This is a genomic window from Microbacterium sp. ZW T2_14 (assembly GCF_044987405.1).
Classification (GTDB): domain Bacteria; phylum Actinomycetota; class Actinomycetes; order Actinomycetales; family Microbacteriaceae; genus Microbacterium.
Genome location: NZ_JBJDRK010000006.1, coordinates 1 through 55,353, shown reverse-complemented (window position 1 = coordinate 55,353; position 55,353 = coordinate 1). Strand labels below are relative to the sequence as shown.

The 55,353-nt window shown below is 70.1% G+C and carries 56 protein-coding genes and 1 pseudogene; 34 read left to right on the top strand and 23 right to left on the bottom strand.

Annotated features, from left to right (window positions below):
- Positions 1 to 52 precede the first annotated feature (52 nt).
- Positions 53 to 544, bottom strand: coding sequence for a bifunctional nuclease family protein (locus ACI3KY_RS03510; protein WP_404928817.1), 492 nt, complete (start codon positions 542 to 544; stop codon positions 53 to 55).
- Positions 545 to 665: 121 nt separating this feature from the next.
- The gene (locus tag ACI3KY_RS03505; RefSeq protein ID WP_404928816.1) at positions 666 to 971 is read right to left on the bottom strand and encodes a monooxygenase; all 306 of its coding nucleotides are present in this window, start codon (positions 969 to 971) and stop codon (positions 666 to 668) included.
- A gap of 151 nt (positions 972 to 1,122) precedes the next feature.
- On the opposite strand from ACI3KY_RS03505, the gene ACI3KY_RS03500 reads away from it, so the two are divergent.
- The 3 genes from ACI3KY_RS03500 to ACI3KY_RS03490 all read left to right on the top strand — a co-directional run bounded on the left by ACI3KY_RS03500 (position 1,123) and on the right by ACI3KY_RS03490 (position 3,348).
- Entirely contained in the window at positions 1,123 to 2,151 is a 1,029-nt protein-coding gene (locus tag ACI3KY_RS03500) for an LLM class flavin-dependent oxidoreductase (RefSeq protein ID WP_404928815.1), read from the top strand.
- A 144-nt stretch (positions 2,152 to 2,295) separates the two neighbouring features.
- Positions 2,296 to 2,652, top strand: coding sequence for an SPW repeat protein (locus ACI3KY_RS03495; protein ID WP_404928814.1), 357 nt, complete (start codon positions 2,296 to 2,298; stop codon positions 2,650 to 2,652).
- Between the two features lie 84 nt (positions 2,653 to 2,736).
- On the top strand, positions 2,737 to 3,348 hold the full coding sequence (locus tag ACI3KY_RS03490) for a TetR/AcrR family transcriptional regulator (protein ID WP_404928813.1): 612 nt from the start codon (positions 2,737 to 2,739) through the stop codon (positions 3,346 to 3,348).
- A gap of 52 nt (positions 3,349 to 3,400) precedes the next feature.
- Here ACI3KY_RS03490 and ACI3KY_RS03485 read toward each other — a convergent pair whose 3' ends face one another.
- Positions 3,401 to 5,185 (bottom strand): Na+/H+ antiporter, encoded by a 1,785-nt coding sequence (locus ACI3KY_RS03485; RefSeq protein ID WP_404928812.1) that lies wholly within the window; start codon positions 5,183 to 5,185, stop codon positions 3,401 to 3,403.
- A 188-nt stretch (positions 5,186 to 5,373) separates the two neighbouring features.
- On the opposite strand from ACI3KY_RS03485, the gene ACI3KY_RS03480 reads away from it, so the two are divergent.
- From ACI3KY_RS03480 to ACI3KY_RS03470, 3 genes are all read left to right on the top strand, one after another.
- Positions 5,374 to 6,315 carry a helix-turn-helix domain-containing protein gene (locus ACI3KY_RS03480; RefSeq protein ID WP_404928811.1) on the top strand — a complete coding sequence of 314 codons (942 nt, stop codon included), beginning with the start codon at positions 5,374 to 5,376 and terminating at the stop codon, positions 6,313 to 6,315.
- A gap of 115 nt (positions 6,316 to 6,430) precedes the next feature.
- Positions 6,431 to 6,754 carry an ATP-dependent DNA ligase gene (locus ACI3KY_RS03475; RefSeq protein WP_404928810.1) on the top strand — a complete coding sequence of 108 codons (324 nt, stop codon included), beginning with the start codon at positions 6,431 to 6,433 and terminating at the stop codon, positions 6,752 to 6,754.
- A gap of 78 nt (positions 6,755 to 6,832) precedes the next feature.
- Positions 6,833 to 7,168, top strand: coding sequence for a cupin domain-containing protein (locus ACI3KY_RS03470; RefSeq protein ID WP_404928809.1), 336 nt, complete (start codon positions 6,833 to 6,835; stop codon positions 7,166 to 7,168).
- Positions 7,169 to 7,216: 48 nt separating this feature from the next.
- Here the strand turns inward: ACI3KY_RS03470 and ACI3KY_RS03465 are convergent, their stop codons facing one another.
- The 3 genes from ACI3KY_RS03465 to ACI3KY_RS03455 all read right to left on the bottom strand — a co-directional run bounded on the left by ACI3KY_RS03465 (position 7,217) and on the right by ACI3KY_RS03455 (position 9,973).
- Entirely contained in the window at positions 7,217 to 7,723 is a 507-nt protein-coding gene (locus ACI3KY_RS03465) for a GNAT family N-acetyltransferase (protein WP_404928808.1), read from the bottom strand.
- Positions 7,724 to 7,817: 94 nt separating this feature from the next.
- Positions 7,818 to 8,906: a DNA glycosylase AlkZ-like family protein gene (locus ACI3KY_RS03460; RefSeq protein WP_404928807.1), complete on the bottom strand. Its 1,089-nt coding sequence runs from the start codon at positions 8,904 to 8,906 to the stop codon at positions 7,818 to 7,820.
- Positions 8,907 to 8,992: 86 nt separating this feature from the next.
- Positions 8,993 to 9,973: an alpha/beta hydrolase gene (locus ACI3KY_RS03455; RefSeq protein WP_404928806.1), complete on the bottom strand. Its 981-nt coding sequence runs from the start codon at positions 9,971 to 9,973 to the stop codon at positions 8,993 to 8,995.
- 346 nt (positions 9,974 to 10,319) lie between these two features.
- Here ACI3KY_RS03455 and ACI3KY_RS03450 point away from each other — a divergent pair.
- Positions 10,320 to 11,311: pseudogene (locus tag ACI3KY_RS03450) on the top strand (LLM class F420-dependent oxidoreductase).
- Positions 11,312 to 11,330: 19 nt separating this feature from the next.
- Here ACI3KY_RS03450 and ACI3KY_RS03445 read toward each other — a convergent pair.
- A complete protein-coding gene (locus ACI3KY_RS03445) occupies positions 11,331 to 11,732 on the bottom strand; it encodes a PPOX class F420-dependent oxidoreductase (protein WP_404928805.1) in 402 nt (133 codons plus the stop codon).
- A gap of 74 nt (positions 11,733 to 11,806) precedes the next feature.
- Between ACI3KY_RS03445 and ACI3KY_RS03440 the strand changes: the two genes are divergently transcribed.
- Positions 11,807 to 12,382 carry a DUF2510 domain-containing protein gene (locus ACI3KY_RS03440; protein ID WP_404928804.1) on the top strand — a complete coding sequence of 192 codons (576 nt, stop codon included), beginning with the start codon at positions 11,807 to 11,809 and terminating at the stop codon, positions 12,380 to 12,382.
- A gap of 9 nt (positions 12,383 to 12,391) precedes the next feature.
- Here the strand turns inward: ACI3KY_RS03440 and ACI3KY_RS03435 are convergent, their stop codons facing one another.
- Together ACI3KY_RS03435 and ACI3KY_RS03430 are read right to left on the bottom strand one after the other, a co-directional pair.
- Positions 12,392 to 13,096: an NUDIX hydrolase gene (locus ACI3KY_RS03435; protein ID WP_404928803.1), complete on the bottom strand. Its 705-nt coding sequence runs from the start codon at positions 13,094 to 13,096 to the stop codon at positions 12,392 to 12,394.
- A gap of 45 nt (positions 13,097 to 13,141) precedes the next feature.
- Positions 13,142 to 13,915: an IclR family transcriptional regulator gene (locus ACI3KY_RS03430; protein WP_404928802.1), complete on the bottom strand. Its 774-nt coding sequence runs from the start codon at positions 13,913 to 13,915 to the stop codon at positions 13,142 to 13,144.
- Between the two features lie 171 nt (positions 13,916 to 14,086).
- Here ACI3KY_RS03430 and ACI3KY_RS03425 point away from each other — a divergent pair, with 171 nt between their 5' ends.
- From ACI3KY_RS03425 to ACI3KY_RS03400, 6 genes are all read left to right on the top strand, one after another.
- Positions 14,087 to 15,022 (top strand): carbohydrate ABC transporter permease, encoded by a 936-nt coding sequence (locus ACI3KY_RS03425; protein WP_404928801.1) that lies wholly within the window; start codon positions 14,087 to 14,089, stop codon positions 15,020 to 15,022.
- Positions 15,019 to 15,912, top strand: coding sequence for a carbohydrate ABC transporter permease (locus tag ACI3KY_RS03420; RefSeq protein ID WP_404928800.1), 894 nt, complete (start codon positions 15,019 to 15,021; stop codon positions 15,910 to 15,912). Before ACI3KY_RS03425 ends, ACI3KY_RS03420 begins: the two co-directional genes overlap by 4 nt.
- 58 nt (positions 15,913 to 15,970) lie before the next feature.
- On the top strand, positions 15,971 to 17,257 hold the full coding sequence (locus tag ACI3KY_RS03415; RefSeq protein WP_404928799.1) for an extracellular solute-binding protein: 1,287 nt from the start codon (positions 15,971 to 15,973) through the stop codon (positions 17,255 to 17,257).
- A 78-nt stretch (positions 17,258 to 17,335) separates the two neighbouring features.
- Positions 17,336 to 19,603, top strand: a complete 2,268-nt coding sequence (locus tag ACI3KY_RS03410) for an FAD-dependent oxidoreductase (RefSeq protein ID WP_404928798.1) — start codon at positions 17,336 to 17,338, stop codon at positions 19,601 to 19,603.
- Positions 19,604 to 19,668: 65 nt separating this feature from the next.
- Positions 19,669 to 21,549 (top strand): alginate lyase family protein, encoded by a 1,881-nt coding sequence (locus ACI3KY_RS03405; RefSeq protein WP_404928797.1) that lies wholly within the window; start codon positions 19,669 to 19,671, stop codon positions 21,547 to 21,549.
- Between the two features lie 169 nt (positions 21,550 to 21,718).
- Positions 21,719 to 23,392 carry an FAD-dependent oxidoreductase gene (locus ACI3KY_RS03400; protein WP_404928796.1) on the top strand — a complete coding sequence of 558 codons (1,674 nt, stop codon included), beginning with the start codon at positions 21,719 to 21,721 and terminating at the stop codon, positions 23,390 to 23,392.
- An 18-nt stretch (positions 23,393 to 23,410) separates the two neighbouring features.
- Here the strand turns inward: ACI3KY_RS03400 and ACI3KY_RS03395 are convergent, their stop codons facing one another.
- From ACI3KY_RS03395 to ACI3KY_RS03385, 3 genes are all read right to left on the bottom strand, one after another.
- Entirely contained in the window at positions 23,411 to 24,001 is a 591-nt protein-coding gene (locus tag ACI3KY_RS03395) for a hypothetical protein (RefSeq protein WP_404928795.1), read from the bottom strand.
- A 20-nt stretch (positions 24,002 to 24,021) separates the two neighbouring features.
- Positions 24,022 to 25,167, bottom strand: a complete 1,146-nt coding sequence (locus tag ACI3KY_RS03390; protein WP_404928794.1) for a zinc-dependent alcohol dehydrogenase — start codon at positions 25,165 to 25,167, stop codon at positions 24,022 to 24,024.
- Positions 25,168 to 25,282: 115 nt separating this feature from the next.
- Positions 25,283 to 26,584, bottom strand: a complete 1,302-nt coding sequence (locus ACI3KY_RS03385) for a M18 family aminopeptidase (RefSeq protein WP_404928793.1) — start codon at positions 26,582 to 26,584, stop codon at positions 25,283 to 25,285.
- Between the two features lie 248 nt (positions 26,585 to 26,832).
- Here ACI3KY_RS03385 and ACI3KY_RS03380 point away from each other — a divergent pair, with 248 nt between their 5' ends.
- Positions 26,833 to 27,831 (top strand): lytic transglycosylase domain-containing protein, encoded by a 999-nt coding sequence (locus ACI3KY_RS03380; RefSeq protein ID WP_404928792.1) that lies wholly within the window; start codon positions 26,833 to 26,835, stop codon positions 27,829 to 27,831.
- A gap of 67 nt (positions 27,832 to 27,898) precedes the next feature.
- Here ACI3KY_RS03380 and ACI3KY_RS03375 read toward each other — a convergent pair whose 3' ends face one another.
- Positions 27,899 to 28,450, bottom strand: a complete 552-nt coding sequence (locus ACI3KY_RS03375) for an NYN domain-containing protein (protein WP_404928791.1) — start codon at positions 28,448 to 28,450, stop codon at positions 27,899 to 27,901.
- A 120-nt stretch (positions 28,451 to 28,570) separates the two neighbouring features.
- On the opposite strand from ACI3KY_RS03375, the gene ACI3KY_RS03370 reads away from it, so the two are divergent.
- The 6 genes from ACI3KY_RS03370 to ACI3KY_RS03345 all read left to right on the top strand — a co-directional run bounded on the left by ACI3KY_RS03370 (position 28,571) and on the right by ACI3KY_RS03345 (position 33,760).
- Positions 28,571 to 29,254 (top strand): response regulator transcription factor, encoded by a 684-nt coding sequence (locus ACI3KY_RS03370; RefSeq protein ID WP_404928790.1) that lies wholly within the window; start codon positions 28,571 to 28,573, stop codon positions 29,252 to 29,254.
- Positions 29,251 to 30,303 carry a sensor histidine kinase gene (locus ACI3KY_RS03365; protein WP_404928789.1) on the top strand — a complete coding sequence of 351 codons (1,053 nt, stop codon included), beginning with the start codon at positions 29,251 to 29,253 and terminating at the stop codon, positions 30,301 to 30,303. Before ACI3KY_RS03370 ends, ACI3KY_RS03365 begins: the two co-directional genes overlap by 4 nt.
- 84 nt (positions 30,304 to 30,387) lie before the next feature.
- On the top strand, positions 30,388 to 30,909 hold the full coding sequence (locus tag ACI3KY_RS03360) for a hypothetical protein (RefSeq protein ID WP_404928788.1): 522 nt from the start codon (positions 30,388 to 30,390) through the stop codon (positions 30,907 to 30,909).
- A 38-nt stretch (positions 30,910 to 30,947) separates the two neighbouring features.
- Entirely contained in the window at positions 30,948 to 32,369 is a 1,422-nt protein-coding gene (locus ACI3KY_RS03355; protein WP_404928787.1) for a ferric reductase-like transmembrane domain-containing protein, read from the top strand.
- 39 nt (positions 32,370 to 32,408) lie between these two features.
- Entirely contained in the window at positions 32,409 to 32,951 is a 543-nt protein-coding gene (locus tag ACI3KY_RS03350) for an FMN-binding protein (RefSeq protein WP_404928786.1), read from the top strand.
- A complete protein-coding gene (locus ACI3KY_RS03345; protein WP_404928785.1) occupies positions 32,948 to 33,760 on the top strand; it encodes an FAD:protein FMN transferase in 813 nt (270 codons plus the stop codon). The genes ACI3KY_RS03350 and ACI3KY_RS03345 overlap by 4 nt, the downstream gene beginning before the upstream one ends.
- A gap of 3 nt (positions 33,761 to 33,763) precedes the next feature.
- Here ACI3KY_RS03345 and ACI3KY_RS03340 read toward each other — a convergent pair whose 3' ends face one another.
- On the bottom strand, positions 33,764 to 34,108 hold the full coding sequence (locus ACI3KY_RS03340; RefSeq protein ID WP_404928784.1) for a DUF2200 domain-containing protein: 345 nt from the start codon (positions 34,106 to 34,108) through the stop codon (positions 33,764 to 33,766).
- Positions 34,109 to 34,451: 343 nt separating this feature from the next.
- On the opposite strand from ACI3KY_RS03340, the gene ACI3KY_RS03335 reads away from it, so the two are divergent.
- The gene (locus ACI3KY_RS03335; protein ID WP_404928783.1) at positions 34,452 to 35,219 is read left to right on the top strand and encodes a glycosyltransferase family A protein; all 768 of its coding nucleotides are present in this window, start codon (positions 34,452 to 34,454) and stop codon (positions 35,217 to 35,219) included.
- 37 nt (positions 35,220 to 35,256) lie between these two features.
- On the opposite strand, the gene ACI3KY_RS03330 is transcribed toward ACI3KY_RS03335, so the two are convergent.
- The gene (locus ACI3KY_RS03330) at positions 35,257 to 36,918 is read right to left on the bottom strand and encodes an alpha-amylase family protein (RefSeq protein WP_404928782.1); all 1,662 of its coding nucleotides are present in this window, start codon (positions 36,916 to 36,918) and stop codon (positions 35,257 to 35,259) included.
- Between the two features lie 200 nt (positions 36,919 to 37,118).
- Here ACI3KY_RS03330 and ACI3KY_RS03325 point away from each other — a divergent pair, with 200 nt between their 5' ends.
- From ACI3KY_RS03325 to ACI3KY_RS03315, 3 genes are all read left to right on the top strand, one after another.
- Entirely contained in the window at positions 37,119 to 38,621 is a 1,503-nt protein-coding gene (locus ACI3KY_RS03325) for a SulP family inorganic anion transporter (RefSeq protein WP_404928781.1), read from the top strand.
- Positions 38,622 to 38,695: 74 nt separating this feature from the next.
- The gene (locus ACI3KY_RS03320) at positions 38,696 to 39,562 is read left to right on the top strand and encodes an endonuclease/exonuclease/phosphatase family protein (RefSeq protein ID WP_404928780.1); all 867 of its coding nucleotides are present in this window, start codon (positions 38,696 to 38,698) and stop codon (positions 39,560 to 39,562) included.
- A complete protein-coding gene (locus ACI3KY_RS03315; protein WP_404928779.1) occupies positions 39,559 to 40,134 on the top strand; it encodes a hypothetical protein in 576 nt (191 codons plus the stop codon). Before ACI3KY_RS03320 ends, ACI3KY_RS03315 begins: the two co-directional genes overlap by 4 nt.
- On the opposite strand, the gene ACI3KY_RS03310 is transcribed toward ACI3KY_RS03315, so the two are convergent.
- Positions 40,112 to 40,624 carry a metallophosphoesterase family protein gene (locus ACI3KY_RS03310; RefSeq protein WP_404928778.1) on the bottom strand — a complete coding sequence of 171 codons (513 nt, stop codon included), beginning with the start codon at positions 40,622 to 40,624 and terminating at the stop codon, positions 40,112 to 40,114. The two genes, ACI3KY_RS03315 and ACI3KY_RS03310, sit on opposite strands and share 23 nt — an antisense overlap.
- Positions 40,625 to 40,751: 127 nt before the next feature.
- Here ACI3KY_RS03310 and msrB point away from each other — a divergent pair, with 127 nt between their 5' ends.
- The 4 genes from msrB to ACI3KY_RS03290 all read left to right on the top strand — a co-directional run bounded on the left by msrB (position 40,752) and on the right by ACI3KY_RS03290 (position 43,698).
- Positions 40,752 to 41,219, top strand: coding sequence for a peptide-methionine (R)-S-oxide reductase MsrB (gene msrB / locus ACI3KY_RS03305; protein ID WP_404928776.1), 468 nt, complete (start codon positions 40,752 to 40,754; stop codon positions 41,217 to 41,219).
- The gene (msrA, locus tag ACI3KY_RS03300) at positions 41,216 to 41,770 is read left to right on the top strand and encodes a peptide-methionine (S)-S-oxide reductase MsrA (RefSeq protein WP_331911051.1); all 555 of its coding nucleotides are present in this window, start codon (positions 41,216 to 41,218) and stop codon (positions 41,768 to 41,770) included. The genes msrB and msrA overlap by 4 nt, the downstream gene beginning before the upstream one ends.
- Before the next feature lie 207 nt (positions 41,771 to 41,977).
- A complete protein-coding gene (locus tag ACI3KY_RS03295) occupies positions 41,978 to 42,946 on the top strand; it encodes a hypothetical protein (RefSeq protein ID WP_404928775.1) in 969 nt (322 codons plus the stop codon).
- Between the two features lie 548 nt (positions 42,947 to 43,494).
- Positions 43,495 to 43,698 (top strand): cold-shock protein, encoded by a 204-nt coding sequence (locus tag ACI3KY_RS03290; RefSeq protein ID WP_026059428.1) that lies wholly within the window; start codon positions 43,495 to 43,497, stop codon positions 43,696 to 43,698.
- A gap of 61 nt (positions 43,699 to 43,759) precedes the next feature.
- Here the strand turns inward: ACI3KY_RS03290 and ACI3KY_RS03285 are convergent, their stop codons facing one another.
- The 6 genes from ACI3KY_RS03285 to ACI3KY_RS03260 all read right to left on the bottom strand — a co-directional run bounded on the left by ACI3KY_RS03285 (position 43,760) and on the right by ACI3KY_RS03260 (position 49,657).
- Entirely contained in the window at positions 43,760 to 44,398 is a 639-nt protein-coding gene (locus ACI3KY_RS03285; RefSeq protein ID WP_404928774.1) for a GyrI-like domain-containing protein, read from the bottom strand.
- Entirely contained in the window at positions 44,395 to 45,486 is a 1,092-nt protein-coding gene (gnd, locus tag ACI3KY_RS03280; protein WP_404928773.1) for a phosphogluconate dehydrogenase (NAD(+)-dependent, decarboxylating), read from the bottom strand. The genes ACI3KY_RS03285 and gnd overlap by 4 nt, the downstream gene beginning before the upstream one ends.
- 173 nt (positions 45,487 to 45,659) lie before the next feature.
- Positions 45,660 to 46,565: an SDR family oxidoreductase gene (locus ACI3KY_RS03275; protein ID WP_404928772.1), complete on the bottom strand. Its 906-nt coding sequence runs from the start codon at positions 46,563 to 46,565 to the stop codon at positions 45,660 to 45,662.
- A gap of 108 nt (positions 46,566 to 46,673) precedes the next feature.
- A complete protein-coding gene (locus ACI3KY_RS03270; RefSeq protein ID WP_404928771.1) occupies positions 46,674 to 48,374 on the bottom strand; it encodes an ABC1 kinase family protein in 1,701 nt (566 codons plus the stop codon).
- A 92-nt stretch (positions 48,375 to 48,466) separates the two neighbouring features.
- Positions 48,467 to 49,027 carry a PadR family transcriptional regulator gene (locus tag ACI3KY_RS03265; protein WP_404928770.1) on the bottom strand — a complete coding sequence of 187 codons (561 nt, stop codon included), beginning with the start codon at positions 49,025 to 49,027 and terminating at the stop codon, positions 48,467 to 48,469.
- A 135-nt stretch (positions 49,028 to 49,162) separates the two neighbouring features.
- Positions 49,163 to 49,657: a DUF427 domain-containing protein gene (locus ACI3KY_RS03260; RefSeq protein WP_404928769.1), complete on the bottom strand. Its 495-nt coding sequence runs from the start codon at positions 49,655 to 49,657 to the stop codon at positions 49,163 to 49,165.
- Between the two features lie 139 nt (positions 49,658 to 49,796).
- Between ACI3KY_RS03260 and ACI3KY_RS03255 the strand changes: the two genes are divergently transcribed.
- Positions 49,797 to 50,405: a flavodoxin family protein gene (locus ACI3KY_RS03255; protein ID WP_404928768.1), complete on the top strand. Its 609-nt coding sequence runs from the start codon at positions 49,797 to 49,799 to the stop codon at positions 50,403 to 50,405.
- Positions 50,406 to 50,453: 48 nt separating this feature from the next.
- Here the strand turns inward: ACI3KY_RS03255 and ACI3KY_RS03250 are convergent, their stop codons facing one another.
- Entirely contained in the window at positions 50,454 to 51,878 is a 1,425-nt protein-coding gene (locus tag ACI3KY_RS03250) for a dihydrolipoyl dehydrogenase family protein (RefSeq protein ID WP_404928767.1), read from the bottom strand.
- 150 nt (positions 51,879 to 52,028) lie between these two features.
- On the opposite strand from ACI3KY_RS03250, the gene ACI3KY_RS03245 reads away from it, so the two are divergent.
- Genes ACI3KY_RS03245 through ACI3KY_RS03230 form a run of 4 tightly spaced genes read left to right on the top strand, consistent with a single transcriptional unit; the run spans position 52,029 to position 55,189 of the window.
- Entirely contained in the window at positions 52,029 to 52,853 is an 825-nt protein-coding gene (locus ACI3KY_RS03245; protein ID WP_404928766.1) for an ABC transporter ATP-binding protein, read from the top strand.
- Positions 52,850 to 53,521, top strand: coding sequence for an ABC transporter permease (locus ACI3KY_RS03240; protein ID WP_404928765.1), 672 nt, complete (start codon positions 52,850 to 52,852; stop codon positions 53,519 to 53,521). Before ACI3KY_RS03245 ends, ACI3KY_RS03240 begins: the two co-directional genes overlap by 4 nt.
- The gene (locus ACI3KY_RS03235) at positions 53,518 to 54,243 is read left to right on the top strand and encodes an ABC transporter permease (protein WP_404928764.1); all 726 of its coding nucleotides are present in this window, start codon (positions 53,518 to 53,520) and stop codon (positions 54,241 to 54,243) included. The genes ACI3KY_RS03240 and ACI3KY_RS03235 overlap by 4 nt, the downstream gene beginning before the upstream one ends.
- A 31-nt stretch (positions 54,244 to 54,274) precedes the next feature.
- Positions 54,275 to 55,189, top strand: coding sequence for an ABC transporter substrate-binding protein (locus ACI3KY_RS03230; protein WP_404928763.1), 915 nt, complete (start codon positions 54,275 to 54,277; stop codon positions 55,187 to 55,189).
- Positions 55,190 to 55,353 lie beyond the last annotated feature (164 nt).

Below are 55,353 nucleotides of genomic sequence, written 5' to 3'. Positions count from 1 at the left end.
CACGAAAGAGCACGCCGCGGCGTGCCAGATACACGTCGCCGCGGCGGGTTCGTCAGCCCTCGAAGTCCTCGGGCTCCACCTCGTCGAGGAAGCGCTTGAACTCGTCCAGACGCTCGGACGCATCGGTCTCGGTCAGCACATCGGGCACTCCCGCTTCCGCCAGGACCTCGTCCGCCACCCACATCGGCGCCCCTACGCGCGACGCGAGCGCGATGGCGTCCGACGGCCGCGCATCGACGATGCGATCGCCGAGCGCGGTCGAGATCGTGATCTCGGCGTAGAAGGTGCCGTCTTCGATCCGGGTGACCTCCACCCGTGTCGCCGACGCATCCAGCGCGGCGAGCATCAGGCCCATGAGGTCGTGCGCGAGCGGGCGCGGCACATCGGCATTCTCCACCGCCACGAGGATCGAGGTCGCCTCCAGCTGCCCGATCCAGATGGGCAGCACCATGCCGTCGCCGGGGATCTGATCCACCGGCTTCAGCAGCAGCACGTGCTGTCCTGACGCGTCGAGGGCGACGCCGGCTACGCGGACCTGAACCATGACGCGCCTCCTCTCACCGCGGCATCCCACTGCGATCTTCTGTCCGGCCATCGTAGACACGGCCGGCGGCAGACGGACAGAGGGTGGCGCGCGTGGGACCGGTGCCCGCCTCACATGGTGCTCAGCGCGGCGGAATGCCGGTGATCGCCGAGAGGCCGTCGTTGACGCCGTAGCTGCGCGCGTCGATGTCTGTCACGCCGACGCTGCGCAGTCGCTCACTGTGGAACGCGAGGTATCGATCGGCGTCCTCCTTGGTCTCGAAGAGGTACGCGCCGCCCGCGACTCCGGTCTCGGGATCCTCGGTCCACACCTTGAACACGAGGCCCTTCTCACCCGCGATGTCGTGGGCCAGTTCGCTGAACGCCGCGACCGCCTCGGCGCCGAACGGCCCGGGCGAGGGGAACTCGAACACGAGGAGATGTGCCATGCTTCGTCCTTCCGTCGTCCTGTCTCTGAAAACCAGGCAACCACGAAGCGCCGACAACGCTTCCCCCGTGACGGCTCGTGACGCGGCCGGCACGTAGGAGCGGCACTGCATTCACCGGAATGGATGCCGCGGGCGTACCGTTGCAATCGACATGCAGCGATTCGGAACCCTCTCGTTCGGACACTACGGCCCGCTGGGCGGCGGGCGGCAGCTCAGCGCCGCCGACTCGCTGCACCAGGCGATCGATCTCGCCCAGGGAATGGACGACCTCGGCGTGAACGGCGCCTACTTCCGGGTGCACCATTTCGCCCGCCAGCAGGCGTCGCCGATGCCGCTGCTCGCCGCCATCGCGGCGCGCACGGGGAGCATCGAGGTCGGCACCGGCGTGATCGACATGCGCTACGAGAATCCGCTGTACCTGGCAGAGGAGGCTGCGGCACTCGACCTCATCTCCGACGGCCGGCTCGCGCTCGGCGTGAGCCGGGGCTCACCCGAGACCGTCGTGCGCGGCTACGAGGCCTTCGGCTACACCGGATCGGACGACCCACGGGGCGCGGACATCGCCCGCGACCACTTCGAGCTCTTCCTGCGCGCGATCGAGGGCGAGGGCCTTGCCGAGCGCGATGCGTCATCGCCTTTCGGCGGGGGAACCGGGCTGCAGCGCATCGAGCCGCACTCCCCCGGGCTGCGGTCCCGCGTATGGTGGGGCGCGGGCAACCGCGACTCCGCCGAGTGGGCGGGCCGCAGGGGCGTGAACCTGATGTCGTCGACGCTGCTCACCTCGGCGGACGGACGCCCGTTCGACATTCTCCAGGCCGAGCAGATCGACGCCTTCCGCGGCGCGTGGCGAGAAGCGGGTCACGAGGGCGAACCGCGCGTCTCGGTGAGTCGCTCGATCTTCCCGATCACCACTGCCGAGGAACGCATGTACTTCGGTGGACGGCAGGACGGCGACCAGATCGGCGTCATCGACGGCATCCGCTCGACCTTCGGCAAGACCTACGCGGGTGAGCCCGACGAGCTCGTCGAGCAGCTCCAGCAGGACGCGGCGATCACCTCCGCCGACACCCTCATGCTCACCATCCCGAGCCAGCTGGGCGTGGAGTTCAATCTGCGCATGATCGAGTCGTTCGCGAAGCACGTCGCCCCCGCGCTCGGCTGGCAGCCCGCCCGCGTCTGAGGGGTCTCCGTCCGGCGTGCGCGCGGGCATGCCGGACGACGCTGTGGCGTGTGGGGCGGGATCTTGACCGGTCGGTCAGTCAGGAATACGGTGGAGTCGACCCCCGATCGGGAGCCATCACCGTCTCCGAAGGAGGAGATTCCGATGAACAAGTGGACTCGTTGGGAGGACTGGGTCGCCGTGGTCGTGGGCCTCGTCGCCGCGGTGGCGGCGCTGCTCATACCGCCGATGGGCGCCTCCATGCCGTGGATGCTGATCGTCGGCATCCTGCTGATCGTCGCCGGTGTCATGAACCTCGCGATGCCGGGCATGGTCGCGATGGAGTACGTGCAGCTGGCGCTCGGCGCGGTGCTGTTCGTCGCTCCCTGGCTGGGTGGCTTCGCCGGCATGGATTACGCAGGCGCGTGGATCTGCTGGATCGGCGGAGCGGTCGCAGTCGTCGTTGCGGCGCTCGCCATCCGACCGGCCATGCACATGCACGACCGTTCCCTCCCGCACTGACGTGCGCTTGCGCACAGACGTGCACGGCCCAGACGGGGGCGCCGGACACAGCCGACGCCCCCGCCGCCCGTACGGGGACCTGCGATGACGAGAAACCGGCAGAGCCGCGGCCTCATCCTCGACGCCGCGGAGAGCCTCTTCGCCGAACGCGGCTTCGACGCCACTCCGACCGGCGCGATCGCCGAGAAAGCGGGGGTGCCGAAGGGGCTGCTGTTCTACTACTTCCCGAGCAAGACCGACCTGCTGCGTGCGCTGATGGGCGAACGGCTCGACCTCGATCCCATCGACACCTCCGCGCTGATCGCGGTAGGAGACCCCGCCCAGTCGCTGCTCAATGTCACGGGCAGGCTCCGCGAACTGCAGGGCGAGTCAGCGGTGCGGCGCGTCATCGTGTGGCGCGAGCACCGGACGCACCCGGAGGTCCGCGCGCGACTGCGGGACTACCGTAGCCAGCTGCAAACGATCGTCGAGCGGGTGCTCGGCGCGAGCATCCTGCATCCGATCGCCGCGCGTCGTGTGAGGGTCGCTGCGGAAGCGTGGGTCGCGATCATCACGACCCCGTCGCTGGCGTCCCCCTCGGGGGACGAGGGGCTCACGCCGGCCGCGGATGAGGAGCTCGCCGGTCCGACCGATGCCGCCGACCTGCCGGCGCTCGCCGACCTCATCTCCGCCGGCCTGCACGCGCCCGGGGAGTGAGATCGCGCGTTCGCCTCGGCGGACGAGCGGGGCCCACCCGCCGGTCGCGGACTCAGTCCAGCACCTCGACGCCGGTGATGCGCAGCTCCTCCACGTCGAGCCTGGTCTGGATCCGGGTCACCACGGTGTCGTCGACCGCGCCCTCTCGGCGCAAGCGGTACAGCACCTCGCGCTTGCGGTCCAGCAGCGCGATCCGCAGCCGCGAGTACTCCTCGTCACGCTCGCGCGGTGAGGGCAGCCGCGCGGGCGGCGCGAGGACGGTCGTCGCGGTGGCAACTTCCTCCGCACCCGCCGCGCCCACCCCGTCCGTGACTCCCAGCGCACCACCGGTCGGGACGGCGGGCGGCGTCGTCGCCGCGGCGTCGACCGCCGCATCCTCGACCGCCCCGCCCTCGATCATCGTGTCGAGGTGGGCGATCTTGCGGTCGAATTCGGCCTGCTCGCGCGCCAGCACGCGTTCGTTCTCGCGCTCGAGGTAGTCGTAGTAGTCGCGGGTCAGGCGATCCCGGGTCTCCTCGCTCACGCCGTGATCGTGCGCGAGCTCCTTCATCGCCGTGAGGGCCGCCCCCGTGATCGCGCGCTCCGCGAGCTCGAGCTCCTCCTGCATCGCCCTGTCGTCGGGAAGCCGCGCCCATCGCACGACGGCCGGCAGGATCGGGCCCTGCACCAGGAGGGTCAGCAGGATGATCCCTGCCGTGACGAAGATGATCTCGTCGCGCCCGGGCATCGGGTCCCCTGAGGTGGTCGTCAGCGGCACCGAGAGCGCGATCGCCAGCGACACCGCTCCCCGGAATCCGGCGACGGCGCTGACGATCCGCGCCCGGTAAGTGGTGCGTCGCAGTCGCTGCGACGGCCGGCGATCCAGGAGACGGATGATCATGACCGAGGTCGTCTGGAACACGAACCTCGCCACGAGCAGCACCAGCCACGATGCGAGCGTCATGACCACGAGCCACCCGATCTCTCGGCCCGGAATCTCGTGGGCCACAGCCTGCACCTCGAAGCCGATGAGCACGAAGAGCGAGCCATTGAGGAGGAACGAGCCGAGCGGCCAGGTCCAGGCGGCCTGACGGCGGGACGCAGCCGTGCTGATCCTCGGCGTGATGTAGGCCACGATCAGCCCGGCCACGACCACCGCGAGCACACCCGACGCGTGAATCAGCTCGGCGAGCAGGAACGCGGTGAACGGCACCAGGAGGAGCGCGATGTTGAGATTCAGCGTGTTGCGGATGCGCCTCATCACGAGGAATGCGACGCCCGCGACGGCGACACCGGCAGCCGCGCCGCCCGCATACGACAGCAGCACCAACCCCGTCACATCGAGCGGCGTGTACTGGCCGCCCGCCGCGACGCCCACGGCGACCCCGTACAGCACGAGCGCGGTGCCGTCGTTGGTGAGGCTCTCGGCCTTGAGGTTCATGAAGTTGCGGCGCGGCAGCATGCGTCCGAGCGCGGAGACCGCGGTCGCGTCGGTCGGTGCCACGGCTGCACCGAGGATGAGCGCGGCGTTCCACGGCAGGCCGAGGGCATAGGCGACGCCGGCGACGGCGAACGCGCTGGCGACGACGAGCAACGTGCTCATGAGGACGATGCCGCGGAAGTCGCGGATGATCGACCGCAGCGACGTCGTCATGCTCTCCCAGAACAGGAGGACCGGGAGGAACAGCAGCAGCACGGTCTCCGGCGGCAGCGCGATCTCGCGCACCTCGGGGATGAATCCGAGCGCGAGCCCCGCGACCACGAGCAGCAGCGGCACGGCCACTCGGAGCTTCGGGGCGAGGATGGCACCGGTGAGCACGGTGATTCCGAGCAGGACGGTGACCTCGAGTCCATTCATGGCGGGCTCCCTTCGGTGCAATGACCATCCAACCGCACCGAGGGCGACGGGATTCCCGTCCGCCCTGACCGCGACGTCGACCGCCGGGCATCCGCGGGCATTCCGACCGTTCCCCGCTTCGGAGTTATATTGTCCCTCGCGGACACTGAGGCACGTGCCCGGGATGGCAGGATGCCGGGAGGGCTCGGTTGGGCGAACTGTTGACGCTCGCGTCGCGAGACGTCGGCGATGTCGAGTCGACGTGGCGCCGTTTCGTGCCGTCCGCGGCCCTGCAGCGCGTCGATCCCCGCACGTTCGCGTTCTCCTGGACGTCTGCGGCGATGCCCGGCTTCTCCGTCGTGAGTTACCGTCTGAACGCCTCGGTGCAGTCGGCCATCGAGCCGGACGGTCAGCTCATGGCCTGTCGTGTCGCCTCGCGCGGCGGCTGGGTGGGCACCCCGCGTGGCGACCTGAACGCGGGGCTGCCCTGGCTCTCGCTGGACGATCCCACGAGCGCGCGCTGGCACACCCGGGCCGATGTGCGCGCGTTCGTATTCGACCGCACCCTGGCCGAGGAAGAGGCGCGCCGCCTGGCCGGCGACGACCGCTTCACTCTCCGCGCGGCCACGACGAGCCCTGCCCCGATCGGCCGTGATCTTGCGGCGCACTGGGAGCGCGTGTTCCAGCATGTCGCCGGATCGTCCTTCGCGCCGGGACCGGCCTCTCCGCTGATCGAGGCCGAGCTTCGACGCCACGCACTGCACGCCACGCTGACCGCGTTCTCCCCCACCTTCGGTGCCGCCCTCGAACGCTCGTCCCAGCGGCGGGCGGCCCCGCGGAGCGTCCGGCGCGCGATCGCCTACATGGAGCAGCACGCCCACGAGCCCATCACCATCGACGACGTCGCTGTGGCGTCCGGCATCTCGTCGCGAGGACTCCAGTACGCCTTCCGTCGTGCCCTCGATCAGACGCCGACGGAGTACCTCCGGCAGGAACGACTGGCGGGGGCGCACGCCGAGCTGCAGGAGGCGACGCCCGTGAGCGTGTCGGACGTCGCGCGGCGGTGGGGCTTCGCGAGCGCGTCGCGTTTCGCCAAGCACTACCGCGAGACGTACGGAAGATCGCCGCGGCAGACCCTGCGCGGCGAGTGACCGGGCGTTTCGTTTTGCGGGCCGCGCTTTCGCGAGAAGGTCTGCGGTGGGCGGCGACCGTGCGACCTGTCGCAGAGTCTCTTGGTGCGGGCAGGCGGCTCGCCGAGGGAGGCACGTGGGCAAGTTCATCTACGAGAGCGGCATCCGCGCCGAGTTCGACGATCGTGTGCTCTCTCACCTGCAGGTGACGATCGGCACGAAGCTGCGCCGGAACGAGCCGTTCTACTTCACATGGCACGGCGACGTCAGCACCGGCGGCGGACGGACGACCGTCTGGGTGCACGCGGCAGCGAGCCTCGTCTTCACCTACTACGGCGGCCGAACGGCAAGGATCAACCGGACCTGGCTCGAGGCGCTGATGCGCACGGCCAATTCGCCGGCGGGCCTGCATCTCGTCGCCGAACCGACCGAGGACGGCGGATCCGAGATGCTCGGCTGAGCGGCCCCGCTGCACCCCTGTCAATCGCACGAGTGGCACCGGTAGACTCCGGCCAGCCGAGGCGATGGAGGCGATGCCATGGACAGCAGGGACCTGGCCGACGTGATCGACGACCTCATGGCCAAGGCGCGCGCGGCATCCAGCGGGCGCGCGGCCCGCACCATCCGAGGCGGCCACGAGAACGCCCTGCGCGAGACCGTCATCGCACTGCTCGCGGATCACGAGCTGTCGGAGCACGACAGCCCGCACGAGGCCACGCTGCAGGTGCTCCACGGCCGGGTGCGGCTGATCGCGGCGGACGATGCATGGGAAGGGGTGACGGGCGATCACCTCACCGTGCCGCCGCAGCGTCACAGTCTCGCTGCACTCGAGGACTCGGTCGTGCTGCTGACCGTCTCGAACCGCGTGCCCTGACCGCCCGGGCCCGGCAGCCGGTCCGGCGCGGACGTGGCCGCGTGCCGGTCAGTCGAGCGTGGCCGCGAGCGCGGCCAGAGCCTCGCCGGTGAGGCGCTGCGTCGTCCACTCGCCCATCGGCTCGGCGCCGATCGCGCGGTAGAACCCGATCGCGGGGTCGTTCCAGTCGAGCACCGTCCATTCGAAGCGCGAGTATCCCCGGTCGACGCACACACTCGCCAACGACGCCAGCAGCGCCTTGCCGTAGCCGAAGGCGCGCTGACCCGGGTCGACGAAGAGATCCTCGAGCCAGACGCCATGCCGCCCGGTCCAGGTGGAGTAGGTGACGAACCAGATCGCGATGCCGACGATCACGCCTTCCCGCTCGACGACATGGGCGAAGACGCGCGGCTCCTCGCCGAACAGGGCCGCTTCGAGCGCCTCCACCGTGTTGTCGACGGCATCGGGCTCGCGTTCGTACACCGCCAGTCCCTTGATGCACGCGAGGATGCCGGGCTCGTCGCCGCGGACGGCCTCACGAAGGATCGCATCACCGGCGAGAGTACGAGGAGTCACGTCGTCGAGCGTACCGAGGCCGCGGCGATGATCCGCACCTCGCGGAGCCACGCCTGTGCCAGGCGTCGGACGGCGGGCCGCGGCATCCGCTCGCTCAGGGCAGTCCGGTCACCGAGACGCCGAGCCACTCCGCGAGGTCGGCGATCTCGGCGCGCACCATGTCGGACTCCTCCGGCTCGAACGGCAGGAACTCGTGAACGGCGGTCACTTTCAGCAGCTCGCGCGCGCGGTCGACTTCGGCATCGAGCATGCCGACGAAGCGGTCACCCATCAGGATCGGGTGCGCGAAGTAGCCGTAGCGGCGCTGCGCCTTCGGCTTGAACTGCTCGAGCACGTAGGTGAACTCGAACAGCTCTGCGAGACGTCTGCGGTCGAACAGCATGCTGTCGTACGGGTTGAGGAAGGCCACGCGGCCGCCGGAGTCCTCGTCTTCGAGCGCGGCGAGCGCCTCGGGATCGACGCGGTACTTCACTGAGCTGCCCGCGACCACGGCCGGCTCCCCGCTGTCCTTCGCCACGCCGGTCCAGTACCAGTGCGGCTTCGCGATGCCGGCCGACTGCAGGCGTCGCGCTGCCAGCATCGCGGCCGCCTCCTCGTCGTCGTACTCCGGCAGATCCTGCGGGTAGACGCGCTCGGCGAGATCCCACCGGCGATGGCGCCCCTCGCGCCCGGTGACGGCCACCTCGCCCTGACGCAGCAGGAAGTCGAGCATGTGCGGAACCTGGTTCGATCCCGACCATCCGTCCGGTGCGCGACTGACCTGCGCCGTGTCGGGGATGTCGCTCGCGAGCAGCGGACCCTCCGCGCGCAGCCGCGCCAGCACGTCGGCCCGGAAACCGGCGTTCGCCGACAACCACTGCTTGCTGCTCTCGCGCTGCGGCCAGCGCCTCATGCCGGGCAGCATCAACGGCAGCAGGCTCATCGGCCGGAAGGCGCCGTCGAACTCGAACAGCAGGCGGTCACCCTCGACCGCCTTGCGCAACTGGCCCGACTCGTACGACCAGCCGATCCGCGACCACAGCACCGTGTGCTCGCACGGCGCGATCATCGCCGTGGGATCGATCTTGATGTATCCGAGCTGCTCGCCGACTTCGACCACGTCGCCCGGCCGGTCGGCGTCGAGCAGCTGCGCCCGCACCACGAGGCGGCGCGCCTGATCACGTGTGAGGTGATGCGCGGTCATCCCCCGACCGTAGCCGACGTCTTTTCAGATGCGGAGGGGCCTCCTCATGCCGGAGTGGGGCAAGCGCGCCGGGCGACGTGAGTCCGTCAGCCCGAGGCCAGGCCGGTGTCGAGTCCGAGGGCGGTGCGCAGCACGCGGGCCCACTCCTCGTGGAACGCGCGCGTCACGCCGGCTTTGCGGAAGACCGCGTCGAAGCCGTGGAACGCGCCGGGCACCTCGGTGAGCTCGCAGGGCACTCCGGCCGCCGCCAGACGACCCGCGTACGCGACGCCTTCGTCGTGGAAGAGGTCGAGGGTGCCGACGCCGACCCACGCGGGTGGCAGGCCGCTCAGGTCTTCGCGCCGGGCGGGAACCACGGACGAGCGGATGCCGGCGCCCGCCGCGTCGTCGGATCCGTCGGCGTCCACGCCGAGATAGGCCGACCACGCGAACCGATTGCTCGCCGGCGACCACATGCGGACGTGGCGCGTGTCGATGTCGTCGCGCCGCACCGTGCGGTCGTCGAGCATGGGATAGACCAGCAGCTGGAACACCGGCTGGGGTCCGCCTTCGTCGTGGAGACGCTGCGCCAGCGCGGCAGCCAGCCCGCCGCCGGCGCTGGCGCCGCCGATCGCGATGCGGTCGGGATCGACGCCGAATTCCGCCGCACGTGCGACGACCTCACGGAACCCGGCGACCAGGTCGTCGAGTGCGGCGGGCGCCGGATGCTCCGGGGCGAGGCGGTACGACGCCCCGAAGACGACGATGCCGAGGTCGCGCGCGAGCGCGAGGTTCGTGCCGTCGTCCTGCTGCGGCGTGCCGAGGATCAGTCCTCCGCCGTGGATCCAGAACAGTGCGGGAACCGGTGCGGCCGCCGACCTCCGCCGCGGCCGGAACACCCGGTAGGGTCGCTCGCCCGCCGGGGTGCCCACGGGCACCGTCGCGACGTCGACCTCGGAATCCGAGCCGACGCCGCGAGGGGTGGCGCGGAACATCCACAGCGTGCGGGGTCCGGCGCTGAAGAGCGGGATCCACTTCGCGGCTGCGAGATCGGGGTGGAACGGTTCGGGCGGGGTCTTCGTCGACACCGGACAATGCTATCCGGATCCGCCCGCGAGGCACGCACCCGGTGCCTCTGCGCTGACGCGGTGGCCGCGGCATCCCTCTCCCCCGGCGCTCTCTCGGCGCTCTCTCTCCCGCCCACCCATCGCTGACTTGCCGTATCTGTACGCGGCCCGCCTGGCGTGTCGTGCGTATACGGCACGTCAACCGTGGAGGGCGGGCGACGGAGGCAGTGTGCGGCGGGCGGACGACGACCCGCTAGCACCCGCATCGCGGGGTCGCAATCCCCGCGCGACCTGTTCCGTTCGTTCGTATCGTGCCGAAAGCGGCCGCCATCCGGGGTGGTCGGCGCGCAGATGCGGAGGAGCGACGATGGTGCGATTCGGATACACGCTGATGGGCGAGCAGAGCGGCCCGCGAGAACTGGTGCGCTACGCGGAGGCGGCGGAGGACGTCGGCTTCGACTTCGAGGTCTCGAGCGACCACTACTCGCCGTGGCTCGTGAGCCAGGGGCACTCGCCGTACGCTGGACGGTGCTGGGCGCCGTCGCCCATGCGACCTCGCGCGTCGAGCTGATGACCTATGTCACCTGCCCCACGATGCGCTACCACCCTGCTGTCGTCGCCCAGAAGGCCGCGACGCTGCAGATCCTCAGCGAAGGCCGGTTCATTCTCGGGCTGGGTTCGGGCGAGAACCTGAACGAGCACGTCGTCGGACAGGGCTGGCCGAACGTCGACGTCCGCCAGGACCGGCTGATCGAGGCGATCGAGATCATCCGCGAGCTGCACTCGGGCGAGCTGCTGACCTACCAGGGCGAGCACTTCCGGGTGGACTCCGCGCGCATCTGGGACGTACCCGACACCCGGGTCGAGATCGGCGTCGCCGTGTCGGGCGAGGAGTCGATCGGCTCGTTCGCTCCGATGGCCGACCACATGATCGCCGTCGAGCCGAAATCCGAGCTGGTGCAGCTGTGGGACGATGCGCGGCGCACCGACGCAGGGCCCGGCACGGACGGCGGATCCCGCAAGATCGGCCAGATCCCCATCTCATGGGATCCCGACAAGGACACCGCCGTCCAGCGCGCCCACGAGCAGTTCCGCTGGTTCGGCGGTGGCTGGCCGGTGAACGCCGAGCTGCCGACCCCCGCCGGGTTCGAAGCCGCGAGCAGCTTCGTGCGCCCGGACGACATCGCCTCGTCGATCCCGTGCGGACCGGATCTCGACGAGCTCGCGGAGAGCGTGCGCCCGTACCTCGACGCCGGCTTCACGGACGTCGCACTCGTGCAGATCGGAGACGAGCAGCAGGAGCGGTTCCTCGCCGAAGCGGCGGGGCCGCTCCTCGAGCGGCTGCGCGCCCTCGCGTGAGCCGGTGCGTGCGCGGCGGCTACTGCTTCGTCGCGCGCTCGATCGACATGACGAGGATCACGCGGTCGGCCTTGTCGCGGGGCGGCGTGCTGCTCGGGTTGCCGTAGCGGTTCTGAAGTCGCACGTAGAACGCGCCTTCGGGATCGGGCACGACCTCGATCAGTCGACCGGCCACCTCCAGATAGTGGAAGGGGTGATCGGGGTCGATGATCGACAGCGACATCGAGGGGTTGTGCTGCAGGTTGCGGTACTTCTGCCGGTAATTGGTGTGGGTGAATCGCACGTGCTCGCCGTCGAACTCGAACCACATCGGGTTCACCTGCACGGTGTTGTCGGGCCGGATCGTTCCGAGGTGGGCGTACACCGGGAGCTCGAGGAGGTGGCGGCGGTCAGCGGGGAGGATGTCGTCGACGGAAGGCATTGGTCCAGTCTGCCGCGGTCTCGGACACCGGAGGCCGCTCGCCGACCTCGAGTGTCACGAACTACCCTCGGTGCATGGCCACGCAACCGGCACCCGGGTGGTACGACGACGGCTCGGGCAAGCAGCGCTGGTGGGACGGCACCCACTGGACCGAGCAGTACATCGACCTGCGCGCGCCCGACATCGAACTGCGGACGGATGCTGGGCCCCCTGCCGCCGGTCCCGCGCTGCCCGGCTGGTACGACGACCAGCGCGGACGCACCCGGAGGTGGGACGGACGCCGGTGGACCGCCGACGTGCGCTACAGCGGCCAGGAGCAGGACTTCGCGGGCATCGTCATCGACGGGCGATGGATCCACTTCGGCGACCTGAGTCAGCCGGTCGCCGATGTCGAGGCATCCCTCGACTCAGGCGATGCGCTGCTGCGGCGTCCGGCCTTCACGAGAGCGGCCGTCGAGCGACGCATGTTCGGCCCGGCCGGTCCCGTCACGCCGCGCACCATCAACCGGGCGATCAACCGGATGGCGCCGCACCTGGTGGTCGCGGGCGCACAGGTGTGGGTCGCCCCCTATCCCGCCGCCCAGGACCCCGAGGCACGCCGATTCGTCAGCTGGGTCAATTCGAGCGCCCAGCACTACCGGTACCGCTGAGACCCGCGGTCAATCCGGCAGCACGAGCGGCAACTCGCGGGCGTCGTCCCACGGCTCGGTCCATCCCAAGCGGTCGAACAGGCCGTCGAGCACCATCGCGGTGAAGCCCCATACGAGGTGCTCCCCCGTCGTATGCCGCACGAGGAATCCCGGACCGCGCCATTCCTGTCCGTCACGGCGGACCACCGTGACGCCGCGGTTGGCGGGGTTCAGCAGGTCGGCCACGGGAGCGCGGAACACCGCGGCAGACTCGGCCTCGTCGACCACGCGGACGGGTGAGGGATGCCGCCACCAGGCCAGCACCGGTGTCACGAGGTGCCGCGAGAAGGCGAGGGAGATGTCGCCCAGCACGCCGAGCACCTCGACCCCCGCGGTGTCGAGCCCCGTCTCTTCCCGGGCTTCGCGGAGCGCCGCGCCGACCGGTCCGTCGTCGCCCGGGTCGAGGCGCCCACCGGGGAAGGCGACCTGACCGGGATGGGCGCGCAGCGTGGTGGCGCGTGAGAGGAGCAGCACGTCGAGATCGCGCGACACGGCTCGGGTCTGTGCGTCGTGGTCGCTCGGGAGACCATCGAGCACACCGAACAGCATGAGCACCGCGGCCGGCCGCGCCTCGGGCTGCGCCGGAAGGTCGATCAGCGGTCGGCGCTCACCCGACGGCTCGGCGAGGGCAGCGAGTTGTGCCCGCGCGCTCCGGGTGGTCGGTTCGGCGCGCATTGGTTCAGGTTACGCCCGGTCGACGACACCGGCATCGGACGGAACTCAGCCGGCGGGACCCTGGTACCCGAGGCCGGAGCTGATGCGGTCCGCGGTCTCGATGACGATCCGGCCGAGCTCCGCCTCGCGGGTCTCGAGATCGATGGTCGATCGCGGCCCCGAGATCGAGACCGCCGCGACGATCCGCCCGGACTGGTCGAGGATCGGGGCCGCGACGGACGCCCGGCCGAGCACGAACTCCTCGACCTCGGTCGCGTATCCGCGGCGGCCGATCAGGGCGACCTCCCTGTCGAGGGCTTCGTGAGTGGTGATGGTCGCCTCGGTGTACCCGACGAGCTCGGGGAGCAGCGCGTGACGGGACTCGCGCGACGTGCCCATGAGCGTCGACTTCCCGATGCTGGTGGCGTGCAGCGGCACGCGCTGACCCATGAGGGTGTGCGACTTCGGCGAGAGCGATCCCTCGAAGTTGCAGAGGTAGATCAGCTCGGCGCCGCGCAGCAGCGCGAGATTGACGCCGAGACCGAGCTTGCCGGCAAGCCCCTGGGCGATCTGACGACCCACGCGGTGCACGCGATTCTGGTTGATCGCGATGCCGGCGAGCGTCAGCAACTCCGAGCCCAGGAAGTAGAGCGTCGTCTGCGCATCACGCTCGACGAGGCCGCCCGCCTCCAGGGTGGCGAGCAGGCGGGACGCGGTCGATTGACCGATGCCGGCCGCGCGCGCGACGTCGCCCACACGCATCGGCTCACCGCTCGCGAACGACTCGAGCACGGAGATCGCCTTCTCCACACTCTGGTTCGCGCCCTTGTCAGCAGCCATGTGTCCTCCGGTTCGTCGTCGGCCCGTGGGCCAGTAAAGCACACCCATGCACATAGTGCACGCCAGTTGCGGATATTGCGCAGCTCGTGCACTCTGTAGTCGGCGTCGACCGATGACGCCGATCCGGCGGCTCAGAGATGACGCCCCGGACCGACTCTGCGAAGGACGACGATGACCACTTCCCGCGTGGCAGCTCCCGACGCTGCCGCTCGGCGCACGCGAGGCACTCCGCTGAGCGAGCGCACGTTCCTGGCATTCCTCCTGCTGCCCGGCGTCGTGCTCCTGTGCGCGATCGTGCTCTACCCGCTCATCCGATCCCTGATCTCGGCGTTCTTCGATGAGAACCTGCTGTACCCCGGCATGACGTTCGTGGGACTCCAGAACATCGTCGCCGTGCTGACGACCGAGTTCGGCCCGCTGCTCACGCAGACGCTCATCTTCACCGTCGGGGCCACGGTGGCGCCGTTCGTCATCGGACTCGCGCTGGCGCTGGTGCTCAACCAGACCTTCCGTGGTCAGCGGTTCCTCCGCGGAGCCTTCCTCATTCCGTGGCTGATCCCCGGCGTCGTCGTGTCGTTCCTCTGGATGTGGATCTTCGACGCGAACTACGGCGTGCTCAACGGCATCCTTCTGAACATCGGGGCCATCGACAGCCCGATCGCCTGGCTGTTCCAGACCGATACCGCGCGCGTCGCGCTGATCGTCGCCAAGACGTGGAACACCTTCCCCTGGATCATGGTGATGCTCCTCGCCGCGCTGCAGACGGTCCCGGCCGAGCTGCACGAAGCGGCGGCGATGGACGGCGCCGGCACGGTGCGGCGGTTCTTCACGGTCACCTGGCCGCACATCCGCGGCGTCGCAGGGCTGGTGGTGCTGCTGGAGTTCATCTGGAACTTCCAGCACTTCGACACGATCTTCGTCCTCACGGGCGGCGGGCCGGCGGGTACGACGAACACCTTCGCGACCGAGGTGTACGACACCGCATTCAAGGCATACGACCTGGGTCACGCGGGCGCGCTGGGCATCCTCTGGATGGCGCTGCTCACCGTCCTCGTCGTCATCTACGTCTGGCTCTCCGAGCGCGGCGAGAAGGGAGCCCACCGGTGACCACCATCACTGCCACACCCCTGACGGTCCTCGCCGAAGAGGTGCCGCCCCCTGCCGCCCGGCGTCGGCGCCGCCGCATCCGCTGGGGAACCTGGATCACGCTCGCCGTGATCTCGCTCTTCGGGTTCGCACCCGTGTACTGGCTCCTCGCCACCTCGCTGACCCCCAGCGATCAGGTATTCGCGTTTCCGCCCACGCTGTTCCCCGAGGAGGTGACGTTCGCCCACTACGCGACGGTGTTCGGCAACGAGGCGATCTTCGTCTACTTCCGCAACAGCGTGATCGTGTCAGTGATCACCGCTGTGCTCTCAGTGATCGTGTCGATGTACATGGGCTACGCCTTCTCGAAGTACCGCTTCGGCGGCCGCAAGTCGCTCATGTACTTCGTGCTGTCGAGTCAGATGTTCCCGCAGGCGCTGCTGCTGGTGACGCTCTACCTCGTCTTCGCCCAGTTCGGCCTGCTGAACACCTATCTCGCACTCATCCTGTCGTTCACCACCTTCACGCTGCCGCTGTGCGTGTGGATGCTGAAGGGATTCTTCGACGCCCTCCCCGACGACCTCATCGAAGCCGCGCGCATCGACGGCGCCGGCCCGTGGCGCATCTTCCATTCGATCGTCCTTCCGCTGGCCGCCCCGGGACTGGTCGCGGCAGGGCTCTTCGCCTTCGTGCGGGGGTGGAACGACTTCATCTTCGCGCTCACCCTCGCCGGGCCCGACCGGCAGACCCTTCCCCCAGGGCTGGTGAACACCTTCATCTCCGAAGCGAGCACCTCGTGGCCCGCACTCATGGCGGCCTCGCTCGTGGTCTCGGTTCCCGTCTGCATCGCCTTCATCCTGCTCCAGCGCTTCCTCGTCGGCGGGATCACCGCCGGCGCCGTCAAGGGCTGAGCGTCACCGCTGTCCCTCTCCCACCACCACCCGATCGCACTGTTTCGAAGGAGAACTCATGGCAAACGACATCTCGCGGCGGTCTCTGCTGCGCTACTCCGTCTTGGGGCTCGGCGGCGCCGCCCTGCTCGGCCTCGCCGGCTGTTCCACCGGAGGCGCGGGCACGCCGGCTACGACTCCCGGCGCAGCGGAGCCGACCGACTTCGCATTCTCGTCGTGGAGCCTGTCCGAGGAGGCTGCCAAGCCCACCATCGAAGCGGCGCTCAAGAGCTTCTCGAGCGCCGAGGGCATCGCGATCGACACCAGCGCGTACCCGTACAACGAGTACCTGAACCAGCTCACCCTGCAGGTGCGGGGCGGGCAGTTCTCCGGTGCGGCACAGCTCGACGTCGCCTGGCTGTCCGCCCTCGCTGCGCTGGGCAAGCTGACCGACCTCTCGGCCTACGCCGGAGGCCGCGGCTACACGGATGCCGCACTGGGCGCCGGCACCTCAGGCGGCAAGAAGCTCGGACTCCCCTGGACCATCGGGGCAATCGGCCTCATCGGCAACGCCGAACTGTTCGACAAGGCGGGAGCCTCGCTCACCCCCGGCACGATCGACGAGTTCGAGGACGGCCTCCGCGCGTTGAAGGGCATCGGGGTGATCCCCTACGCGGCGAGCACGAAGGCCGCCCAGCTGAAGGACATCGTCGTCTGGATGCAGACCTTCGGCTCGCCCATCATCGAGGATGGGAAGTCGACCATCGGCGACGACGCGTCGGTCGAAGCCGTCGAGTGGTACAAGAAGCTGTACGACGACGGCTTGATCGCGGCCGACGTCGACCGCGCGGCAGCCCGCACCCTCTTCTCACAGGGCGCGGCCGCACTCTACGACGACGCGCCGGTCGGCAAGTCGTCGGTCGTGTCCCAGTCCCCTGACGCGACGCTCGGCGACAAGATGACCCCGATCGCCCGGCCCGTCGTCAAGGCGGGATCCACTCCTCAGCACGTGCTGTGGGGCCACCTCGTCGTGGTCGTCGACGGCGAGGGCGCCGGCACCGCCGCCGACTTCGCGCAGTGGCTCACGAGCGACCCTCAGCAGAGCGAGGACTACTTCGCGGCACTCGGGCTGCCACCGACCACCGAGGCGGCACTCGCCTCCGACACCGTCACCGCGAACGCGTTCGTCCAGGCCTTCACCGAGACGGTCACCTCCACCGCGAAGCCGAGCCCGCTGTGGGAGTACCCCTCCTACGCGCAGATGGAGACCGCGATCGCCGAGCAGGTCCAAGCGGTCCTGATCGGCCAGAAGTCGGCATCCGACGCCATGAAGTCCGCCGGCGACACGATCACCGGCCTCATCTGAACACCCCTTCTCCCCGCCGGCCCGGGCTCGTTCTCCGGGCCGGCGACCTCCCCTGCCCCGCGACCCGCCGAAGGAACCATGCGCACTCAGAACGTCGAAGCCGATATCACCGTGGTCGGAGGCGGCCTCGCCGGCGTCTGCGCCGCGATCAGCGCGGCTCGGCTCGGCAAGCGGGTAACGCTCATCGGCAATCGACCGGTGCTCGGCGGCAACTCGTCATCCGAGGTGCGGGTCTGGGTCGTGGGCGCCACGGGGCACGGGGTGCAGCGCTTCGCCCGCGAGAGCGGAGTCATCGGCGAGCTCTACGTCGAGAATCAGTACCGCAACCCCGAGGGGAACCCGATCATCTGGGACGAGGTGGTCTTCGACGCGGTCCGGGCGGAGCCCAACATCACGGTGTTCCTCAACACCGACGTGCGAGAGGTCGATGCCGCCGACATCGACGGCGAGCGCGTCGTCACCGCGGTACGCGGATGGACGATGGGGTCCGAGACCCTGACCACCTTCACGAGCCCCTACTTCCTGGACTGCACCGGCGACGGGCTTGTCGGCCACCTCGCGGGAGCCGACTACCGCATCGGGCGCGAGGCGTCGCAGGAGTTCGGCGAGTCGTGGGCACCGGAGGAGTCCGACGGCGAGCTCCTAGGCTCGACGATCCTGTTCTACACGAAGGATCTCGGCCACCCGGTGGACTTCGTCGCCCCCGACTCCGCGAAGGACATCACGCAGACGCCGATCCCGACGTCGCGCATCCTGCGCTCGGGCGACAAGGGCGCGCATTACTGGTGGATCGAATGGGGCGGCCATCTCGACACCGTCCACGACAACGAACTCATCCGCGACGAGCTGCGCTCGGTCATCTTCGGCATCTGGGATTACATCAAGAACTCCGGGAAGTTCGATGCGGCGAACCTCGACCTCGAGTGGGTCGGCTCTCTCCCGGGCAAGCGGGAGTACCGCCGGTTCCTCGGCGACCACGTGCTGTCGCAGAACGACATCCTCGACCAGGTCGACCATCCGGATGCCGTCGCCTTCGGCGGCTGGTCGATCGACCTCCACCCGGTGGAGGGGATGTACGCCACGAAGGCCGGCGCCCACCAGCGCTACTCGAACGGCATCTACGGCATCCCGTTCCGCAGCTACTACTCCCGCAACATCGCCAATCTGCTGCTGGCCGGCCGCGACATCTCGGCGACGCACGTCGCCTTCGGCTCGACGCGCGTCATGGCCACCTGCGGCGCGGGGGGCGAGGCAGCGGGCACGGGAGCGTCGCTGGCGCTCGACCTCGGCGTGCGGCCGCGCGAGCTCGCCACGTCGCACGTCGAGACGCTCCGACAGACGATGCTGCGGCAGGATGCCTCGGTCTTCGGCATCCGCAATTCCGATCCGTCCGATCTCGCCCGGCGCGCCGTCGTGACGGCGTCCAGTACGGCTCGCACACTCGACCCGGCGGAGCTCGTGCCCGGCGTCGGCGAGGCGCCGTTCGCGCTCGAGCGGGACCTCGGAATCCTGCTGCCCGTCGACCCGAGGCTGGACCACGTCGACGTCCTCGTGCAAGCGGAGCGCGCCGTGACGCTGGGTGCGTCGCTGTGGACGACGGGGCACCCGCAGAACGCCGTGCCGATCGACGAGCGGGTGCGCGTCGAGGTCCAGGTTGCGGCCTCCTCCGAACCTCAGTGGGTGCGTCTCCCGCTCAGCTGGAACCCGGACGAGCCCGAGAGCGTCGTGGTGGTGCTCGAGGCCGTCGAGCACGTGGCAGTCGTGCTGAGAGAGGCGCAGGTCCCGGGCGTGCTCGCGCTCCCCCACCGCCCGCAGGCAGACGGAGATGCGAACGTCGCCGTCGACGAGTCCGAGAGCGTCATCGCGTGGCCCGCCATCCCGCTGCGCGGCCGCACGCCCCGCGTGCGGGTGACCCCGGTGACGGACGCGTTCGACGAATCCCGGGCCGTCGCCGGGTATCAGCGCTTCTACGGCGGCCCGAATCTCTGGATGTCGCTGCCGAGCGGAGCCGAGCCCGAGACCGCGGAGTCGCTCACGCTCGAGTGGTCGGAGCCGCAGCAGGTCCACAGCATCCGTCTCGTCTTCGACGACGACACGGACGTGGAGCTCAACACGCTGCACCACCACCGCACGCCCGATCGCATCTTCCCCGAGCTCGTCCGGGACTACGTGCTCGAAGTGCGCGAGGGCGGCGATGACTGGCGCGAGATCGTGCGTGTCAAGGCGAACCGACGGCGGCAGCGCGTGCACGAGACATCCGCCGTCGACGTACGGGCGCTCCGCCTGCGCGTGCTCGCCACCAACGGCGCCCCGCAGGCGCGGGTGGTGTCGATCCGCGTCTACTGATCCGGCGCGGACCGCCGCTCGCACCGAGCCCGCACCCTCGATAAGCCCAACAGAAGGAGAAACCGATGATCAAGGCTCGATGGCGAGCTTCGCTCGCCGCTGTCGCCGTGCTCGCGTTGGTGGGAGCGGCGCAGCCGGCGCTCGCGCAGACCGGCGGGGATGGCACATTCCGCGACGACTTCGACACGCTCAGCAGCGCGTGGACGAGCGCCGCCGGCGACTGGCAGGCGTCGGACGGCGCCGCCCGAGTCGTGACGCCGGGCTCGACGCGCGGATCGGTGCTGGCATTGACCGAACTCGGCCTCACCCCCGTCAGTACGGCGACCGCGACATTCCGCACCGAAGGCGGGGGCGCGACGGCGTGGGCGGGCTTCACCGTGCACCGCGCCGGGACCACCGACGACTACACGCAGTCCGGCTACACCGTCCTCGTCCGCAACAACGGCGAGCTCGCGGTGATCAAGGCGGCCGGCAACTCGGCCGTGACGTACCTGGGCACGACACCGACGGCGGCACGGCCGGGAGCCGACTGGGTGACGGTGACAGCCCGGCTCGACGGCGACCGGCTGGACGTCGCGCTGGGCGGGGCAGCACAGCCGCTGCTCTCGGTGACGGATTCCGCGTTCGACGGCGGCGGCTTCTCGCTCGCTGCGCACCGCGACCTTCGGATGGTCGTCGACGCCGTGGAGTTGACCGGCGTCTCGGAACGCGACGAGCCGGCGCCGGCAGACTGCATCGCGTGGTCGGGTGAGCCCGCAGCGAGGGCCGAGCGCGGCCTCGTGCTGAACAGCACGGAGCGCATCGCCGAGGTCGCGCGTCGCGTGGGCCGCGGCGTCGAGCCTCAGGCGTCCGGGTTCGCTCGTCTCATGGCCGACGTCTCGGCCGGGATGGCGCGCACGCCGGCACCGCCCGAGGTCTTCTTCGTGCCGTTCTTCTACAACAACCCCACCGCCCATCGGGCGGCCCGCGACGGACTGCAGAATGACGCGAACACCGCTTACGAGCTCGCGCTGGCGTACCGGCTCACCGGCGAGGAGAGCTACGGCTCGCACGCCGCCGAGTTCATCGACGCGTGGATGGGCACGGTCGATTGCGTGCGCACCAGCGAGGACTCCGCGCTGGCGTTCAGCTACCACTTCCCGGCGTTCGTGTTCGCGGCCGAACTGCTCCGGGGCACGCCGGCGTGGTCGGAGGAGGGTGAGCGCGCCTTCGCGGGCTTCCTCGCAGAGACGGCGACTCCGGTCGCCGGGTCCATCCTCCATCGCATGAACAACTGGGGCAGCTGGGCACTCGAGCTGACCGCGGCGAGCGCGGCCTATTTGGATGACGCAGCGGCCATCGAGGCCGCGTACACGCGGTCCACAGAGCTCATCGAGCATCAGATCGACGCGAACGGGCACATGCCGGAGGAGGTCACACGCAACAACGGCGTGGGCGACTACGGGATCTGGTACACGCACTTCTCCCTGCTGCCGCTTCTGCTCACGGCCGAGACACTCGAGGGCCACGGGTTCGACGTGCATTCCTACGTGAACGCGAACGGCACCGGCCTCGCCGATGCGGTCGATGCGGCGAGTTCCTGGGTCGCCGCCCCGGAGAGCTTCCCCTACTACACCGGCGACGTCGCGAAGCTCGCCAATGTGCGGACGATCGACTACCTCCGAGCGGTCGGCGTGACCGCCCACAGCATGAGCTACTTCGAGCTGGCAGCGAACCACTACCCCTCGACGACGCTCGACGCGCTGCTCGCCGAGGAAGGCGCGATGACCACGATCCATTCGGCACCGCACCTCAGTCTCACGCACGGCGGACTCTCCGACCCCTCACGGCCCGGTGGCGGCCACGGGCGCGCGCCCGGCCACGCGGGAGTGCCGGGCCCACCCGATCACGCCGGTGTCCCGGGGATGCCGGGCCACGCGAACGGAGGCGATCACCTGCCGGGCTGATCTCCGCCTCGAACAGACAAGCCGGTCGCGAAGGCCTCCCGCTGCGAAGTGTGGACCTTTCCAGGTCCCGCTGCACGCGCAACGGGAGGCCTTCGTGTCCCGCGCGAGCGCCGGCGCGGCGCGGGGTCAGGGTTGACCCGTGCTCGGCAACGCCGGTAGCTTCGGCCGCGTGGCGCGTCGCGTCGCCGAGGACGCCCTGCGACCTCGTCTGGGGCTGGGGAGCCGCATGATCACCGTCGACGGCCTGCGCGCGATGCGCGTGTTCGAAGGGGTGCCCGAGGAGGGCCTCGTCTACCTCGCCGGCGCCGTCGAGGACATCCGGCTCGTACCGGGCGAGTACTTCGCGCACGAGGGCGACGAGCGGTCGCTCTTCATCGTGGTCGAGGGACTCGCCGAGATCACCAAGATCGTGAACGGCGACGAGCGCGTCATCGGCACGCGTCAGCCCGGCCGGTTCTTCGGCGAGGTGCCGATGACGCTCAGCACGCCGTTCCCGGCCAGCGGCCGCGCCGCCGGACCGACGCGCGTCCTGAAGCTCGAGCCCGCGGTGTACTACACGCTCGCCGCGCTCGCCCCGTCGGTGCCGCACCGAGTGGCCACCCTCGCACGCCGCTACCTCGACTCCCTGCAGACGATGGCCGCAGAGCAGCGCGAGCCCGGGGTGCGACTGGTCCACCACGGGCGCAGCGCTCGAGCACATCGCGTGAGCGGCTTCCTGACCCGCAACCAGGTCGACTTCGAGAGCGTGACGGCGGATGCAGACCCTGCCGCCGCCGACACCGTCCTCGAGCTGGCCGATGGCCGACGGCTCGAGAACCCGACGATGCGAGAGGTCGCCCTCGCCGTGGGACTCGACGTGGCGCCGGCCGCGCGCGACTACGACGTCGTCATCCTCGGTGCCGGTCCCGCCGGTCTCACGGCCGCTGTGAACGCCGCGGCGGAAGGGCTCCGCACGCTCGTCGTCGAGACGTTCGCGCCGGGCGGGCAGGCCGGCACGTCGACCCGGATCGAGAACTACACCGGGTTCCCGTTCGGCATCTCGGGCGACGACCTGGCGAGCCGGGCCTTCAAGCAGGCCCAGCGCCTGGGCGCGGCGCTGGTGGTCACGCGCACGGTCGAGGCACTGGATCCGACGACGCACCAGCTGACACTCGACGGAGGCGATGTCGTCCGCGCCGAGGTGGTGATCCTCGCCACCGGCGTCGTGTGGCGCACGCTCCCCCTCGACGACGTCGGCAGATTCCTCGGCAGCGGCGTCTACTACGGCGCCGCCCGCAGCGACTCCGCCGTCGCGCAGGGCGCCGACGTCTGCATCATCGGCGCCGGGAACTCGGCCGGGCAGGCCGCGCTGTTCTTCAGCCGCCACGCGCGGACGGTCACGCTGCTCGTGCGAGGCGAGTCGCTCGAGGCCGGCATGTCGAGGTATCTCATCGACCAGATCTCGGCCATCCCCGCGATCCGGGTCGAGACGCGCAGCGAGGTCGTAGCGCTCCACGGCGCCGACAGCCTGCGGGGCGCTGACATCGCCGACCGGCGCACCGGCGACGTGCGCCGTCGCGACGTCGATGTGTTGTTCGTCATGATCGGAGCGGATGCCGAGACCGCCTGGCTGCCGCCGGAGATCGCGCTCGACGGACGAGGCTTCGTGCTCACGGGGGCGGACGCCCTCGAGTCGGGCAGATGGGGCGAGGCGCGGCGTCCGTTCGCCCTGGAGACCACAGCTCCGGGCGTGTTCGCGGTCGGCGACGTGCGCTCCGGCTCGGTGAAGCGCGTCGTCGCCGGTGTCGGCGAGGGCGGCATGGCCATCGCCTTCACGCACCAGTACCTGACGCTGGACCGATAGCCGCGGCGACAGCCGCCGTCATCCCTGAGCGCTGCGCCGACCGGCGGCGGGCCGCACGATCGCGCGACCCAGCATGACGATCATCGTGCCCGCGATCAGCCAGGGTCCGAGCACGAGAAGGGGATCGAGCCACGCGTGCTTCAGGTCGGCACGGCCGCGACCGAAGCGCGACGCGATCGGCCGGTGGCCTCGCTCGCCGAGGATGCCGCTCTGCGTGATCGGGTCGTCGGGCCGTCGTGTGAACAGCGACGTCAGGTGTGCGGTGGTGGAGTCGATGCGATCGCCGAGGATCAGGAGGAGCCAGTGGGCGGTCTGGCCCTCGCTGTACGTGTCGTACGCGTAGCGGCGCACGCGGCCGGCCAGCCCGTGCAGGGGCTGCGCCGTGCCGAACACCGGCGTCAGCCGCGTGTGCTCGACGGACTTCTCGCGGCCGCCGCGGCCGCCCTGGTCTTCGGGCATCTCCCAGTGCGCACCGGTCTGGATGCCGGGCTGCTCGCGCGGCACCGCCGGCCGATCGGCCGGATCGGCGTCGGCTCCCCACCCGGGGATGCGGGCGCGCAGCTCGTCGGGGGTCGGCGTGGAACCGGGCTTCTTGGCGGTGTACGGCATGTCTTCCTCCGATTCGAGGGTCAGGACGCCGGGACGACGACCGGCTTGATGATGTCGTCGAGCTTCGTCGAGAAGAGGTGGTACCCCTCGGCGATGTGGTCGAGCGGAATGCGGTGCGTGATCAGCTCGCTCGGCCGGACGTAGCCGGACCGGATGTGCTCGAAGAGGCGTGGCCATTGGCGCTTCACCGGCGCCTGGTTCATCCGCAGCGTCAGCCCCTTGTTCATGGCGTCGCCGAACCGCACGGCGCTGAACATCGGTCCGTACGCCCCCATGACCGACACCGTGCCGCCCTTGCGGACCGAGTCGATCGCCCAGTTCAGCGCCACCGGCGACCCACCCTGCATCTTGAGCTTCGCCGACGTCACATGCTGGATCACATGACCGTCGGCCTCCGCGCCGACGGCGTCGATGGCGACATCCGCACCGAGCCCGTCCGTCATCCGCTTCAGCTCCCGCACGATGTCGCCGACCTGCGCGAACGCGACCGTCTCGGCGTAGGCGAAGTCGCGGGCCTTCTGCAGGCGGTAGCCCAGATGGTCGACGACGATCACGCGTCCCGCACCCATGAGCCAGCACGAGCGCGCCGCGGCGAGTCCCACCGGACCGGCGCCGAACACCACGGCGGTGTCACCCTCGGCGATGTCGGCCAGCTGGGCGCCGAAGTAGCCGGTCGAGAACGCGTCGGTGAGCAGCAGCGCGTCCTCGTCGGCGATGTCGTCGGGGATCACCGATGGTCCGACATCCGCGAACGGCACGCGCACCATCTCGGCCTGACCGCCGTCGTAGCCGCCGGTCGAATGGGAGTAGCCGTAGATGCCGCCGATCGCCGTGGCGTTGGGATTGACGTTGTGGCAGTTCGAGAACAGGCCGCGCGCGCAGAAGAAGCACGAGCCGCAGTAGATGTTGAACGGCACCATCACCCGATCGCCGACCTGCAGGCGCTCGACCGACCCGCCCACCTGCACGACGGTGCCGATGAACTCGTGGCCGAACGTGTGGCCGATCCGGGTGTCGGGCATCATGCCGTGGTACAGATGCAGATCCGATCCGCAGATCGCCGCCAGCTCGACGCGCACGATCGCGTCGTTGGGGTGCTCGATCTTCGGCTCGGGCTTGCTCTCGACGCGGAGCTTGTACGGTCCGCGGTACGTCATCGCCTTCATGCGCTCCTCCTGGGTGTCTCACGACACCCTCCCCGCGCGGGCGGCGATCAGCGGAGGGGGTTGCGCTCGGCGCTCGGACGTGTCAGGCGAGCGCCACGCTCGTCCGCCTACCGCCTCAACCGCGGAAGTACGTCTCGGCCACGCGTGCCAGGTCCGACAGGTCGCTGACGCCGGCGAGTTCCCGGGCGGAGTGCATCGAGAGGATCGGGATGCCGACATCCACGGTCCGGATGCCCAGACGCGTCGCCGTGATGGGGCCGATCGTCGAGCCGCAGGGGACGGCGTTGTTCGAGACGAACTCCTGGCTCGTCACGCCCGCCGCCGCGCACCACGCGTTCCACGCCGCCGCCCCCGCGGCATCCGTGGCGTAGCGCTGGTTCGCGTTGATCTTGAGGATCGGGCCCGACCCGAGCACCGGCTGCACGACGGGATCGTGCTTCTCGGCGTAGTTGGGGTGCACGGAGTGACCGACGTCGCTGGAGACGCACCAGGACGCCGCGAGCGCGCGCAGCTGCTGCTCGCGGTCGGCGCCGAGCGTCAGCCAGAGCCGCTCGAGCACGTCGGCGAGGAACGGTCCGGCGGCGCCGGAGCGCGTGCCGGAACCGACCTCCTCGTGGTCGAAGACCGCCAGCATCGCGATGTGATCGGCATCGTGGCCTTCGGCCGCACGCTCCAGCGCCACGACGCCCGCATGCACGGAGGCGAGGTCGTCGAGGCGGCCGGAGGCGAAGAACACGTCGTCGCGACCGAACGTGGCGCCGGGCGCGGAGTCCGCAGTGACGATGTCGTAGCCGCGGATGCGCGCGGCATCCACACCGGCGCGCGCCGCGAGCTCGCCGAGGATGTCGGCGGAGTCGGCGGATCCGAGCCCCCACACCGGCTGCGTCTGCGACTGCTTGTCGAGCGCGAGATGGTCGTTCGCCTCTCGGTCGAGGTGGATCGCGAGCTGCGGCAGACGGAGGAGCGCTCCGGTCGACGCCAGCACGCTGGTGCCGTCGTCGAGCACGAGGCGGCCCGCGACACGGAGCTCACGGTCGAGCCACGAGTTGAGCAGCGGCCCGCCGTAGATCTCGACACCCGCCTGCAGCCAGCCGAGCTTTCCTGTCGTCGGCTTCGGCTTCAGCTTGAACCCCGGCGAGTCGCTGTGCGCACCGAAGATCCGCACGCCCGTGGTGGCGCTCGCGGCCGCCGGTACGACCCACGCGATCGCGGCGCCGTCGCGCACCACCACGAACTTCCCGCCGGCAGGCGCGGGCCAGCCGACCGCTTCGTCGAGCCGGGTGAACCCGGCACGCTCCAGCCGGTCGGCGACCTCCGCCGCGGCGTGGAAGCTGGACGGCGACGCCGCCACGAAGGCGGCGAGGTCGTCGGCATGCGCCAGAGCGCCGGGCGTGACAGAAGGGGTGGGTGAGGGCACGGGCGAGCCTCCTCGAGAGCGGTGCAGGGGTCCTCCGATCGTAGTCAGGAGCGCACTTCTCGGCGGCGTCGTACGGACGATGCGGCCTCTTGATCTGGCCTTTTCGAACAATCCGCTCACATGTAACGTTCAGGTAACGCACCGGAACCGTCCAGAAACGCCGGGGAGACTCGGGGACTTGTGCCCGCCCGAACGGGCACGGAGCGCCGCCCGATGGCGCATTTCGCTGATACGGAACCCGGACTTTCATGCGCAACCACACGTCTCTCCTGCCCGCCCGCCGCACTCTCCGCCGCGCCGAACGTCGCCTCCGCCGCCGCCCGGTGCTGCTGGTCGCGACGCTCGCGATCGGCGTGCTGGCCACCGCCGGATTCACCACGGCGGCTCCCGCATCGCAGGCCGAGGCATCCGCATCGCTCACCGATTTCGCGCTGGCGTCGTACGTGACGTCGCCGTCGACGGCCGCCGAGGAAGTGCCGTCGGCCTCCCCCGCCGAACAGGCCGTGACCGACGCGAGCGCCGCCGTCACGGCGGCGGCGACCGTCGCGTCCGACATCGCCGCGTCGGGTCTGGACGTCGGCACGCCCGACACCACCGTCGACACGTCGGCCCTCGAGACCGCCGTCGTGCAGCTCCAGCGCGCGCAGGCGCTTCCGGCGATGTACACGACCGACTTCGCGGACGACGTGACGACCCTCACCGCGTCGGTCAGCGAGCAGACGCAGGGACTGCGTGGCCGCCTCGATGCCGCCATCGCGCTCAAGGCGCAGCAGGAGGCGGAGGAGAAGGCCCGCAAGGAGGCCGAGGCGGCCGCCGCCGCCGCGAAGGCTGCGGAAGAAGAAGCAGCAGCCGCCGCCGCGAAGAAGTCGTCGTCGTCGGGGTCTTCGGGCTCGTCCGCTCCCCGCCCGGTGTACGCCACCGGCGGGGCCGTGGGCGGCACCAGCCCGGCCGACGCGCAGGCGACCGCCCGCGCCATGCTCGGCAACTACGGCTGGGGCGACGACCAGTTCGGCTGCCTCGTCTCGCTGTGGAACAAGGAGTCGGGCTGGAACTACCAGGCCTACAACCGCTCGAGCGGTGCCTACGGCATCCCGCAGGCGCTCCCCGGCAGCAAGATGGGCAGCGCGGGGGCTGACTGGCAGACGAACCCCGCCACGCAGATCGCTTGGGGCCTGGGCTACATCTCGGGTCGCTACGGCACCCCGTGCGGCGCCTGGGGCCACTCGCAGTCGACCGGCTGGTACTGAGCCGGCCTGCGGCTGAGGCGCCGGCCAGCGGCCATCCCGTCGATCCCGCGGTCAGCGGATCGGCGGGTCAGCGCAGGAAGTCGGTCGGATCGAACTGCTCGATCGGGATGACGCGCACCCGCGGCAGCGGGGCGTCGAACGCCGCGGCGTCGTATTCGATGTCGAAGAACTCGACGCCGGGGATGCCGGTGAACTCCGTGCTGCGGAACTCGTGGAACGCGACGACGCCCACCCGGCGCCCATCGGTGGCGAGACGTGCGAGATCCTCGGCGAAGTCACGATCGTGACTGACGAGAGCGACGTCGTCGTCGCGTTCGGCGAGCGCCTGGAGCGTGCGCTGGATCGCGATGTCGACGATCTTCTCGTCGGCCGGCCCTGACAGCGGGACCGGCTGATACCCCAGTGCGAGCAGCGCCTGCACGAACGGCATGGGCAGGTGCGAGCTCGCGTTGAGGAAGAACAGGCCCTTCGCCGGCCGCCCCCACCGCTCGGAGATGAACGTCAGCAGGCGGTCCCAGCGGGGACGCTCCTCGGGAAGGGGCCTCCTGCCCAGAATCGATCCACCGAGGGTGGCGTCGATGTTCTCGCCATCCACCAGCACCCAGCTGCTGCGCTCCATGCTGCTCTCCTCGGTCGACCCGCTCCGAACGTAGCAGGATGAACTCACCCATAGCGGACGCATAGGACTTCCATCAGAACGGAGGCCCCGCCGCGGAGCCTGCGGGCTGAGACTGACGTCATGCCGGTTCCCACTGCCGCGGGTGTCACCGCGCGGCCCCGTCTGCTGTTCGTCGAGGACGAGGCCGACATCGCCGAGATCGTGCGGGAGGTGCTCAGCGATGAGTACGACGTCGATCACGCCGAGACCGGCGAAGTGGGGCTTCGCCTCGCGCTCGCCCGCCGCTACGACGCGTTCCTCGTCGACCGACGACTCCCGGGGATGTCGGGCGTCGATCTGGTCGCCGCCATACGGACGGCGCGCATCGCCACGCCCACGCTGATGCTGACGGCTCTCGGCGCGGTGGACGATCGGGTCAGCGGTCTCGATGCCGGCGCCGATGACTACCTCGTCAAGCCTTTCGACTTCGCAGAGCTCCGCGCGCGGCTGCGCGCGCTGCGGCGCGGCCGGGGCGCGGGCGACCGCCGTGAACTCGGCGACTGGGTCTTCACGCCCGCCTCTCAGGCGCTCTACTCGCCGGCCGCCGGCCGTATCGCCCTCACGCATGCCGAATCCGAGCTGCTGCAGCTGCTCACCTCGAGCCCGGAGCATGTCTTCACGCGGGAGGAGATCCTGACCGACGTCTTCCCAGGCGGCTCGGCCACGACCGTCGACACCTATGTGCACTACATCCGTCGCAAGTCGACGCCCGAGATCATCGAGACGGTCAGGGCACGCGGATACCGCAGCGGAACTCCCCGGTGACCAGCCGGGCGGGCCGACGGGCCGAGGTGGCGACGGCCGCCGATCGTCGCCGCGTACAGCAGGCCTCGGTGCGTGCGGGCGCCTGGGTGGCCGCCGCGTCGGCCGCCGTCGTCGCGATCATCACCACAGTCGTCGTCGCGACCATGTTCGCGACCTCTCGCCCCGAGCACGGGCCGACGCACGGCGGTCCCGCCGGTGGCGACTGGGACGGACCGGGTGATCGCGTCATCGATCTCGACGACGTCGTCCCCGTCGCGATCCTCGTCGGAGTGCTCGGCGTCGTCGCACTCGGGTTGATCGCATGGTGGGCGTCGAAACGGGCCGCTCAGCCGTTGGCCGACGCCCTCGAGGTGCAGCGCTCCTTCGTCGCCGACGCGAGCCATGAGCTGCGGACGCCGCTCACCACGCTCACGAGCAGGATCCAGCTGGCCCAGCATCGTTCCGCGCGCGGCGGCGACCTCGACCGCGTGCTCGCCGATCTTCGGCGCGATGCGGCGGTGATGGACGCCGTCCTGACCGATCTGCTCGTGGCGTCCGAGCATGCGGTCACGCACGCGGCCGATGATCATGCGCTGGCCGCCGTCGATGCAGCCGCGCAGGATGCGGTCGCCGTCATCGAGCCGCGAGCCGTCGAGCGTGGCGTCAGCCTGGCCGTTGTGGCGCCCGCCGGTCTGGAAGTCGCGGCCGATCGGACCTCGCTCACCCGCGCGCTCATGGCACTGCTCGACAATGCGGTGAGGTACTCCCCTGCCGGATCCACCATCAGCGTGGTGGCCCGGCCGAACGGCAACCGTGTCGAGATCAGGGTCGTCGACGAAGGCAGCGGCATCAGCGGCATCGATCGCCGACGCCTCTTCGATCGCTTCGCTCGGTCATCGGAGCCCGTCGGTCCTGACGGGCGTCGCGGGTTCGGCCTGGGATTGGCGCTCGTCCGCGACGTCGCGGCGCGGTTCGGCGGGTCCGTTCGCGTGGAGAACACCTCCCCGCGGGGCACGACGTTCCTGGTGGATCTGCCCGTCGGTCGGCATCGCCCGGGCACTCCACGCTGATCGTCCGGCCTCACGTTGCTATGAGACTGCCCAGATCGGCAGACTCTTTGCGCTTTCTTGGAACCGGCGCGGGACAGTGGCGCCATGTCCGACAGCACCAACGACAGCACACACGGCCACGCAGACGGCACGCGTGACGCGACGCCCCCGGACGCCGGCGGCGACCCCACGGCGAACGCCGTGCCGGGCGGTCCTGTGACAGCCGATCCCGGCGCAGCCGCACCCGCGTCGCAGCCGACGACGACGCTCCCCCCGCAACCGCCGCTCGTCACCGCGACCCCGTCCACCGACGCCGGCGCGACGACCGACGGTGCGCCCGCGTCCGCCGACGCCGGCGCGACGCCGCTCCTGCGGCGCACCTGGGTCAAGGTCACCGGTGCCGCGGTCGCCGCCGTCCTGCTCCTCGGCGTCGGCTTCGGCACCGGTTGGGCCGCGAGCAGCGCGGGGTCCTCGGCCGCCGGACCCGCCGGCTGGAACCAGGGCGGCAATGCGCCGGCGTGGCCGGACGACGGCGCGGATGAGCACGAACGCCCCGGCCCCGGAGACCGGCACGACGGAGGGCCCGGCGGCGCGCCGGGACAGGATGACGACTCCGACGGCTCCTGATCCGGCCGCCCGACCCGACCCGACCGCAAGGAGACATCATGGCGGCGATCGCCTCCCCTTCCGCACCGGCTATGCCACGGCAGCGGTCGGCCGTCCTGCCGCGCTCGCGCCGCACCGCCGCGTGGAATGCCTCGGCGATCTGCGTCATCTGGTTGACGAGCCTGTTCGTCGCCGCTCTCTGGGTCGTCGGCGGCGGCGTCGATGCGACGCTCGCCGGCGGCTCCGACGCTCTCACCACGATCGGCCGGCTATGCGGCCTGGTGGCGGCGAATCTCCTGCTCTACCAGGTGCTGCTCATGGCGCGGGTTCCGCTGTTCGAGCGTGGATTCGGTCGTGACGCGATCACGCGGATGCACCGGCTCGTCGGGTTCTGGTCGTTCTGGCTGATGCTCGCGCACATCGGGCTGCTCGTGGCGGGATACGCGGCGGTCGCACAGATCAACCCGTTCCTGCAACTGTGGCTCTTCGTCTGGGAGTACCCGGGCATGCTGCTGGCGACGGCCGGCACGCTTCTGATCCTTCTCGTCACGGTCACCTCGATCCGGCGCGCACGTCGGCGGCTGCGGTACGAGTCGTGGCACCTGCTGCACCTGTACGCCTATGTCGGAGTCGGGATCGCGCTCCCCCACCAGCTGTGGACCGGCGCGGACTTCACGAGCTCGCCCTGGGCCACCGTGTACTGGTGGACGCTGTGGGCGGCCGCGGCGGCCGCGGTCCTCGTGTTCCGGCTCGGTGTTCCCGCGGCGCGGTCGTGGCGCCACGATCTGCGGGTCGCGGCTGTCGAGGCCGATGGCACGGGCGGGGTGACCGTCCATGTGAGCGGCCGCGGACTCGCCCGGCTGGGCGTTCGCGGGGGGCAGTTCTTCGTCTGGCGCTTTCTCGACGGTCCCGGCTGGTCGCGCGGCCATCCCTTCTCGCTTTCGGCGGCCCCCCGCGCAGACCGGCTGACGATCTCGGCCCGCGTCGTCGGCGACGGCACGACACGGCTCACCGCACTGCGCTCGGGCACGCGCGTGCTCGTGGAAGGTCCGTACGGCCGCATGACGGGCGACGAGCGCCGAGGTCGCAAGCTGCTTCTGATCGGCGCCGGCGCGGGCGTCGCCCCGCTGGTGTCGCTGCTCGAGTCCGAGCCGTACGCGCCCGGCGACGCGATCCTGCTGACGCGGGACTCGGCTCTCGCCGCCGCTCTGCGCTCCACAGCCATCGCGGCGCTGGTGCGCGATCGCGGCATCCGCCATCTGCCGCTCGACGGGCCACGGGCACCCTCCGCCGAGCGGTGGCTGCCGGCGTCCCACGCCGCGTGGAGAGGCCCCGACGCCCTCCGGCATCTCGTACCCGACCTCGAGGAGTACGACGTCTTCGTCTGCGGTCCGCAGCCGTGGATGGACGCCGTGACTAGGGACCTGCGGGCAGCAGGTGTCGTCGCCGGACGCATCCATACCGAGTCCTTCTCCCTCTGAGTCGTCCGAGACACCGCCACGAGCCGACAGGAAGCCGCCATGAAGAAGATCCTCTACGCACTCCTCGCCACGGTCAGCGGCCTCGTGCTGCTGTTCAGCTATCGCACGTCGCACATCGAGTCGGCGACGCCGCTCGCCGCCGATTCATCGACGACCACGTCGAGCACCACGGGCTCCGCAGCCGACAGCGGTTCGGACAACGGCGCCGGCAGCGGCAGCACCGCGGACTCCACAGGTTCCGCCTCCACCGGGTCGAGCAGCACCGGCTCCGGCGCGGCATCCGAGTCCACAGGCACCGGACTCACCGACGGCACGTACACCGGCGCGTCGACCAACACGCGCTTCGGGCCGGTTCAGGTTCAGATCACCGTGTCGGACGGGCAGATCACCGATGTCCAGGTGCCGGACTACCCGTCGAGCAATTCCCGCGATCGGCAGATCAATCAGCGCGCGCTTCCCGTTCTGATGTCGGAGACCACCGACGCCCAGTCGGCCGAGATCGACATGGTCTCCGGTGCCACCTACACCAGCGAGGGCTATCTCCAGTCGCTGCAGAGCGCCATCGACCAGGCGTCATCGTGACGGTGCACGGTCGGCGCGTGGAGGTGGCCGAGATCATGGGCACCGCGATCAGCGTGCATCTCATCGGCGAGGTCGACGCCGGCGCGTTCGACACCGCGGTCGCCGCGTGCTTCGACGAACTGCGCACGGTCGACCGGGTCTTCTCGCCCTATCGCGACGATTCCGACATCCTGCGGATCGCGCGGGGCGAGCTGGCGATGGCCGATGCCTCTCCCTGGGTCGCCGAGGTCGCTCGCGGCTGTCCGCAGGCGGAAGCCGAGACGGGAGGGCTGTTCAGCGCGATGTGGTCCGGCGTCTTCGACCCGACCGGCTATGTCAAGGGATGGTCGATCGAGCGCGCGGCACGCGCGCACCTCGCCCCGCTGCTGGAGAACCGTGGAGCCGTCGCGGTCGGTGTGAATGCCGGCGGCGACATGCAGCTGTTCACGGCAGTCGGGGCGGACTGGGCCTGGAACGTGGCGATCGCCGACCCGGCCGACCGCTCCCGGGTGCTCGCCACGGTGAGGGTGCGCGATGGTGCCGTCGCCACCTCGGGGCTCGCGGAGCGCGGCTCCCACATCATCGACCCGAGATCGGGGCGTGCCGCGCGGGACGTCGCATCCGCGACCGTCGTGGCGGACAGTCTCGTGCGCGCCGACGTGTGGGCGACCGCGGCGGTCGTCGCCGGCTTCGCCGACCTGCGGTGGATCTCGCGGGCGGCCCGCACGACCGGGATGGTCATCGATGCCTCGGGCCGTGTGAGGCGCTGGCTCGACGGCGTGGAGGTCACCGCCACCGTCGCGGGCCCCTCGCTGCTGTCCGCTTCGTGATGTTCAGGCGCTGCGGAGGATCTTCGTCATCGCCTTTCCGCGAGCCAGCTCGTCGACCAGCTTGTCGAGGTAGCGGACCTTCTGCATCAGCGGGTCCTCGATCTCCTCGACGCGCATGCCACACACCACGCCGGTGATCAGCGAGGCGTTCGGATTCAGGTCGGCGTCGGCGAAGAAGTCCTCGAACGTCGTGTGCTCGTCGATGTGCTGCCTCAGCCGGCCGTCGTCGAAGCCCGTCAGCCACTCGATGACCTCGTCGAGCTCCTCCTGCGTGCGCCCCTTCCGCTCCACCTTGGTCACGTAGAGCGGATAGACCGAGGCGAAGCTCGTCGTGAAGATCCGGTGCACCACGCCAGGATAATCCCGCGCGGATGCCGCGGGCACGGGCGCAGACGACCTCTGGACGCAGCGATGGTCCCGGTGGGTAGCCCTCCCACCGGGACCATCAGCACGTTCACGGGAGTCAGCACGGCGACCCGAACGCCGATACTCGACCGCTTCGCACGGCACTGCTTTGTATTGCTCTGCCAGCCTAGGCATGAGGATGGATCGGACCGTGGCCATTGACACGGCAGGCACTGACCTGTTAACCGGGCAGATCGGTCGGTCGACAAGCTGCACATCACAGCCGATCTGCGCCGCGGGAGTCAAGACCCTTCTCCCCCGGCGCCGGCACCGGTGGAATCTGAGCATGCCCGACACCCTGCGGATCTCGGTGGTGATCCCCGTAAAGGACGACGACACCGAGCTCGCGCGCTGCCTGCGGGCCCTCGCTCGGCAGACGCGCCCGGCCGACGAGATCGTCGTCGTCGACAACGGATCGACGGATGCCTCGGCCCGCGTCGGGCGCGCGTTCGGCGCCCGCCTGGTCCGCTGCGACACCCCAGGCATCCCTGCGGCGAGCGCCGCCGGGTACGACGCTGCGCAAGGGGACATCATCCTGCGGCTCGACGCGGACTGCGTGCCCGACGCGTCATGGACCCGCGCCATGGCGGAGGCGTTCGCGGCCCGCCCCGACGTCTCGGCGTTCACCGGAGGCGCCCGGTTCATCGATGGCCCGCCGGCATTGCGCGTGCCTCTGGCGACGCTCTATCTGGGCGCGTACGCCGCCGTCATGATCCCGACGCTCGGCCACCTCCCGCTGTTCGGATCCAACCTGGGCCTGCGTCGCGAGGCATGGCTCGGCATCCGCTCGTCCGTTCATCGCGATGCCGAGCTGCACGACGACATGGACCTCTCGTTCCACCTCGGCGAACGGGGCCGGATCCGCTGGCTCCCGGCCGCACGGATGGGGATGTCGATGCGACCGTTCGCGCCAGGCCAGGCGTTCGGCCGTCGCGCCGCTCGCGGCCTGCGCACGGTGCTCGTGCACCTTCCTCGCGACTTTCCGCCGGTGCGCTGGACGCGCCGCGTATTGCGTCGGGTGCTGGCGGCGCGCCCGATGCCGGGCACGTCGTGAGCGCGCCGCCCCGCGCCGAGAGGAGCCGGAGCCGCGGCTACGACACGCGACCGTCGCCCGGCCGCGACACCCGCAGCCAGCGATAGCCGTAGGCCGGGACTTCGAGCTCGACCCGACCGCGCTCGTCGAGAGGAATGCGCTCGGCGCCCAGCAGATCCACGAGACGCGTGCCGTCGGGCTCGTCGCTCAGCGAGAAGCTCGTCGTGGCGGGCACGTCGGCGAAGTTGTGGATCGCGACCATCCGCCCGACGTCAGCGCGCAGGGAGTGCACCAGCAGGGCGTCGACGGGCTGCTCCAGCACCTCCAACGTGCCCCATCCCAGTTCCGGCGAGATGCGGTACCGCGACATCAGGTCACGGAAGAAGTGCAGCAGCGACGCGCGGTCCTCGATCTGATCGGCCGCGTTGACGTGCTGCGGTGCGTAGCCGTCGCCCGGCGGCTGTGCGACCAGCCGGGACGGCGCCGCCTGCGAGAACCCGCCGTTCTTCTCCGCCGTCCACTGCATGGGGGTGCGCACAGCGCTGCGCCCGGGGATGTCGATGTTCTCGCCCATGCCGATCTCTTCGCCGTAGAACAGCACCGGCGTGCCGGGGAGCGTGAACAGGAGGCTGTAGGCCATGCGGATCCGTCGCGGGTCCCCGAGCATCGGGGGCAGCCGGCGCGTGATGCCGCGGCCGAACACGCGCTGTCGCTCGTCGGGCGCGAATGCCTCGAAGACCTCCTCGCGTTCGGCGTCGGTCAGCTTGTCGAGGGTGAGCTCGTCGTGGTTGCGCAGGAAATTCGCCCACTGCACGTCGTCGGGGAGCGCCGGTCGAGAGGTCAGCGCGGCGATGAGCGGAGCAGGATCCTGCCGTGCGAGCGACAGGTAGAACGCCTGCATCCCGACGAAGTCGAACTGCATCGAGAGCTCGCTCACGTCACCGCCGCCGAAGTACGCGACCTGCTGCTCGTACGGAAGATTCACCTCGCCCAGCAGGATGGCCTCGCTCGAGCGGCGCTGGAGGAAGCGGCGGAAGTCGCGCAGCAGTTCGTGCGGGTCCGCGATGTGGGCCCCCGGGGGCATCTCCAGGAGGAAGGGCACCGCGTCGACCCGGAACCCCGACACGCCCAGCTGCAGCCAGTAGCCGATCACGCGTGCGAGCTCGTCGCGCACCGCGGGGTTGGCGATGTTCAGGTCGGGCTGATGCTCGTAGAAGCTGTGCTGGTACCACTGGCCGGATGCCTCGTCCTTGGACCACACACCGTCGGCCTCACCCGGGAAGACCGGGTTCTTCTGGCCCTTCGGCGGGGCCTCGTCGCGCCAGATGTAGTAGTCCCGGTACGGCGAGTTGACACTCCGTCTCGCCTTCTGGAACCACGGATGGCGGTCCGAAGTGTGGTTGACGACCAGATCCACGATCACCCGCATGCCCCGGTCGTGGGCGGTGCGGATCATCTCCACGAACTCGCCGTGGTTGCCCAGCCGCGGATCGACCCCGTAGAAGTCCGTGATGTCGTACCCGTCATCGCGGTCGGGCGTCGGGTAGAACGGCATGAGCCACAGGCACGTCACGCCGAGCTGTGCGAGGTAGTCGATCCGCTGCGCGAGGCCCTGCATGTCGCCGACCCCGTCTCCATCGGTGTCGAGGTAGGTCTCGACGTCGAGGCAGTAGATGATCGCGCTCTTCCACCACAGGTCGCTGGTATCGGTGATCTTCATCGCTCCCCCTTCGGGTGGGGAAGGATGCCGCATGCCACGGCATGCGGGTGGGCAGGAAGGCGAAGGGATTCCATGCCGCGAGTCTGCCGGGCGCCCCGCCTGCCGGGCAGGCCCTTGAGATCCGCGGGACTGTTGGGTACGGGCCGTCGAGTACGGGGCAGCCCCGGAGTCCGGTCGCCCAACGGCTAGAGTCTTCACCCGTGTCCACCGTCGCGGAATCCGCTGATCGCTATCGCATCGAGCCGACGGTGCTGCAGGCGCTGCGCCGCCCGCGGCTGCTGACGCGCGAGGTGCTCGCCGGACTGGTCGTGGCGCTGGCGCTCATCCCCGAGGCGATCGCGTTCTCGGTCGTCGCCGGCGTGGATCCTCGCGTGGGCCTCTTCTCGTCGTTCGTGCTCTCGGTCGTCATCGCGTTCACCGGCGGCCGCCCCGCGATGATCACCGCCGCCGCGGGCGCGGTCGCGCTCGTCATCGCGCCGGTCGCCCGGGAGTACGGCCCGGACTACCTGATCGTCACGATCGTTCTCGCCGGCGTGATCCAGGTGCTCTTCGCGGTGCTGGGAGTCGCCCGGCTCATGCGGTTCATCCCCCGCAGCGTCATGGTCGGATTCGTGAACGCCCTGGCCATCCTGATCTTCCTGTCCCAGGTGCCGCAGCTGATCGATGTGCCGTGGGCGGTGTACGTGCTGGTGGCGGTGGGACTCGTCATCCTTTTCGTCTGGCCGCGCATCACCCGCGCGGTTCCCGCCCCGCTCATCGCGATCGTGCTGCTGACCGCCGCGGTCGTCGGGTTCGGCCTCTCGGCCGTGCCGAACGTCGCAGACCAGGGCGAGCTGCCCCGCAGCCTGCCGGAGCTCCTCATCCCCAACGTGCCGCTGACGTGGGAGACACTGCAGATCGTCGCGCCCTACGCGTTCGCCGCCGCCCTGGTCGGCCTTCTCGAATCGCTCATGACAGCCAAGCTCGTCGATGACATCACCGACACCCGCTCGCGCAAGACCCGCGAGGCGTGGGGCCTCGGCGTGGCCAACATCGCCTCCGCCTTCTTCGGCGGCACCGGCGGCTGCGCGATGATCGGCCAGACGATGATCAACGTCAAGACCTCGGGCGGCCGCACCCGCATCTCGACGTTCCTGGCGGGAGTCTGGGTGCTGATCCTGGTCGTCGCCCTCGGCGACATCGTCGGGCTGATCCCGATGGCAGCGCTCGTGGCCGTGATGATCCTCGTGTCGGTCTCCACCTTCGACTGGCACAGCATCCGTCCCTCCACATTGAGACGGATGCCGCTCAGTGAGACCGCCGTGATGCTCGTGACCGTCGTGGCCACTGTCTGGACCCACAACCTCGCCATCGGCGTGGTGCTCGGCGTGCTCACCGCGATGGTGCTGTTCGCCCGCAGGGTCGCCCATTTCACCAGCGTGAGCCGCACCGTCGACGGCGACACCGCCCGGTATCGGGTGGACGGCCAGCTGTTCTTCGCCTCCAGCAACGACCTGACCACGCAGTTCGAGTACGCCGCCGATCCTGCCCACGTCGTCATCGACCTGTCGCGCACGCATGTCTGGGATGCCTCGACGGTCGCCGCGTTGGATGCGATCGTCACGAAGTACGAGCAGCGCGGCACCACCGTGGTGCTCGAGGGCATGACCGATGCTTCGGCGTCATTCCACGGGCGGCTGAGCGGCGGGTTGGGCTCCGCCTGAGCGCCCGCTTCACGCAGAGACCGCCTCAGCGCAAGCCCTTGCCGCGGCACACCCTGCTCTGCGTACCGTGGGGGATGCTGCGGCGACGAGAAGGAGTGGTCGGGGAGCGGTCGAGCGGGTCGCTCGTCGGCCCGGTCGAGCCGCCCTCCCTGCACGTCATGACGCTCAACATCCGGCGCCGGATGAACGGCGTGACCTGGAGGCGCTCGGATCGCTGGCGGCATCGTGCTCCCGCCGTCCGGGCGCTGCTGCGGCAGGAGCAGCCGACCTTGGTCGGCGTGCAGGAGGCGATGCCGGACCAAGCGGACGCCGTGCGCGCCGCGCTCGGTGTGGCCTACCGGTTCGTAGGGCGCGGGCATGGTCCGCGCGGCAGCGGTGAGGGCTGTCCGATCTTCTTCGACGCCGAGCGGCTCGAACTCGTCGACTGGGATCAGGCCGCACTGTCGGATCAGCCGCGCGAAGCCGGCTCCCGCTCGTGGGGCAACCTCATCCCCCGCATCCTGGTGACGGCCCGCTTCCGCGACCGCCGCACCGGCGCCGCATTCACCGCGGTCAACACCCACCTCGACCCTTTCTCGCCGCGCTCGCGCGTGCGCTCTGTCGATGCGCTCCAGAAGATGGTCGGCCATGGCCCGAGCATCCTCACCGGCGATCTGAACGCGGGTGAGGGTTCACGGACCCTGCGGGCGCTCCTCGACGACAGCGGACTGCAGGACGCCTGGACCGCCGCGGCGCGCCGGCTGACGGCATCCGTCGGCACGTTCGCGGGCTACCGCGCGCCGCGGCCTTCGCGGCCCCGCATCGACTGGATCGTCGTCACGCCGGATGTACAGGTGGCGAGCGCGGGCATCAACACCTTCCGTCACGGCGGGGTGTGGCCGTCCGACCACCTGCCGGTCCAGGCGGTCGTGACCATCGCTTCCGGTCGGACCGCCGCGTGAAGGCCCGGTTCCTCCGGCCGTCGCACGGCGTCGCGGAGTGGGTCGCAGACGCCGTGCGACTGCTCGGTCCGCTCAGCGTCGCGGCGGCTTTCGTCTGGTGGGCGCCATCGGATGCGGGAATCCTGGCACTGTCGCTGCTGGCGCTGGTGGTCCCGCGGTTCGTCGGGGTGCGCCCGACGTTCGACGTCGTCTTCTGCCTCACCGTGCTCGTCGCGGCCTGGAGCAATGTGCTGCACCTCTACGAGACGGTGCCCTCCTGGGACCTCGTCGTGCACTTCGCATGCACGGGCGCCCTTGCCGCGATGGCCTACCTCCTGCTGGCCAGGCTGGCGGTCGTGCCGCTTCCTCTCGCCGCCGGCACCCGGCGGGCGACCCCGATCGTCCTCGTCACGAGCCTCGGCCTCGCGCTCAGCGCGGTGTGGGAGATGGCGGAGTGGATCGGCAGGACCTTCGTCGATCCCAGTATCTTCGTGAGCTACCAGGACACGATCGGCGACATGGCCGCGGGCGGGCTCGGCGGGTTGGTCGCCGGGCTCGTCGTAGCCCGGGTCAGGCTGGTCGAGCGGGAGTGACCTCGACGAGCCGCACGTCACGCAGCTCGCCGGCGTCCACCTCGGCTGTCATCATCGTGTGCACGGGCTGACGGCGGCGGTCCGTCGGAGATCCCGGGTTCAGCAGCCGCAGACCACCGGGCGTCTGCGTGTCCCACGGGATGTGGCTGTGGCCGAACACCAGCACCTCGGTGTCGGGGAACGCGGCCTCCATGCGCGCCTCACGCCGCTGCGACGGGCCCGTCTCGTGCACCACGGCGAACCGCGCGCCCTCGATCGTGCGGCGCGCCACCTCCGGCAGGCGGGCACGCAGGTCGGCGCCGTCGTTGTTGCCCCACACGCCGAGTACGTCGGCGTGCTGCAGCAGTTCGTCGAGCACGGATGCCGCGACCCAGTCGCCCGCGTGGATCACGAGATCGGCCGCATCGGCCGCATGCAGCACCGCATCGGGAAGCCGCCGCGCGCGCCCGGGGATGTGGGTGTCGGAGATCAGCAGCAGCCGTGTCGCCATGTCCCGATTCTGCCCCTGCGACCCCGGGAACTCACGGCCCGCTCCCAGCTTCGCGGGACCAAAAGGGGCGCGGCATCCGTTCTCCTCCTATGACGCCGCAGCCAGCGACGTCGATCCAGGAGGAATCGTGAGCAACGACTACCGCAAGACTCCCGAGGCGCTCAGCCGCCTCACCCCGACCCAGTACAGCGTCACGCAGGAGGACGGCACCGAGCCGCCCTTCCGCAACGAGTACTGGAACAACCACGAGCCCGGCATCTACGTCGACGTCGTCTCGGGCCAGCCGCTGTTCTCATCGACCGACAAGTACGACAGCGGAACCGGGTGGCCCAGCTTCACCAAGCCGATCGAGCCCGACGCCGTCGAGACCAAGAAGGACTGGAAGCTGCTCCTGCCGCGCACCGAGGTGCGCTCGTCGGGCGCCGGCAGCCATCTGGGCCATGTCTTCCCCGACGGCCCCCGTCAGGCGGGCGGCCTGAGATACTGCATGAACTCGGCCTCACTGCGCTTCGTACCCCTCTCCTCGCTCGAGGACGAGGGCTACGGCGCCTACCGACACCTCTTCACCACCGAGAACCAGGAGCACGCATCATGACCAGCGGTCCCTTCGACACCGGCGAGATCACCCGCACCCCCGGCACCGAGACGGCAGTACTCGCCGGCGGCTGTTTCTGGGGGATGGAGGACCTCATCCGCCGTCAGCCCGGCGTGCTCGGCACCCGTGTGGGCTACACCGGCGGCGAGAACGCGCACGCGACGTACCGCAAGCACCCGGGGCACGCGGAGGCCGTCGAGATCGTCTTCGATCCCACCAAGACGACGTACCGCGACATCCTGGCGTTCTTCTTCCAGATCCATGACCCGTCGACCCTGAACCGCCAGGGCAACGACATCGGCTCGAGCTACCGCTCGGCGATCTTCCCGCTCTCCCCCGAGCAGGAGGAGGTCGCGCGCGAGACCATCGCCGACGTCGACGCGTCGGGACTCTGGCCGGGCAAGGCCGTCACCACGATCGAGCCCGCCGGCCCGTTCTGGGAGGCCGAGCCGGAGCACCAGGACTATCTGCTGCGCATCCCCAACGGGTACACGTGCCACTTCCCGCGTGCCGGCTGGGTGCTGCCCAAGCGCGCGGACGCCACCGCGTGATGACGACGTCTCGAGGTTGAGCGGGCAGCTCACCGCGAGACGAGAACGGATGCCGCGACCCGTCGGGTCGCGGCATCCCTCTTTCTGCCGCTCCCCCCGGCCCACGACCGCCGCAGCCTGCCGCCGCGGGCGGTGTATCTGAGGCTCGCTCCGTCCTCTCTTCTCAGCATCGCCACGCGCGTGCGCGGCGCGAGCAGAGGAGTCGTGGTGGCTGACGCAGCGCAAGCCCCCTCGGGCACTCGATGGATCGGCGACACGTCGTGGGCGACGTGGCTGACCATCCAGGTGGCCCGCATCCCCAACACCGCGAGGTCGCGCGCCGCCGAGCGGGAGCGCGCCGCCGTCAAGGAGCCGGCGACCGGTCTGCTGCGCAGCGACGACGCCGACTTCCGTGCCGCAGCGCGCAAGGTCGCCGCGTCGGCGCCACGCCAGTTCGGGCGGCTCGACGAGGTGCTTCTGCGTGGTCGGTTCGTCCTGCGCGGCGACGACATCGCGACACTCGACGAACTGGTCCACGAGGCGGTGCGTATCGCAGCGCATGGTTTCGCCCGCCCCGGATCGTCGGCGTCGGACATCGCGGCGCTCGATGCCCGGCTCGTCTACGCGGAAGACTTCCTGAAGCGGCGCGAAGGCGAGATCGCCCGGCGCAGATATGCGCGGGGCCTCCTCAGCGGAGTGATCCTGACCTTCGTCGCCCTCGGAGTGATCGCCGGCGGCGGTGCGGCCGTGATCACGCTCTGGCGGGAAGGTCCCATCCCGCCGGAACAGGCCGACGCCTTGCGCGACGTCCTGGTCGCCGTCGGCGCGGGCGCCGCCGGAGCGTGCGTCAGCGTCCTGCTGCGCATGCACAAGCTGAACGATCTGCCGATCGAAGTCGCGGCCGGTGGGGCCGCGCGCTACCGCATCTTCCTCGGGTGGTTCTTCGCCGCCGCCGTCGTCTTCCTGCTCAAGAGCGGGATCCTGGCGGCCACGATGTTCGTCATTCCCGACGGCCGCGTCGAGAGCTGGTTCTTCTGGGGCTCGGTGGGCTTCCTGGCGGGGTTCAACGAGCGCTGGGCGACCAATCTCATCTCACGCAGTCCCCGCGACGGCGCCGAGACGCCTCCGGCCACCGGAAAGGCCCCGGGTGCGGCGACGCCCCCGGCGGGCGGGTCTGCGGGCGGCCACGAGACCTAGGCCGCAGCCCATCGCGCTCCGCTCCACAGTTCCTCACCGACGCGTCGCCGGCGCACAGACGGCCGTGCTACGCTGGAACGCCCGATCGGGCTGTTTTGTCGACATCCTCTGCCATCAACGAGGAATGCAGAGCTTCCGACGTCCACCGCCGAGTGCGGTTTCACTCCCATCGATTTCCGTGCCTCTTCCGCCCCGCGGACGCGCACCTTCTGAAAGAACTTTTGACCTCCGTCACTTCCACCGCAGCACCGGCACAACTCCTGCTCGACTGGCACCAGGCCGACGCCGACGTCTTCGTCGCGACCGCCGCCGGCGAGTACGCGGGATTCGTCGCTGTCGGCTCGCACGGTTTCGAGGCGCAGAGCGCCCTCGGCTCGCCCCTCGGCGTGCACTCGACGCACCCGCAGGCATCCGCCGCGGTCGCTGCGTCCTTCGCCTCGCACACCGTCTCCCCCGCGCCTCACGCGCGCCTCACACGTCCACTGCGCGCTCGCGCGAGTGGCACCCGCGGCCGTTCACACGGCCCACGAAAAAGAAGGAAAGACACGATGGCCACTGGCACCGTGAAATGGTTCAACTCCGAGAAGGGCTACGGCTTCATCGCCCCCGACGACGGTTCGGCCGACCTCTTCGCGCACTTCAGCGCGATCACCGGCGAGGGCTTCAAGGAGCTCCGCGAGGACCAGAAGGTCGAATTCGACGCCGAGCGTGGCCCGAAGGGCATGCAGGCCGCCAACATCCGGCCGCTTTGATCTGTCGTCAGCCGGGGCCGATCACTTCGGCCCCGGCTGACTGCCGACAGTCTTCCTGCCCTCACCCGGCCGGATCGGCAGGCTGCGCCTGCTCGACCGGCTGACGCAGGATCGTCCGCTGCCGCTCGGGAGCCGAGCGCCGCGGATCAGTGAGGTAGATCTCGTGATGGAGCCCGCGCATGCGCAGGCCCGCCTCCGGGATGAACCGGCTGTGCATCTCGTCGAGCACCGGCGCCTCGTCGTCGTACGAGCCCACATGGAGCGTCTGCACGCATGTGCCCTCCGCCAGCTCCGTCATCCGCAGCCGATCGATGGCCGTTGAGCCGCCCTTCGCGGCCGCTGCGTCCCGCGCCCGCTCGAAATGGGCGGTGTCGATCCATTCCGGGACGAGGCTCATCATCGTCCAGCTCCAGCGCGACTTGTCGCGCTGGTTCGTGAACGCCGCCATGTCGTCGGACCACCACAGTCCTTCGAGCGGCATCACGACGTAGTCCCGACCAAGCTCGGTCTTGCTCAAGAACTTCAGCGTGTAGGCGACCGAGAAGATCGCCGCGACCGCGTCCCGGTACGCCTCCGCCGTGTTCGGATCTCCGTGACCGTCGACCATGAGGTATCCCATCACGGGCACGTCGACGATCTCGAACGCCCCCCGCCGAGCCTTGTATGCGGCGATCGACTTCTTGAGATCGACCTTGCTCACGACCGGCCGCCGGCTGACGCCTCCGACCCGCCGCTCGACGACTCCGACTTGCGTCCGCCGGCCTCGAGCACGTCGCCCGCGGGCAGCTCCTGGTGGCCGCCGAACTGCAGCCGCATGGCCGAGAGCACCTGGTTGGCGAACTGGTCCTCGCCGCGCGACGCGAAGCGTTCGAAGAGGGATGCTGCGAGCACCGGCGCCGGAACCCCCGTGTCGACGGCGGCCTTCACGGTCCAGCGCCCCTCGCCCGAGTCCGACACGCGACCCGCCAGCCCTTCAAGCGTCGGGTTGCCCTGCAGCGCGGCGGCGGTCAGGTCGAGCAGCCACGACGAGATCACGGATCCGCGCCGCCACAGCTCGGCGACCTTGGGGGTGTCGATCGTGAACTGATAGAACTCCGGCTCCTCGAGCGGGGCGACCTCGGCCGAGTGCTCCGCCTCCTGGATCCCGGCATCCGCGTGCTCGAGGATGTTCAGGCCCTCCGCGAGCGCCGCCATGACCCCGTACTCGATGCCGTTGTGGACCATCTTCACGAAGTGTCCCGCACCGGAGGGCCCGCAGTGCAGGTAGCCGAGCTCTTCGGGCGCGAAGTCACCGGCGCGCCCGGGCGTGCGTCCGACCTCACCGCTGCCGGGAGCGATCGTCCGCAGGACCGGCTCGATCCGCTGGAACGCCTCGTCGGGCCCGCCCACCATGAGGCAGTACCCGCGCTCGAGGCCGAAGACCCCGCCGCTCGTTCCCACGTCGACGTAGTGGATGCCGTTGTCTTTCAACGCCGCCGCCCGACGGACGTCGTCGCGATAGTTGGAGTTGCCGCCGTCGATGATGATGTCGCCGGGTTCGAGCAGCGCGGCCACCTCGTCGACGACTCTGCCGGTCAGTCCCGCGGGGATCATCAGCCAGATCGCCCGCGGCGCCTCGAGCTGCGATACGAGCTCGCTGAGGTCGCCGGCACCGACGGCGCCCTCCGTCACCAGGCCGGCGACGGCATCCGTGCTCACGTCGTAGACCACGCACTCGTGGCCGTCCCGCATCAGCCGCCGCACGATGTTGCCGCCCATCCGGCCGAGGCCCACCATTCCCAGCTGCATCTTCGTTCCTCCGCTCGTCTGTCGGTTCGGCGCTCGGCCGCCCCTCCTCGCAGTCTAAGGAGCAGCGGCGACGGATCGACCGTCGAGTGCTGCCGGCCACGCGAGGAACGGATGCCGCGACCGCCGCGCCTGTCTCATGTCGCGCCGCTCGAGTGCGGCGCCGGCCGAGCCGGTCAGGGCGTCGGCGAACCGCCGGTCACGGCGAGCGTCTCACCGGCGACGTAGCTCGACTCCGCGGACGCGAGGAACACGTAGGCAGGAGCCAGCTCCGCCGGCTGACCGGCGCGGCCCATTGGCGTCTGCTCGCCGAAGCTCTCGATCTTCTCCTGTGGCTGTCCGTCCGTGACCTGCAGCGGGGTCCAGATGGGTCCGGGTGCGACGGCGTTCACGCGGATCCCCTTCGGAGCGAGCTGCTGCGCCAGCGCCTTGGTGAAGGCGTTGATCGTCGCCTTCGTCGACGCGTAGTCGACGAGGATCTCGGAGGGCTGGTAGGCCTGGATGGAGGTGGTGTTGATGATGGTGGAGCCGGGCGTCAGGTGCGGGAGTGCGGCCTTGGTGATCCAGAACATCGCGTAGACGTTCGTCTTGAACGTGTCGTCGAACTGCTGGTCGTCGAGGGTCGTCAGGTCTTCGTTGAAGATCTGCTTCCCGCCGTTGTTCACGACGATGTCGAGGCCGCCGAGCCCGTCGACGGCCCGGTCGACGAGATCGCGGCAGTACTCCGGATCGCGCAGATCGCCGGGCAGCGTCAGCGCCGTGACGCCGGCATCCTGGATGAGACCGGCGATGCGCTGCGCGTCCTTCTCCTCCTCGGGCAGATACGACATCGCCACGTCGGCGCCCTCCCGGGCGAACGCGATGGCGGTCGCCGCGCCGATGCCGGAGTCGGCGCCGGTGATGAGCGCCTTGCGACCGGCGAGGCGACCCGATCCGCGATAGGTCTTCTCGCCCAGATCGGCTGTGGGCTCGAGCTCGGCATCGAGACCGGGCTCCGGCTGATGCTGCTTCTTCGGATCGAAGCCGGCATACATCTCAGCGGGATTGGTGAACGTGTACTGGTCGCGCTTGTCGGTAGCCATGCCGTCACGGTACGTAGAGCCCGGCGCGCACGTCCCGGGGTTGCGCGTACGCGGAAGATTCGTTAGGCGGGGTCGCGGCATCCGACCAGGGCGGAGGCCGACCCTGAATCAGTCGTGCGGGCCGCGCCCGCCGGAGAACCCGGCGAACAGCGCATGCAGCAGCGGCAGGAGGGAGGCGATCATCAGGACGGTGCCGATCGTGAGGTCCTCCGCACGCAGCACCGAACCGCTGATCAGCAGCCCCGCGAACAGCACGGCCGAGACCACGCGGCGGCCCATCCGCTCGAGTCGCTTCAGCCACCTGTCGAGCTTCGGCACGTCGGCGACGAGCCGCCCGTCCTCGATGCGCGTGACCATGTCGTCAAGCCGTCGCGGCAGCCGTGCGACCACACCGGCCATCGACGTCGCCTCCCGCACGACGGCTCTTCCCACGTTGCCCCGCTCGTCCCGCAGGAGGCGATCGGCATAGGGCTCGACGGCATCCCACACGTTGAAGGACGGGTCGAGGGAACTGCACATCCCGCTCGTCAGTGACACCGCGCGGATGATCAGCAGGAAGTTCTCCGGCAGCTGGAACGGCAGCGACCGGACGACGTCGCCGAACTCCTTGGCGAAGTCCCGGAACTCGCGCGGGTCGACCTTCTGCAGCTCGGCGAAGCCCATCCCCCCGAACCGGGCGAACAGCGCGGTCATGGCCCGCTCGAGTTCGATGGTGTCGGCGGAGGGCAGCAGCACGCCGACCGCACGGATGCTGTCGATCATCTGCCCGGTGTTGCGTGACGCGACCGCGATCACCAGCTGCTGGAGACTGTGCCGCAGCGTGTCGGGAACCTCGCCCATCATCCCGAAGTCGATGAAGGTGAGCGTCCACGGGTGACGGGTGTCGCCGGCGGGACGGACGACCGGAGTGACGAAGATGTTGCCCGGGTGCGGGTCGGCGTGGAAGAAGCCCCGCTGGAACAGCTGATCGAACATCACATCGGCGAATTCCACTGCGACCGCGGCGGGATCGATTCCCGCGGCCCGCAGCCCCTCGATGTCGTTGATCTTGATCGCGGTGACGTCCTGGAGTGTGAGGACGCGGCGCGTGGTGCGCTCCCAGGCGATCTCGGGGGCGGCGACGCGTGCGTCGCCGGCGACGTCGGCCGCGAACCGTTCGGCGTTCTGCGCTTCGTGGAGATAGTCGATCTCCTCGCGACTCGTGTGCGCGAACTCCTCGACCAGCTGCGGCAGATCCACGTGGTCGCGCACGATCTTCACCCGGCTGAGCCAGCCGGCCACGCGCCGGAGCGCCGCGAGGTCGACGTCGACGATCGCCTCGATGCCGGGCCGCTGCACCTTGATGACGACGTCGGCGAACCCGGTCTCGAGCGCGTCGGCGGGCGTCAGCCGTGCGCGGTGCGCCTGACCGAGGGATGCCGCGGCGACGGGTGTCTCATCCACCCACTCGAACGCACGGCTCAGCGGCACCCCGAGCTCGATCTCGGCGAGCTCGCGGATGGCCGGGAACGCGACAGGGGGCACCTCGTCCTGAAGGCCCTCGAGTTCCTTCGTGATCTCGGGCGGCAGCACGTCGAGGCGCGACGACAGGAACTGGCCGACCTTGATCATGAGGCCGCCGTACTGGACCGCGAGGACGTGGAAGCGGCGCGCGATGGTGCGCAGTCGGCGCGTGCGTCCGCGGGCGGCGAGTGCACCCAGCCCGAACCGCGGCAGGACCAACTCGAACCACCACGCCTGAACCATGTAGCGCCCGGCGAACCTCAGGATCCGGCGATAGCGGGCGCGCGGATTCGCGACGTCGGCCATCGAAGCTCCTCGGCGGTGCGGATCGGGTGATCAGGGATGTCTGCGATCCGTGCGCGCCGGTAGACGTCGTGCGCCGGCGCCCGGCCGGCCCGTCAGTCCTGGGCGAGGATCGAGTAGAGCTTACGCCGCGCCTCGTCGAGCACCTCGACGGCCTGCGCCACCTGCTCGGGCGTGCCGCCGCGTCCGACCTGAGCGGCCGCCTGCGCGAGCTTCGCACCCGCCTTCGGCAGTGCGCTGGTGCGCCCCGTGTCGCGGGCGCCGAAGGCCTCCCAGGGAGCGGACTGTCCGTCGGCGGCTGCCGCCTCGGCGCGGCCCGCCTCGGTGAGCGAGTACGTCTTCTTGCCGTTCGACTCCTCCGCCGCCACCAGACCCTCGTCGGCGAGGAGCTGCAGCGTCGGATAGACCGATCCGGGGCTGGGCTTCCACCCGCCGTCGCTGCGCGCCTCGATCTCCTGGATGATCTGGTAGCCGTGCATGGGCTTCTCGGCGAGGATCGCGAGCACCGCGGCCCGCACGTCGCCGCGCCCGACGCGCGGCGAGAACCCGCGCTCGAAGGCATCCTTCAACTGGTCCATGGCATCCCACAGGCTGCCGGGCAGACCCGAGCCCTGACCTCCTGGACGGGAACCGAATCCGGGGAACGAACCGCTCATGACGACCTCCTGAACGAGTGTGTGCCGATATGCCGACGATACCTAGCGATATATCGTTCAGCAAGGGAGCAGGCTGGGCGTTCGCTGTCAGATCGGTCGAGGATGCGGTGGCCGCGTGACGCACGGCCGGGCACGTCACCACCCCAGTGAGCCTGGCTCGCCCTTGAACGGCCCCACGATCTCGGGCGTGATCCATCCGCCGTAGAACCGCCCCGGCTGGGGAACGACCTCGACGCCGTCGACCGTGCACAGGTCCATATCGCCCGCATAGACGGCCACGCGGCGGGCGAGTGACTCGAACCCGGCGGTAGGGCGAGGGTAGGTCCACGCGGCGCGCGGACGCACCTGTCCCCCGCCGCAGACGTCGAAGTACGTGGCGCCGCCCTTGAACTCGCAGTACGACGATCCCTCACCCGGCGTCAGCGCGCCGGCGGCGAACGCGGCGATCGGCAGGTAGTAGACCGGCGGGTGGCTGGTCTCGAGCACGCGCACGACGTCGTCGGTGTCGACGATCACTTCATCGCCCAGTCGGATCCGCACGCGCCGCGCGACCCTCTCCACCCGCGGCGGTCGCGGGTAGTCCCAGACGGATTCTTGACCGGGACCGACCGGTGATGGCTCGGGCCGCATACGCCACCTCCTGAGGAGCAAGGGTTGGGCGGCAAGGGTACCTCTCGCGACGACCACCCACCTGCGAGCGACCCTGTCAAGGCCTCGCGGGGAACCTCGCGCGTTCCGTACCGTGCCGAACGACGCGAAAGGAATCGACATGCTCCGCGCACTCGCACTGAACTGCACCCTCAAGCCCTCCCCCGACGCCTCCAGCGGCGAACTGCTCGCGCAGCAGGTGCTCGACGCGCTGGCCGAGCACGACGTCACCGGCGAACAGGTCCGGGTGGTCGACTTCGACGTGCGGCCGGGCGTACAGGCCGACATGGGCGACGGCGACCAGTGGCCGCGCATCCGCGAGAAGGTGCTGGCCAGCGACATCCTCGTCTTCGCCACGCCGACGTGGATGGGGCACTTGTCGAGCGTCGCGCAGCGCGTGCTCGAGCGCCTCGACGCCGAGCTGTCGGAGACCGACGACGAAGGGCGCGCGATTCTCGCAGGCAAGGTCGCGGTGACGGTGGTCGTCGGCAACGAGGACGGCGCGCACGCGATCACCGCCGACCTCTACCAGGCTCTCGGCGACGTGGGGTTCACGATCCCCTCGCAGGGCGGGGTGTACTGGAACGGCGAGGCGATGCAGACGACCGACTACAAGGACCTGCCCCAGACGCCCGAGAAGGTCGCGTCGACGACGGCGACCCTCGCCCGGAACGCCGCGCATCTCGCGAAGCTCCTCAAGGAGCGCCCGTACCCGGCGCCGCCGCAGTGACGCGGCACTGACGGCACCCCCTGACGCCGGACGGCGCGCTGCGCTCGGTCAGCGCCCGTACTCCTCCAGCCAGCGCAGCCACACCTCGCTCATCGTCGGGTACGACGGCACCGCGTGCCAGAGGCGCTCGATCGGCACCTCGCCGACGATGGCGATCGTCGCCGCGTGGAGCATCTCGCCCACGTCCTGCCCGACGAACGTCACGCCCACGAGCACGCGCCGCTTGTCGTCGACGATCGCCCGGGCGCGTCCCCGGTAGTCGTCGGCCAGCTCGCTGGAGCCCGCCAGCCACGAGAGGTCGTAGTCGATGACACGGATGTCGAGGCCCGCCGCCCGCGCCGACTCCTCGGTGTGGCCGACGGCGGCCACCTCCGGATCCGTGAAGACCACCTGCGGCACGGCGGCATGGTCGGCGGTCGCGACGTGCGCACCCCAGGGTGCGTCGTCGATGTCCGCGGCCCGTGCACGTGCGGCGATGACATCGCCCGCGGCGCGCGCCTGGTACTTGCCCTGGTGCGTAAGCAGCGCGCGGTGGTTGACGTCGCCGACGGCGTAGAGCCAGTCCACTCCGCGGACGCGCAGCGTGTCGTCCACGTCGAGCCAGGAACCCGGCTGGAGTCCCACCACCTCGAGCCCGATGTCGGAGGTGCGCGGCATGCGCCCCGTGGCGACGAGCACCTCCGCCGCCCGCACCTCGGAGCCGTCCGACAGCGACAGCACGACCTCGCCGTTCCCGCCGCTGTCACGCGAGACCTTCTCGACCTCCACGCCGGTGCGCACCTCGGCCCCGGCATCGGTCAGCGCCTTCGAGACCGCCTCGCCGGCGAACGGCTCGACGCCGCGCAACAGGGCAGACCGGGCGATCACGGTGACCGTCGTGCCGAAGGAGGTGAAGAGCGTCGCCATCTCGCTGCCGACGACGCCTCCGCCGAGCACGGCCAGCGACGACGGAACGTCGCGCACGCCCGTGGCTTCCCGACTGGTCCACGGCTGCGCCTCCCGCAGACCGGGGATGTCGGGCAGCAGGGCCGCCGATCCCGTCGAGATGGCGACCGCATGACGGGCGGACAAGACCGTCTCTCCGCCATCGGCGTCGGTCACGGTGACCTCCCGCTCGCCTGTGAGCCGCCCACGCCCGCGCACCAGATCGATGCCCGCGCCGTGCAGCCAGTCGACCTGCGAGCTGTCGTCCCAGTGGTGCACGAGCTCGTCACGGCGTACCAGGGTGGCGGCGACATCGACGGTGCCCGTCACCGCGGCGGCTGCCCCCTTCACGCGGCGGGCTGCGTTCAGAGCCGCACCGGGACGCAGCATCGCCTTCGAGGGGATGCATGCCCAGTACGAGCATTCGCCGCCCACGAGCTCGCTCTCGACGACGACGACCGACAGGCCGCCCTGCGTCGCCCGGTCGGCGACGTTCTCGCCGACGGGGCCGGCTCCGATGACGATGAGGTCGTACTCCCGAGAAGTCATGCGCCCCAACGTAGCCGCGTCCCGCGACACAGGCGACACGGATGCCCGCGCGCGGCGGGCGATGAGCATAGCGGAGTTCGCGGCATCCGTCGCGTCCGTCATCATGTCGGCGGCGTGTGGTTATGTGGGAGCCCCGGCCGAAAGGGCAGCATGGCGATCGAATTCCGCGGGGTCTCGAAGCGTTATCCGGATGGCACCGTCGCCGTCGACGACTTCAGCGTGCTCATCCCCGCGCACAAGACCACCGTCCTCGTCGGCTCGTCGGGCAGCGGCAAGACCACATTGCTGCGCATGATCAACCGCCTCGTCGAGCCCACGGGAGGCGTCATCACGATCGATGACGAGCCGATCTCGGGCCTCGACCCGGTGGCGCTGCGCCGGGGCATCGGCTACGTCCTGCAGAACGCGGGACTCCTCCCCCACTTCTCGGTCGTCGACAACATCGCGACAGTTCCGGTCCTGAGCGGCGTCTCTCGCGCGAAGGCGCGCGCCGACGCGCTCGAGCTGATGGACGTCGTCGGGCTCGAGCGCGGGCTGGCGAAGCGCTACCCGAGCCAGCTCTCGGGCGGCCAGCAGCAGCGCGTGGGCGTGGCGCGGGCTCTCGCGGTCGACCCCAACATCCTGCTGATGGACGAGCCGTTCGGCGCCGTCGATCCGATCGTGCGCAGAGAGCTGCAGACCGAGACGCTGCGGCTGCAGGGCGAGCTCGACAAGACGATCGTCTTCGTGACCCACGACATCGACGAGGCGTTCCTGCTGGGCGACCAGGTGGTGATCCTCGAGAAGGGCGCGCGCGTCGCCCAGATCGGCAGTCCGAGCGAGATCATCGAGAACCCCGCGAGCGACTTCGTCGCCGACTTCATCGGGGTGGAGCGCGGCGCTCGGGCGCTGCGCGCCAAGCAGACGGCGCACGGCACGGTTCTCGTGGACTCGGCCGGCCGCACGCAGGGCGTCCTCGTGAAGGATGAGCCGTGAACTGGGTTCTCGACAACCTCGACCTGATCGGCGCGCTCACGGTCGACCACCTGCGCCAGAGTGCCGTGGCGATCGTGGCGGGGTTCGTGCTGTCGATCCCGCTCGGGTGGCTGGCGTTCCGCTACACGAAGCTCCGCGGCACCGTGCTGACCGTGGTGGGTCTCCTGTACACCATCCCCTCCTTCGCCCTGTTCGCTCTGCTGTCGCTGTTCGGCGTGCCCTACCTGTCGGAGTTGAACCTCGTCATCGCATTGACGATCTACGCCGTCGCGATCATGACGCGCTCGGTGACCGACGGGCTCGCGTCCGTCGACCCCGTGACCAGGTCCGCCGCGGTCGCCGTCGGTTTCGGCGCCTGGCGGAGGTTCTGGACCGTCGACTTCCCGCTCGCCGGCCCCGTCGTGCTCGCGGGACTGCGCGTGACCGCGATGTCGACGATCTCCCTCGCCACCGTGGGCGCCCTCATCGGCGTCGAGAACCTGGGCTACCTCTTCACGAACGGTTCGCAGCGCCGCATCGTCGCCGAAGTCTTCGCGGGCGTCGTGGCCGTCGTGGTGATCGCCGTGGTGATCGACGGGCTGCTCATGCTGGCCGGCCGGGCGCTCATGCCGTGGACGCGCCGTACTGCTCCGCCGCGGGCGGCCCGGCTCCGGGCGGTGGCGGCGTGAACGTCCTCGCCGAGGCATTCGCCTGGATCTTCTCGCCCGCCCGGCTGACGGGCTCGCTGCCCCTGCCGACGGCCATCGCCCAGCACCTTGCGTTCACCTTCGGCTCCGTGGCCATCGCCGCGGTCATCGCGATCCCGATCGGCTGGCTGATTGGACACACCGGCAGAGGCCGGGAACTCGCCGTGTTCCTCTCGGGGGCTGCCCGGGCCCTTCCCGCCCTCGGGCTCATCGTGCTGCTGGGTCTGCTGCTCGGCGTGGCGTTCAAGACGGAGGCCGCCGTGGCCACCTTCGTGGTGCTCGCCATCCCTTCGGTGCTCGCCGGCGCGTACGCCGGCATCGAGGCGATCGACCGGACGGTGATCGACGCCGGGCGCGCGATGGGAATGACCCAGTGGCAGATCCTGTTCCGGATCGAGATGCCACTCGGACTCTCGCTCCTCATCGGCGGACTTCGGTCCGCGACGCTGCAGGTGGTCGCCACGGTGACCATCGGCGCCTACATCGGTGTGGGCGGGCTCGGCTACTACATCCTGCAGGGCATCGCGCTGCGCGACTTCCCCGAGATCCTCGGAGCCTCCATCGTCGTGGTCGCCCTCGCTCTCGTGCTCGACGGGCTCTTCGCCCTGCTCGCCCGCTTCGCCGTCCCGCGGACGGAGGGCCCCCGCATCCGTCCGGCGGCGAGCGCACCCGCTCTCGCCCGCGCCCCGCAGTTCTCCCGCTGATATCCCCACCCACCACACCGGAGGTAACGAAATGTCCACAGCACGCACGCGCCTGACCGCGGCGCTCGCGGGGACCGCGATCGCGGCGCTCGCTCTCGCCGGCTGCGCTTCCAGCGACCCGCTGAGCGGCGACAGCACCGACGGCGGCGACACCGGCGACTCGTCGACGATCGTCATCGGCTCGCAGGCCTACTACTCCAACGAGATCATCGCCGAGATCTACGCGCAGGCCCTCGAGGCCGGCGGCTTCACGGTCGAGCGCAACTTCAACATCGGCCAGCGGGATGCCTACATGCCGGCTCTCGAGGACGGCGAGATCGACCTGTTCCCCGAGTACACCGGCAACCTGCTGCAGTACTTCGAGCCCGACACGACGGCGACCACGTCGGACGACGTCTACGCGGCGCTCCAGGAGGCGCTGCCCGACGGGTTGACGGTGCTCGACCAGTCGTCGGCGACCGACCAGGACTCCTACAACGTCACCGCCGCGTTCGCCGAGGAGAACGGCCTCACCTCGATCGCCGACCTCGCGGGCATCGACGGCCTGGTGCTGGGCGGCGCGCCCGAACTGGAGGAGCGCCCGTACGGCCCGAGCGGGCTCGAAGATGTCTATGGCGTGACGGTGTCGTTCCAGGCCACCGCCGACACCACCGTCGACGAGCTGGTCGCCGGCAACATCCAGATCGCCAACGTGTACAGCGCGGACCCGCGCATCAAGACGGAGGACCTGGTGACGCTGGAAGACCCGAAGGGGCTCTTCCTGGCGTCGAATGTCGTGCCGGTCGTGAACGCGGACATCGCCGATGAGATCGCCGACGTCATCAACGCGGTGAGCGCCGCCTTGACCCCCGAGGGTCTCGTGGCGCTCAACGTCGAATCGACGGAGGACGAGCGCTCACCCGAGGACATCGCCGCGGACTGGCTCGCCGACAACGGCCTGAACTGACCGTCGCGCCGACCGACAGACGGCGCCTCCCGCTCTGCCCCTGCGGCATGACGGGAGGCGCCGTCTTCTTTCGCCCGGTGCGCGTGAGAACGCGGAACCACCCGGTCTTTTCGCTAGGTTGGGGCAGACGCAGGAGAACAGGAGCCCCATGTCCGACCCCCTCC

Coding starts and splice junctions, on each gene's coding strand:
- ACI3KY_RS03415 (WP_404928799.1), top strand. CDS start 15,971: ATGGCAAACGACATCTCGCGGCGGTCTCTGCTGCGCTACTCCGTCTTG.
- ACI3KY_RS03270 (WP_404928771.1), bottom strand. CDS start 48,374: ATGGCCGACGTCGCGAATCCGCGCGCCCGCTATCGCCGGATCCTGAGG.
- ACI3KY_RS03360 (WP_404928788.1), top strand. CDS start 30,388: ATGTCCGACAGCACCAACGACAGCACACACGGCCACGCAGACGGCACG.
- ACI3KY_RS03435 (WP_404928803.1), bottom strand. CDS start 13,096: ATGCGCGCCGAACCGACCACCCGGAGCGCGCGGGCACAACTCGCTGCC.
- ACI3KY_RS03370 (WP_404928790.1), top strand. CDS start 28,571: ATGCCGGTTCCCACTGCCGCGGGTGTCACCGCGCGGCCCCGTCTGCTG.
- ACI3KY_RS03335 (WP_404928783.1), top strand. CDS start 34,452: ATGCCCGACACCCTGCGGATCTCGGTGGTGATCCCCGTAAAGGACGAC.
- ACI3KY_RS03250 (WP_404928767.1), bottom strand. CDS start 51,878: ATGACTTCTCGGGAGTACGACCTCATCGTCATCGGAGCCGGCCCCGTC.
- ACI3KY_RS03405 (WP_404928797.1), top strand. CDS start 19,669: ATGATCAAGGCTCGATGGCGAGCTTCGCTCGCCGCTGTCGCCGTGCTC.
- ACI3KY_RS03500 (WP_404928815.1), top strand. CDS start 1,123: ATGCAGCGATTCGGAACCCTCTCGTTCGGACACTACGGCCCGCTGGGC.
- ACI3KY_RS03380 (WP_404928792.1), top strand. CDS start 26,833: ATGCGCAACCACACGTCTCTCCTGCCCGCCCGCCGCACTCTCCGCCGC.
- ACI3KY_RS03290 (WP_026059428.1), top strand. CDS start 43,495: ATGGCCACTGGCACCGTGAAATGGTTCAACTCCGAGAAGGGCTACGGC.
- ACI3KY_RS03260 (WP_404928769.1), bottom strand. CDS start 49,657: ATGCGGCCCGAGCCATCACCGGTCGGTCCCGGTCAAGAATCCGTCTGG.
- ACI3KY_RS03355 (WP_404928787.1), top strand. CDS start 30,948: ATGGCGGCGATCGCCTCCCCTTCCGCACCGGCTATGCCACGGCAGCGG.
- ACI3KY_RS03460 (WP_404928807.1), bottom strand. CDS start 8,906: ATGACCGCGCATCACCTCACACGTGATCAGGCGCGCCGCCTCGTGGTG.
- ACI3KY_RS03320 (WP_404928780.1), top strand. CDS start 38,696: ATGCTGCGGCGACGAGAAGGAGTGGTCGGGGAGCGGTCGAGCGGGTCG.
- ACI3KY_RS03495 (WP_404928814.1), top strand. CDS start 2,296: ATGAACAAGTGGACTCGTTGGGAGGACTGGGTCGCCGTGGTCGTGGGC.
- ACI3KY_RS03505 (WP_404928816.1), bottom strand. CDS start 971: ATGGCACATCTCCTCGTGTTCGAGTTCCCCTCGCCCGGGCCGTTCGGC.
- ACI3KY_RS03255 (WP_404928768.1), top strand. CDS start 49,797: ATGCTCCGCGCACTCGCACTGAACTGCACCCTCAAGCCCTCCCCCGAC.
- ACI3KY_RS03490 (WP_404928813.1), top strand. CDS start 2,737: ATGACGAGAAACCGGCAGAGCCGCGGCCTCATCCTCGACGCCGCGGAG.
- ACI3KY_RS03390 (WP_404928794.1), bottom strand. CDS start 25,167: ATGAAGGCGATGACGTACCGCGGACCGTACAAGCTCCGCGTCGAGAGC.
- ACI3KY_RS03430 (WP_404928802.1), bottom strand. CDS start 13,915: ATGGCTGCTGACAAGGGCGCGAACCAGAGTGTGGAGAAGGCGATCTCC.
- msrA (WP_331911051.1), top strand. CDS start 41,216: ATGACCAGCGGTCCCTTCGACACCGGCGAGATCACCCGCACCCCCGGC.
- ACI3KY_RS03350 (WP_404928786.1), top strand. CDS start 32,409: ATGAAGAAGATCCTCTACGCACTCCTCGCCACGGTCAGCGGCCTCGTG.
- ACI3KY_RS03440 (WP_404928804.1), top strand. CDS start 11,807: ATGGCCACGCAACCGGCACCCGGGTGGTACGACGACGGCTCGGGCAAG.
- ACI3KY_RS03265 (WP_404928770.1), bottom strand. CDS start 49,027: ATGAGCGGTTCGTTCCCCGGATTCGGTTCCCGTCCAGGAGGTCAGGGC.
- ACI3KY_RS03375 (WP_404928791.1), bottom strand. CDS start 28,450: ATGGAGCGCAGCAGCTGGGTGCTGGTGGATGGCGAGAACATCGACGCC.
- ACI3KY_RS03510 (WP_404928817.1), bottom strand. CDS start 544: ATGGTTCAGGTCCGCGTAGCCGGCGTCGCCCTCGACGCGTCAGGACAG.
- ACI3KY_RS03425 (WP_404928801.1), top strand. CDS start 14,087: ATGACCACTTCCCGCGTGGCAGCTCCCGACGCTGCCGCTCGGCGCACG.
- ACI3KY_RS03395 (WP_404928795.1), bottom strand. CDS start 24,001: ATGCCGTACACCGCCAAGAAGCCCGGTTCCACGCCGACCCCCGACGAG.
- ACI3KY_RS03275 (WP_404928772.1), bottom strand. CDS start 46,565: ATGGCTACCGACAAGCGCGACCAGTACACGTTCACCAATCCCGCTGAG.
- ACI3KY_RS03330 (WP_404928782.1), bottom strand. CDS start 36,918: ATGAAGATCACCGATACCAGCGACCTGTGGTGGAAGAGCGCGATCATC.
- ACI3KY_RS03470 (WP_404928809.1), top strand. CDS start 6,833: ATGGACAGCAGGGACCTGGCCGACGTGATCGACGACCTCATGGCCAAG.
- ACI3KY_RS03230 (WP_404928763.1), top strand. CDS start 54,275: ATGTCCACAGCACGCACGCGCCTGACCGCGGCGCTCGCGGGGACCGCG.
- ACI3KY_RS03245 (WP_404928766.1), top strand. CDS start 52,029: ATGGCGATCGAATTCCGCGGGGTCTCGAAGCGTTATCCGGATGGCACC.
- ACI3KY_RS03485 (WP_404928812.1), bottom strand. CDS start 5,185: ATGAATGGACTCGAGGTCACCGTCCTGCTCGGAATCACCGTGCTCACC.
- ACI3KY_RS03445 (WP_404928805.1), bottom strand. CDS start 11,732: ATGCCTTCCGTCGACGACATCCTCCCCGCTGACCGCCGCCACCTCCTC.
- ACI3KY_RS03410 (WP_404928798.1), top strand. CDS start 17,336: ATGCGCACTCAGAACGTCGAAGCCGATATCACCGTGGTCGGAGGCGGC.
- ACI3KY_RS03310 (WP_404928778.1), bottom strand. CDS start 40,624: ATGGCGACACGGCTGCTGCTGATCTCCGACACCCACATCCCCGGGCGC.
- gnd (WP_404928773.1), bottom strand. CDS start 45,486: ATGCAGCTGGGAATGGTGGGCCTCGGCCGGATGGGCGGCAACATCGTG.